Annotated in this window: 49 protein-coding genes, 2 tRNA genes and 3 pseudogenes (1 of these 54 running past the window's edge); 36 read left to right on the top strand and 18 right to left on the bottom strand. The window is 71.1% G+C overall.

Annotated features, from left to right (window positions below):
* The 4 genes and pseudogenes from ASG60_RS23740 to ASG60_RS07785 all read left to right on the top strand — a co-directional run.
* A pseudogene (locus ASG60_RS23740) lies at positions 1-1,051 on the top strand (family 1 glycosylhydrolase) (its annotated part extends 98 nt beyond the left edge of the window); the annotation flags it as partial.
* A 183-nt stretch (positions 1,052-1,234) separates the two neighbouring features.
* On the top strand, positions 1,235-2,092 hold the full coding sequence (locus ASG60_RS23735) for a sugar nucleotide-binding protein (protein WP_277996231.1): 858 nt from the start codon (positions 1,235-1,237) through the stop codon (positions 2,090-2,092).
* Positions 2,089-3,255, top strand: coding sequence for a hypothetical protein (locus ASG60_RS23025; protein ID WP_056384886.1), 1,167 nt, complete (start codon positions 2,089-2,091; stop codon positions 3,253-3,255). The genes ASG60_RS23735 and ASG60_RS23025 overlap by 4 nt, the downstream gene beginning before the upstream one ends.
* Positions 3,252-5,069 (top strand): ABC transporter ATP-binding protein, encoded by a 1,818-nt coding sequence (locus tag ASG60_RS07785; protein WP_056384884.1) that lies wholly within the window; start codon positions 3,252-3,254, stop codon positions 5,067-5,069. Before ASG60_RS23025 ends, ASG60_RS07785 begins: the two co-directional genes overlap by 4 nt.
* A 61-nt stretch (positions 5,070-5,130) precedes the next feature.
* On the opposite strand, the gene ASG60_RS07780 is transcribed toward ASG60_RS07785, so the two are convergent.
* The gene (locus ASG60_RS07780) at positions 5,131-7,464 is read right to left on the bottom strand and encodes an FdhF/YdeP family oxidoreductase (protein WP_056384882.1); all 2,334 of its coding nucleotides are present in this window, start codon (positions 7,462-7,464) and stop codon (positions 5,131-5,133) included.
* Between the two features lie 286 nt (positions 7,465-7,750).
* Here ASG60_RS07780 and ASG60_RS07775 point away from each other — a divergent pair, with 286 nt between their 5' ends.
* The 13 genes from ASG60_RS07775 (at position 7,751) to ASG60_RS07715 (ending at position 20,935) form a co-directional block, all read left to right on the top strand.
* A complete protein-coding gene (locus tag ASG60_RS07775) occupies positions 7,751-8,410 on the top strand; it encodes a cytochrome c3 family protein (RefSeq protein WP_056384880.1) in 660 nt (219 codons plus the stop codon).
* The gene (locus ASG60_RS07770) at positions 8,398-11,262 is read left to right on the top strand and encodes a 4Fe-4S dicluster domain-containing protein (RefSeq protein ID WP_056384879.1); all 2,865 of its coding nucleotides are present in this window, start codon (positions 8,398-8,400) and stop codon (positions 11,260-11,262) included. The genes ASG60_RS07775 and ASG60_RS07770 overlap by 13 nt, the downstream gene beginning before the upstream one ends.
* On the top strand, positions 11,259-12,614 hold the full coding sequence (gene nrfD, locus ASG60_RS07765) for an NrfD/PsrC family molybdoenzyme membrane anchor subunit (RefSeq protein ID WP_056384877.1): 1,356 nt from the start codon (positions 11,259-11,261) through the stop codon (positions 12,612-12,614). Before ASG60_RS07770 ends, nrfD begins: the two co-directional genes overlap by 4 nt.
* Positions 12,611-13,135 (top strand): DUF3341 domain-containing protein, encoded by a 525-nt coding sequence (locus ASG60_RS07760; RefSeq protein ID WP_056384875.1) that lies wholly within the window; start codon positions 12,611-12,613, stop codon positions 13,133-13,135. The genes nrfD and ASG60_RS07760 overlap by 4 nt, the downstream gene beginning before the upstream one ends.
* The gene (locus ASG60_RS07755) at positions 13,132-13,686 is read left to right on the top strand and encodes a cytochrome c (RefSeq protein WP_056384872.1); all 555 of its coding nucleotides are present in this window, start codon (positions 13,132-13,134) and stop codon (positions 13,684-13,686) included. The genes ASG60_RS07760 and ASG60_RS07755 overlap by 4 nt, the downstream gene beginning before the upstream one ends.
* Before the next feature lie 14 nt (positions 13,687-13,700).
* Positions 13,701-14,675 carry a hypothetical protein gene (locus ASG60_RS07750; RefSeq protein ID WP_056384896.1) on the top strand — a complete coding sequence of 325 codons (975 nt, stop codon included), beginning with the start codon at positions 13,701-13,703 and terminating at the stop codon, positions 14,673-14,675.
* A complete protein-coding gene (locus tag ASG60_RS07745; protein ID WP_056384870.1) occupies positions 14,668-15,183 on the top strand; it encodes a hypothetical protein in 516 nt (171 codons plus the stop codon). Before ASG60_RS07750 ends, ASG60_RS07745 begins: the two co-directional genes overlap by 8 nt.
* On the top strand, positions 15,180-16,262 hold the full coding sequence (coxB, locus tag ASG60_RS07740; protein WP_056384868.1) for a cytochrome c oxidase subunit II: 1,083 nt from the start codon (positions 15,180-15,182) through the stop codon (positions 16,260-16,262). Before ASG60_RS07745 ends, coxB begins: the two co-directional genes overlap by 4 nt.
* Positions 16,263-16,308: 46 nt before the next feature.
* On the top strand, positions 16,309-18,006 hold the full coding sequence (ctaD, locus tag ASG60_RS07735; RefSeq protein WP_056384866.1) for a cytochrome c oxidase subunit I: 1,698 nt from the start codon (positions 16,309-16,311) through the stop codon (positions 18,004-18,006).
* A complete protein-coding gene (locus ASG60_RS07730) occupies positions 18,003-18,719 on the top strand; it encodes a cytochrome c oxidase subunit 3 (RefSeq protein ID WP_082531667.1) in 717 nt (238 codons plus the stop codon). Before ctaD ends, ASG60_RS07730 begins: the two co-directional genes overlap by 4 nt.
* Positions 18,716-19,012 (top strand): cytochrome C oxidase subunit IV family protein, encoded by a 297-nt coding sequence (locus ASG60_RS07725; protein WP_056384864.1) that lies wholly within the window; start codon positions 18,716-18,718, stop codon positions 19,010-19,012. Before ASG60_RS07730 ends, ASG60_RS07725 begins: the two co-directional genes overlap by 4 nt.
* Entirely contained in the window at positions 19,012-19,827 is an 816-nt protein-coding gene (locus ASG60_RS07720; protein ID WP_082531666.1) for an SCO family protein, read from the top strand. The genes ASG60_RS07725 and ASG60_RS07720 overlap by 1 nt, the downstream gene beginning before the upstream one ends.
* A gap of 130 nt (positions 19,828-19,957) precedes the next feature.
* Positions 19,958-20,935, top strand: a complete 978-nt coding sequence (locus tag ASG60_RS07715; RefSeq protein WP_056384859.1) for a hypothetical protein — start codon at positions 19,958-19,960, stop codon at positions 20,933-20,935.
* Between the two features lie 77 nt (positions 20,936-21,012).
* On the opposite strand, the gene ASG60_RS07710 is transcribed toward ASG60_RS07715, so the two are convergent.
* From ASG60_RS07710 to ASG60_RS07700, 3 genes are all read right to left on the bottom strand, one after another.
* The gene (locus ASG60_RS07710) at positions 21,013-21,378 is read right to left on the bottom strand and encodes a hypothetical protein (protein WP_056384856.1); all 366 of its coding nucleotides are present in this window, start codon (positions 21,376-21,378) and stop codon (positions 21,013-21,015) included.
* Between the two features lie 161 nt (positions 21,379-21,539).
* On the bottom strand, positions 21,540-22,316 hold the full coding sequence (locus tag ASG60_RS07705) for an SDR family oxidoreductase (protein ID WP_056384854.1): 777 nt from the start codon (positions 22,314-22,316) through the stop codon (positions 21,540-21,542).
* A 19-nt stretch (positions 22,317-22,335) separates the two neighbouring features.
* The gene (locus ASG60_RS07700; RefSeq protein WP_056169558.1) at positions 22,336-22,761 is read right to left on the bottom strand and encodes a DUF2147 domain-containing protein; all 426 of its coding nucleotides are present in this window, start codon (positions 22,759-22,761) and stop codon (positions 22,336-22,338) included.
* Positions 22,762-22,980: 219 nt separating this feature from the next.
* Between ASG60_RS07700 and rfbC the strand changes: the two genes are divergently transcribed.
* The 4 genes from rfbC to rfbA are packed head-to-tail and all read left to right on the top strand — an operon-like array spanning position 22,981 to position 26,441.
* Entirely contained in the window at positions 22,981-23,532 is a 552-nt protein-coding gene (rfbC, locus tag ASG60_RS07695; protein ID WP_056384853.1) for a dTDP-4-dehydrorhamnose 3,5-epimerase, read from the top strand.
* 36 nt (positions 23,533-23,568) lie between these two features.
* Entirely contained in the window at positions 23,569-24,645 is a 1,077-nt protein-coding gene (gene rfbB / locus ASG60_RS07690; protein ID WP_056304666.1) for a dTDP-glucose 4,6-dehydratase, read from the top strand.
* Complete coding sequence (rfbD, locus tag ASG60_RS07685) at positions 24,646-25,551, top strand: dTDP-4-dehydrorhamnose reductase (protein ID WP_056384851.1); 906 nt, start codon at positions 24,646-24,648, stop codon at positions 25,549-25,551.
* Positions 25,548-26,441, top strand: a complete 894-nt coding sequence (gene rfbA, locus ASG60_RS07680; protein ID WP_056384849.1) for a glucose-1-phosphate thymidylyltransferase RfbA — start codon at positions 25,548-25,550, stop codon at positions 26,439-26,441. Before rfbD ends, rfbA begins: the two co-directional genes overlap by 4 nt.
* A 314-nt stretch (positions 26,442-26,755) precedes the next feature.
* On the opposite strand, the gene cmk is transcribed toward rfbA, so the two are convergent.
* Both cmk and aroA read right to left on the bottom strand, forming a co-directional pair.
* Positions 26,756-27,412 carry a (d)CMP kinase gene (cmk, locus tag ASG60_RS07675; RefSeq protein WP_056384847.1) on the bottom strand — a complete coding sequence of 219 codons (657 nt, stop codon included), beginning with the start codon at positions 27,410-27,412 and terminating at the stop codon, positions 26,756-26,758.
* A complete protein-coding gene (gene aroA, locus ASG60_RS07670; RefSeq protein ID WP_056384844.1) occupies positions 27,409-28,758 on the bottom strand; it encodes a 3-phosphoshikimate 1-carboxyvinyltransferase in 1,350 nt (449 codons plus the stop codon). The genes cmk and aroA overlap by 4 nt, the downstream gene beginning before the upstream one ends.
* A 268-nt stretch (positions 28,759-29,026) precedes the next feature.
* On the opposite strand from aroA, the gene ASG60_RS07665 reads away from it, so the two are divergent.
* From ASG60_RS07665 to ASG60_RS07650, 4 genes are all read left to right on the top strand, one after another.
* Entirely contained in the window at positions 29,027-29,419 is a 393-nt protein-coding gene (locus tag ASG60_RS07665; protein WP_082502617.1) for a TIGR02300 family protein, read from the top strand.
* A 166-nt stretch (positions 29,420-29,585) separates the two neighbouring features.
* A tRNA-Ala gene (locus tag ASG60_RS07660) sits at positions 29,586-29,661 on the top strand.
* A gap of 48 nt (positions 29,662-29,709) precedes the next feature.
* Positions 29,710-29,785, top strand: a tRNA-Ala gene (locus ASG60_RS07655).
* A 147-nt stretch (positions 29,786-29,932) separates the two neighbouring features.
* Positions 29,933-30,454 carry a hypothetical protein gene (locus tag ASG60_RS07650; RefSeq protein ID WP_056169534.1) on the top strand — a complete coding sequence of 174 codons (522 nt, stop codon included), beginning with the start codon at positions 29,933-29,935 and terminating at the stop codon, positions 30,452-30,454.
* A 278-nt stretch (positions 30,455-30,732) separates the two neighbouring features.
* Here the strand turns inward: ASG60_RS07650 and ASG60_RS07645 are convergent, their stop codons facing one another.
* The 3 genes from ASG60_RS07645 to ASG60_RS07635 form a co-directional block, all read right to left on the bottom strand.
* Positions 30,733-31,173 (bottom strand): DUF805 domain-containing protein, encoded by a 441-nt coding sequence (locus ASG60_RS07645; protein WP_056384842.1) that lies wholly within the window; start codon positions 31,171-31,173, stop codon positions 30,733-30,735.
* On the bottom strand, positions 31,170-33,644 hold the full coding sequence (gene hrpB, locus ASG60_RS07640; RefSeq protein ID WP_056384840.1) for an ATP-dependent helicase HrpB: 2,475 nt from the start codon (positions 33,642-33,644) through the stop codon (positions 31,170-31,172). Before hrpB ends, ASG60_RS07645 begins: the two co-directional genes overlap by 4 nt.
* 97 nt (positions 33,645-33,741) lie before the next feature.
* The gene (locus ASG60_RS07635; protein WP_056262975.1) at positions 33,742-35,409 is read right to left on the bottom strand and encodes a methyl-accepting chemotaxis protein; all 1,668 of its coding nucleotides are present in this window, start codon (positions 35,407-35,409) and stop codon (positions 33,742-33,744) included.
* 648 nt (positions 35,410-36,057) lie between these two features.
* Between ASG60_RS07635 and ASG60_RS07630 the strand changes: the two genes are divergently transcribed.
* Together ASG60_RS07630 and mutS are read left to right on the top strand one after the other, a co-directional pair.
* A complete protein-coding gene (locus ASG60_RS07630) occupies positions 36,058-36,360 on the top strand; it encodes a hypothetical protein (RefSeq protein WP_056169526.1) in 303 nt (100 codons plus the stop codon).
* A gap of 210 nt (positions 36,361-36,570) precedes the next feature.
* Positions 36,571-39,318 carry a DNA mismatch repair protein MutS gene (gene mutS, locus ASG60_RS07625; RefSeq protein WP_056384892.1) on the top strand — a complete coding sequence of 916 codons (2,748 nt, stop codon included), beginning with the start codon at positions 36,571-36,573 and terminating at the stop codon, positions 39,316-39,318.
* A gap of 130 nt (positions 39,319-39,448) precedes the next feature.
* Here the strand turns inward: mutS and ASG60_RS07620 are convergent, their stop codons facing one another.
* The 3 genes from ASG60_RS07620 to ASG60_RS07610 all read right to left on the bottom strand — a co-directional run bounded on the left by ASG60_RS07620 (position 39,449) and on the right by ASG60_RS07610 (position 41,723).
* Positions 39,449-39,913, bottom strand: coding sequence for an SAM-dependent methyltransferase (locus tag ASG60_RS07620; RefSeq protein ID WP_056384838.1), 465 nt, complete (start codon positions 39,911-39,913; stop codon positions 39,449-39,451).
* A gap of 209 nt (positions 39,914-40,122) precedes the next feature.
* Positions 40,123-40,593 carry a response regulator gene (locus ASG60_RS07615; RefSeq protein ID WP_056262853.1) on the bottom strand — a complete coding sequence of 157 codons (471 nt, stop codon included), beginning with the start codon at positions 40,591-40,593 and terminating at the stop codon, positions 40,123-40,125.
* The gene (locus ASG60_RS07610) at positions 40,581-41,723 is read right to left on the bottom strand and encodes a histidine kinase dimerization/phosphoacceptor domain -containing protein (protein WP_056384836.1); all 1,143 of its coding nucleotides are present in this window, start codon (positions 41,721-41,723) and stop codon (positions 40,581-40,583) included. The genes ASG60_RS07615 and ASG60_RS07610 overlap by 13 nt, the downstream gene beginning before the upstream one ends.
* 397 nt (positions 41,724-42,120) lie before the next feature.
* Here ASG60_RS07610 and ASG60_RS07605 point away from each other — a divergent pair, with 397 nt between their 5' ends.
* Both ASG60_RS07605 and ASG60_RS07600 read left to right on the top strand, forming a co-directional pair.
* Positions 42,121-43,542 carry an MFS transporter gene (locus tag ASG60_RS07605; protein ID WP_244476606.1) on the top strand — a complete coding sequence of 474 codons (1,422 nt, stop codon included), beginning with the start codon at positions 42,121-42,123 and terminating at the stop codon, positions 43,540-43,542.
* Between the two features lie 5 nt (positions 43,543-43,547).
* Complete coding sequence (locus ASG60_RS07600) at positions 43,548-44,471, top strand: EcsC family protein (protein ID WP_244472995.1); 924 nt, start codon at positions 43,548-43,550, stop codon at positions 44,469-44,471.
* 223 nt (positions 44,472-44,694) lie between these two features.
* On the opposite strand, the gene ASG60_RS07595 is transcribed toward ASG60_RS07600, so the two are convergent.
* Positions 44,695-46,098 carry a leucyl aminopeptidase family protein gene (locus ASG60_RS07595; RefSeq protein ID WP_244476605.1) on the bottom strand — a complete coding sequence of 468 codons (1,404 nt, stop codon included), beginning with the start codon at positions 46,096-46,098 and terminating at the stop codon, positions 44,695-44,697.
* A 167-nt stretch (positions 46,099-46,265) separates the two neighbouring features.
* Between ASG60_RS07595 and ASG60_RS07590 the strand changes: the two genes are divergently transcribed.
* Positions 46,266-47,108 (top strand): tetratricopeptide repeat protein, encoded by an 843-nt coding sequence (locus ASG60_RS07590; protein WP_056304691.1) that lies wholly within the window; start codon positions 46,266-46,268, stop codon positions 47,106-47,108.
* 1 nt (position 47,109) lies between these two features.
* On the opposite strand, the gene ASG60_RS07585 is transcribed toward ASG60_RS07590, so the two are convergent.
* The 3 genes and pseudogenes from ASG60_RS07585 to ASG60_RS07575 all read right to left on the bottom strand — a co-directional run bounded on the left by ASG60_RS07585 (position 47,110) and on the right by ASG60_RS07575 (position 50,384).
* Positions 47,110-47,799, bottom strand: coding sequence for a metallophosphoesterase family protein (locus tag ASG60_RS07585; protein WP_056359008.1), 690 nt, complete (start codon positions 47,797-47,799; stop codon positions 47,110-47,112).
* Positions 47,800-48,088: 289 nt separating this feature from the next.
* Positions 48,089-48,892: pseudogene (locus ASG60_RS07580) on the bottom strand (transglutaminase family protein); the annotation flags it as partial.
* A 289-nt stretch (positions 48,893-49,181) separates the two neighbouring features.
* Positions 49,182-50,384, bottom strand: a complete 1,203-nt coding sequence (locus ASG60_RS07575) for an aminotransferase class I/II-fold pyridoxal phosphate-dependent enzyme (RefSeq protein WP_200947657.1) — start codon at positions 50,382-50,384, stop codon at positions 49,182-49,184.
* Positions 50,385-50,551: 167 nt separating this feature from the next.
* Here ASG60_RS07575 and ASG60_RS07570 point away from each other — a divergent pair, with 167 nt between their 5' ends.
* The 6 genes from ASG60_RS07570 (at position 50,552) to aat (ending at position 55,350) form a co-directional block, all read left to right on the top strand.
* A complete protein-coding gene (locus ASG60_RS07570) occupies positions 50,552-51,364 on the top strand; it encodes a DsbA family protein (RefSeq protein WP_056384830.1) in 813 nt (270 codons plus the stop codon).
* 100 nt (positions 51,365-51,464) lie between these two features.
* Positions 51,465-51,944, top strand: a complete 480-nt coding sequence (accB, locus tag ASG60_RS07565; RefSeq protein WP_056169636.1) for an acetyl-CoA carboxylase biotin carboxyl carrier protein — start codon at positions 51,465-51,467, stop codon at positions 51,942-51,944.
* 13 nt (positions 51,945-51,957) lie between these two features.
* Positions 51,958-53,313: an acetyl-CoA carboxylase biotin carboxylase subunit gene (gene accC / locus ASG60_RS07560; RefSeq protein WP_056384828.1), complete on the top strand. Its 1,356-nt coding sequence runs from the start codon at positions 51,958-51,960 to the stop codon at positions 53,311-53,313.
* Positions 53,314-53,474: 161 nt separating this feature from the next.
* Complete coding sequence (locus ASG60_RS07555; RefSeq protein ID WP_056262829.1) at positions 53,475-53,780, top strand: hypothetical protein; 306 nt, start codon at positions 53,475-53,477, stop codon at positions 53,778-53,780.
* Between the two features lie 434 nt (positions 53,781-54,214).
* A complete protein-coding gene (locus tag ASG60_RS07550; RefSeq protein WP_056169490.1) occupies positions 54,215-54,550 on the top strand; it encodes a hypothetical protein in 336 nt (111 codons plus the stop codon).
* 131 nt (positions 54,551-54,681) lie between these two features.
* Positions 54,682-55,350, top strand: a complete 669-nt coding sequence (gene aat, locus ASG60_RS07545; protein ID WP_056384826.1) for a leucyl/phenylalanyl-tRNA--protein transferase — start codon at positions 54,682-54,684, stop codon at positions 55,348-55,350.
* Positions 55,351-55,423: 73 nt separating this feature from the next.
* Here aat and ASG60_RS07540 read toward each other — a convergent pair whose 3' ends face one another.
* Together ASG60_RS07540 and ASG60_RS07535 are read right to left on the bottom strand one after the other, a co-directional pair.
* A complete protein-coding gene (locus tag ASG60_RS07540; RefSeq protein WP_056384824.1) occupies positions 55,424-55,723 on the bottom strand; it encodes a hypothetical protein in 300 nt (99 codons plus the stop codon).
* A 70-nt stretch (positions 55,724-55,793) separates the two neighbouring features.
* Positions 55,794-56,084 (bottom strand): annotated as a pseudogene (locus ASG60_RS07535) (oxalate/formate MFS antiporter); the annotation flags it as partial.

The following is a 56,084-nucleotide window of genomic DNA, read 5'->3' as shown; positions in this document are numbered from 1 at the left end:
CCGGGATCAGGTGCGCGAGACCGGTCATCGCTGGCGCAGCGCGGATATCGACGCCGTCGCACGGCTCGGCATCCGCACCCTGCGTTACCCGCTCCTGTGGGAGAGCGTCGCGCCGGAGGTTTCGGCGACGCCGGATTGGTCGGGGCAGGATGCGCGTTTGAACAGGCTTCGGCGCCTCGGCATCGTTCCCATCGTCGGCCTGCTCCACCACGGCAGCGGACCGTTCGGCACCGGTCTCCTCGATCCTGACCTGCCACGGCTGTTCGCCGCGTATGCCGATCGGGTCGCCCGTCGCTACCCCTGGCTGCGCCAGTTCACGCCGGTCAACGAACCGCTGACCACGGCGCGGTTCGCCGGCCTCTACGGCCATTGGTATCCCCACGCGCGCAGCGAGGCCGCGTTCCTGCGCATGGCGGTCAACCAATGCAAGGCGACCCTCCTGGCCATGCGGGCGATCCGCCGGCTGATCCCCGCGGCGCGCCTCGTCCAGACCGAGGACATCGGACGGACGTTCAGCACGCCGGCCCTCGCGGGCCAGGCGGCCTACGAGAACGCGCGACGCTGGCTCAGCCTCGATCTCCTGTGCGGCCGGGTGGATCCGGCCCATCCCTGGTACGGGCGCCTGATCGATCATGGCGTTCCGGCGGCGGATCTGGCCCTGCTCGCCACGGGGGAGGGGGCGCCCGGCCTCATCGGGGTCAACCACTACCTCACGAGCGAGCGCTATCTCGATGGCCGTCTGCGGGCCTATCCGGCAGCCTCGCGGGGCGGCAACGGCCGCCAGCGTTACGCCGACGTGGAGGCCGTGCGGGTCGCCCTACCCGAGGGCGCCACGGGTCCCGCCGCCCGCCTCACCGAGGTGTGGGAGCGCTACCGCATTCCCGTCGCCGTCACCGAGGTGCACCACGGCTGCAGCCGTGACGAGCAGCTGCGCTGGCTGGCGGAGGTGTGGAACGCCGCCACGGCACTGCGCGACCGGGGCATGCCGGTGGAAGCCGTGACCGTGTGGTCGCTCATGGGCGCGGTGGATTGGAACAGCCTGCTCGTCGACCGCGCGGGGATCTACGAGCCCGGCGCCTTCGACATTCGGGCACCGAAGCCCCGCGCGACCGCCCTGGCGACGGCCGTGCGCGCCCTCGCGACCACCGGACGCTACGACCATCCGGTCCTCGATTCGCCGGGCTGGTGGCACCGGCCGGTCCGGTTCTACCGGCGGCAAGCGGGCGCGGTGGCAATGCGCCCGGACCGCGCCCGTCCGCTCCTGATCCTCGCTGTGGATGGCCGCGTCGCACAGGGCCTGGTCCGGATCTGCCAGGACCGGGGGGTGCACCGGGTGACGGTGCCGGCCGGCGCGTCGGAGGAGGACCCGACCCTCGACGCCCTCATCGCCCGGCACGCGGCCTGGGCGATCATCGACGCCGCCGGCCTCGACGCCGATGCGGCGGGCCGGGAGGATTCCGGCGCGGCCCGCCCGGTCTGCGCCGACCGGGCGGGCCGCATCGCCGCGGCCTGCGCCCGCGCGGGCCTCCCGCTCCTGACGTTCTCCAGCGATCGCGTCTTCGACGGCAGCCTCGGCCGACCCGCCGACGAGGCGGATCCCGTCAGGCCCGATGGCCCCTACGCGCACGGCGTCGCGGCGTCCGAGGCACGGACCCGATCACGGCATCCACGGGCACTGATCGTCCGCCCCGGCCTCGTCTTCGATGCGCCCGACCCCGCTTTTGCAGCCGTGCCGCTCCGCGACGCGCACGGAGCGGGGACGGAGACGCCTCCCGGCCAGCCCGAGCTCCTGTCCGTCAGCTATCTGCCGGACCTCGCCCATGCGGCGCTGGATCTTCTCATCGACGACGTGTCCGGGCCGTGGCACCTCGTCAACCGTGGGGCGGTGGACCGGGACGCAGCCCTCGCGGAGATCGCACACGGTGTCGCGGGGCATTCGCCGACGGCCGTCGGATCCGGGATCCTGCGGATCAACCGCGCGCTCACGAGCACGCGCGGCCTGCTCATGCCGACGCGGGCGAGCGCCCTGCAGCGCTTTCGCGATGCCGTCGCGTCGGCGTCCCCCCTAGCCGTGCGGCAGGCCGCGGAATGACTGGTACCCAAGGCGGCGCCGTTCCAGGCCCGGTGACCCGGGACGCCGGCGCGCTCAGCCCGACGCCGTTCCTCGGCGGGTTCGAATGCTCGACCCATCGCCGCCGCGACGGGCAGCGCCTCGACCTCATCGCCGCGACGGGTCACGACACCTGGGCGGCGGCCGATTACGCGGCCCTGCGGGCCCTCGGGCTCGGTGGCGTCCGCGACGGCCTGCGCTGGCACCGGATCGAGGTCGCGCCCCGGGTGTACGACTGGTCGAGCGCCCTGCCGATGCTGCGGGCGGCCCGCGCCAGCGATCAGCGGGTGATCTGGGACCTCTGCCATTACGGTTGGCCCGACGACCTCGACATCTGGTCCGAGGCCTTCCCCGTCCGCTTTGCCGCGTTCGCCGCCGAGGCCGCCCGGATCGTGGCCGCAGAGACGGACGCCGCGCCCGCCTTCTGCACCGTCAACGAGATTTCCTACTGGGCCTGGGCCGGGGGCGATGTCGGCCGCATGGCGCCCCTCGCCCTCGAGCGGGGGCCGGAGCTCAAGCGCCAGCTCGTGCGCGCCTCCGTCGCCGCGACGCGGGCGATCCGCACCGCGGTGCCGGACGCGCGCTTCCTCCATGCCGAACCCCTGATCCACGTCGTCGCCGGCAGCCCGGAGGACGTGCCCGCCGCCGAGTCCTACCGGACGGTGCAGTACGAGGCCCTCGACATGGTGAGCGGGCGCCTCTGCCCAGAGCTCGGCGGCGGTCCCGATTGCCTCGATGTCGTCGGGGTGAACTTCTACCCGGACAACCAGTGGGTCCATGACGGGGGAACGATCCCCCTCGGCCACCATGCCTACCGACCCCTGCGCCACATGCTGGCGGAGGTTCATGGCCGTTACGAGCGTCCGCTCCTGGTGGCGGAGACGGGCGCCGAAGGCACGGCCCGGGCGGCGTGGCTGCACTACGTCTGCGGCGAGGTTCTGGCCGCGCGCCGCGGCGGCGTCCCGGTCGCGGGGATCTGCCTCTATCCGATTCTCGATTATCCCGGGTGGGACGACGGGCGCCCCTGCGCGGTGGGCCTGTTGTCTGCACCCGACCGAGACGGACGACGGTTCTGCGATCCGGATTTCGCCGCGGAACTCCGACGCCAGCAGACTCTGTTCGCGCAGGCTCCAGGCGCCGCATGAAGGATGGTCCCCTGGTCGCTCCGCACCTGTCCGGTCCCGGCCGGTTCATCCGGCACCACCTGCTGTGCTGGCGCTGGCATTTCGGATCGCTGTTCACCCTCGTGGTCGCGGCCTCCGCCTGCGGAGTCGGACAGCAATACGTCCTGAAGCAGTTCGTCGACGCCATGACCCGGCCGGCCGACGCCGCCTCGGCCGTCACGGCGGTGCTGCTGCTGTTCCTCGGCCTCATCGCCGCCGAGGGCGTGCTCGCGCGGCTCACGGGGTGGCTCGCCTGCCGCACCACCGTGGGCGTCGGGGTCGGCCTGCGCCTCGAACTCTTCGACGAACTCAGCGCGCAGTCGATGCGCTACTTCGCGGAGAACCGCGCGGGCTCCCTCGGCCAGCGCATCACCGCCACGGCCGGCAATTTCGGCGCCCTCATCAACACCCTGGTGTGGCGCATCATTCCGCCGGTGGTGGATGTCGGCGGCGCGGTGATCATCTTCGCGACCATCGACGGCCGGCTCACCGCCGCCCTCCTGGTCTTCGTCATCGGCGTCACCCTGGGCCTGATCGTGTTCGGGGAGCGCGGCCGCCCCCTCCACCGCGCCTATTCGGGCGAAGCGGCCAAGGTGGCGGGCGACCTCGTCGACACCATCACAAACATGTGGACGGTGAAGGCCTTCTCGGCCCGCCGCCGCGAATGGCTGCGCCTGCGCACCGGGTTCGAGGCCGAGGCGACGGCGCAGTGCCGGAGCTGGATGTACCTCGAGGTGGCCCGGCTCCTCCACGACCTCGCCCTCTGGGCGATGGCCGCCGGCATCCTGACCTGGGCGGTGATGTTGTGGAGAAGCGGGCAGGCCAGCCCCGGCGAGGTGGTGGTGGTGGCGAGCCTGACCCTGCGCATCCTGCACAGCTCCAAGGACATGGCTCTCTCCCTCGTGGACGTGGCCCAGCAATTCGGCTTCGTCGAGGAGACCCTCGCGGTCATCGCCCAGCCGCGGACGGTGCCGGATGCGCCGGGCGCGCCGGACCTCGTCTGCGGCGGCGGCCGCATCGAATTGCGTGACGTCGCCTTCGCGTACGGGGCGGGACGGCGCGTCCTCGACGGCGTCACCCTCACGATCCAGGCCGGCCAGAAGGTCGGCATCGTCGGGCCATCGGGCGCCGGTAAGTCGACCCTGGTCCAGCTCCTGCAACGGCTTCACGACGTCCAGCACGGCACCATCCTCATCGACGGCGTGCCCATCGCGTCCGTGCGCCAGGATTCCCTGCGCGACGCCCTCGCGGTGGTGCCCCAGGAGATCAGCCTCCTGCATCGCAGCGTGCTGGAGAACATCCGTTTCGCCAGACCCGAGGCCGACGACGCGGCGGTGTTCGCGGCCGCGCGGGCGGCGGCCTGCGACGGGTTCGTCCGCCGACTCCCCGACGGCTACGAAACCGTCGTGGGCGAGCGCGGCGCCAAGCTGTCGGGGGGGCAGCGCCAGCGGATCGGTATCGCCCGCGCCTTCCTCAAGGATGCACCGATCATCCTCCTCGACGAGGCGACCTCCGCCCTCGACACCGAATCCGAGATGGCGGTGCAGGCCGCCCTGGTGCGGATCATGCGTCGGCGCACGGTGGTCGCCGTCGCGCATCGCCTCTCCACCTTGACGGGGTTCGACGGCATCCTCGTGATCGACCAGGGCCGCGTGGTCGAGGACGGCAGCCCCGCCGCCCTGCGCGGGGCCGGCGGCGTGTTCGCGCGGATGTGGCAGCTCCAGGCCGAGGGGCTGCCCGGCCATGACGGACCCGTGGAGGCGCAGAGCCGGGCGGACATCGCCCGCATCGCCTGACCCTTCGCACCGGCGTGGTTCGGTGCACGATCACCGCCGTGCGGACCCCGCACTCGCCCGATCAAGCCGAAGTGGCGTGCCCCGTCGGCTCCAGCCGCTCGGTCACCGGCCCGTCGGCATCGGTGATCCGTATGCGGACGGGGACCGATTTCGCCGCCGGGGTCTTCGACGGCCCGTCGTGGTGAGACAGCGGCATCAACGGATTCATCTCGGGGTAGTAGGCCCCGAGGCAGCCATCCGGCAGAGAGAACGGCACGACCTTCAGGCCGTAGACCGTCCGCTCGATGCCGTCCTGCGCATCGCTGACGAGGGCGACCACCTGTCCCTCGCGCAGGTTCGCCCGGGCCATCTCATCCGGATTGACCAGGAGCACGTCGCGCGTGCCCTCGATGCCGCGCATGCGGTCGCTATAGCCGTAGATGGTGGTGTTGAACTGGTCGTTCGAGCGCAGGGTGATCAGGCGATAGCGTCCCGGGGCTTCGGAGAAGCCCACGGCGTTCCTCTGCTTCGGCGTCGTAAAGGCCGCTCGCTTCGTCTCGGTCTTCCAGATGCGCTCGCGGGCCGAATTGCCCCGATAGAAACCGCCCGGGGTCCAGAGGCGTTCGTTGAAGTCGCGGAACTCGGGTCCGTAGGTTCGCTCGATCGCATCCCGGATCAGGCCGTAATCCCCGACCCAGGCGTCCCAGGTCACCTTCGGGTTCGGCGCCAGGGTCGCCTTGGCGATCCCCGCCACGATGTCGACCTCGGATTTCAGGTGCGGGCTCGCGGGCGTGCGGCGGCCGAGGGAGCCGGAGATGCAGCTGAACGTATCCTCCATGCTGACCGCCTGCGGGCCGGTGGCCTGCCGGTCCTCCTCGGTCCGGCCCCGGCACGGCAGCAGGTAGGCGATCTCGCCGTTGACGAGATGCGACCGGTTGAGCTTCGTCGCGACCTGCACCGTGAGGCGCATCTTCGTCCAGGCCGCCTCCATCAGGTCCCGCTCCGGGATGGCGCGGACGAAGTTGCCGCCGAGCCCGATGAAGCTGCGGATCTCGCCGGACAGGATGCCCTCGCAGGCCTCGACGGTGTTCACGCCCTTGTGGCGCGGCGGTTCGAAGCCGAACTGCTCGGCGAGCTTGTCGAGGGGCACCAGTTCGGGCTTCTCCGAGATGCCGACGGTGCGCTGACCCTGGACGTTGGAATGGCCGCGCACGGGCGAGATGCCGGCGCCGTCGCGCCCGATATTGCCCTTCAGCAGCAGCAGGTTGACGAACAGCGCGACATTCTCGAACCCGTTCCTGTGTTGCGTCAGGCCCATGCCGTAGATGCCGATCACCCGGTCGGCCTTGACGTAGACCTCGGCCGCGCCCGCGATGGCCGCGCGCGACAGGCCGGATTCGTGCTCGATCTCGTCCCAGGGCGTCGCCCGGACCTTCGCCTCGAACGCGTCGAGGCCCGTCGTGTGCTGCTGGATGAAATCGACGTCGAGGACGCGTTCGCCCCGTTCCTTCGCGGCGTCGTCGGCGGCGAAGACGTGCTTGCATAGGCCCATCAGCACCGCGATGTCCCCGCCGGGCCGGACCTGATGGTACTGCGAGCTGATGCGGGTTTCCTTCCCGGTCAGCATCTCCACCGGGCTCTGCGGATCGGTGAAGAACTCCAGGCCCCGTTCGCGGACGGGATTGAAGGTCACGATCTCGACGCCGCGCTTGGCCGCCTCCTGCAGGGGATGGAGGAAGCGCGGGGAGTTCGACCCGGTGTTCTGTCCGAAGAAGAACATCGCGTCGCAGTTCTGGAGATCGTCGAACACCACCGTGCCGACGCTGGCGCCGATGGTCTGCTTGAGGGCCACCGAGGTGGTCTCGTGGCACATGTTCGAGCTGTCGGGCAGGTTGTTGCAGCCGTAGAGCCGGGCCAGCAGCCCGTAGAGATACGCTGTTTCCAGGCTTGCGCGGCCCGAGGAATAGAACACCACGGATTTCGGAGCGAGGCGCTTCAACTCGGCGCCGATCTCGGCGAACGCCTCGTCCCAACCGCAGGGCACGTAGGTGTCGGTCGCGGGGTCGTAGCGCATCGGATGCGTCAGGCGGCCCTGCTGTTCGAGGTCGTAATCCGTCCAGGTACGGAGTTCCGTCACCGTGTGCTCGGCGAAGAAATCGGGCGTGCAGCGCAGGGAGGTGAGCTCCCACAGGGTCGCCTTGGCGCCGTTCTCGCAGAACTCGAACGGGTGGTAGTCCGCGGGCTTCGCCCAGGAACACGACACGCACATGAAGCCCTTGGGCTTGTTCTGGCGGAACAGGGTCTCGGTCGCCAGCGGCGTCGCCCATTCCCGGCCGAAGATCTCGGTGATGCCGCGTACGGAACCCCAGCCGCCGGCCGGACCGTCATAGTGAGCCGTCGTCTCGTCGTCGGACATTCGCGTGCTCCACGTCGGCCATTCGGGTCTGGGCAAGTTGCGTGAAAGGAACGGCTCACTCGAAGAAATAACTCGGGGCGCATCCAAGCTGACGAAGTGGTAAAGCCTACCCTCGTTCGCGAGATATAACCCATGTTGTAGACTGAAGGCTGCGTTGGGTCTTGGTTGGCGATGGCGCAGTGCCTCGGCACACTCCGTTTTCGACCCTGTCGTCATGGTTCGCGAACGGTTTGGTCTTGCGCGTCTTGAAGGCGTCGGGTGCCGTGGCACGGGGTACGTGCGAGGGATGGTGCAGATTTTTCGTCCGGGGGCCGACACGGTCGTCCGCTTCGTCCTCGCGTCGCTCGCCACGGTCCCGGTCTTCGCCGTCGGGGTCGCCTACGCGGTCTGGCGCTCCCCCTACGTCACGGGGCAGGGCGTCACCCGCGAGCAGCCGGTGCCGTTCAGCCACGCGCATCACGTCGGCGGCCTCGGCCTCGATTGCCGCTACTGCCACACCGCCGTGGAGAAGGCGGCCTTCGCGGGCATTCCGCCCACGGACACCTGCATGTCCTGCCACTCGCAGATCTGGACCCATGCGCCGATGCTGGCCCCCGTGCGCACCTGTCTCGCCGAAGGGCGCCCCCTGCGCTGGCGCCGCGTCCACACCCTGCCGGGCTACGTCTACTTCAATCACGCCGTGCATGTCGCCAAGGGTGTCGGCTGCACCACCTGCCACGGCGAGATCCAGACGATGAAGCTCGTCCGGCAGGCGGCCCCCCTCACCATGGGCTGGTGCCTCGACTGCCACCGCGATCCGGCCCCGAACCTGCGCGCCCGCGATGCGGTCTTCGACACGGCCTGGACCGCGCCCGCCGATCAGGCCGCCCTCGGGGTGCAGCGGCTCAAGGAATACCACATCCGCTCGCCCGAGCGTCTCAGCGAATGCTCCCTATGCCACCGCTAGGCCCGCCCTCGCGGCGCGAGCCCCTCACCTCGCGGCGCGAGGCCCTGACCCTCCTCGGCGCCGGCATCGCCCTGGCGGCGGGCGGGTGTACGAAACCGTCCGAGGAGATCGTGCCCTACGTGCGGATGCCGGAGCGCCTGCTGCCAGGCGTGCCCGTGCGCTACGCGACGAGCCTGTCGCTCGGCGGCTTCGCCCGCGGCGTCCACGCCATCGCGGTGGACGGGCGCCCCATCAAGATCGAGGGCAATCCGCTCCATCCGGCGAGCCGCGGCGCAACGGACGTCTTCGCCGAGGCCGCGATCCTCGACCTCTACGATCCCGACCGTTCGCGCACGGTGACGGAGCACAGGAGCGGCATCGCCTCCTGGGAGATGTTCGAGCGCGCCCTGGCCGGGCCCCTGGCGCGGGCGCGCAGCCGCAACGGCGCCGGCTTTCACCTCCTCACCGGGCGGGTCACCTCGCCGACCCTCCTGCGCCAGATCGCGTCCCTCCTGCGGGCGATGCCGGACGCCGTGTGGCACGTCCACGAACCGGTGGACGACACCCACGCGACGCGCGGCACCGTAGAGACCTTCGGCCGCCCCCTGAGGGTGCTGCCCCGGCTCGACCGCGCCGAAGTGGTCCTGTGCGTCGGGGCCGATCCCCTCGGGCCCGGCCCGGATCAGATCCGCTTGGCCTCCGGTTTCGCCGAGCGCCGCCGCGACCCGGGCCGGTTCGGCCGGCTCTACGTCGCCGAATCCGCCCTGACGCAGACGGGGATCAAGGCCGATGCGCGCCGCGCGCTGCCGCCGCACGCGCAGGCCGCCCTGCTCGTCGCCTGCGCCAACGCCCTCGGGGCCGGATTGCCGGCGCCCGACGCGAGCGAGGCGGTCCGGCGCTTCGCCGAAGCCGTCGCGGCCGACTTGACGGCGCATCGCGGCCGCGCCCTCGTCCTCGTCGGTCCGGCTCTGGCGCCGGAGCATCACGCCCTCGCGCATTGGATCAACGCCCGCCTCGACGCCCCCGTGGACTTCATCGAGCCCCCGGACCGCATCGACGGGCGTACCCCCGCGGGGCTCACCGCCCTCGCGGCCGCCCTCGATTCCGGGACCGTCGAAGGCCTCGCGATCCTCGATTGCAATCCGGTCCTCACCCGCGGCCCCGACCTCGATCTCGGCTCCCGGATCGGCCGGGCGGCGTTCAGCGTCCATGCGGGCACACACGGGGACGAGACGGCCGGCGCCACCCACTGGCACCTGCCGCTGGCCCACGAACTCGAGGGCTGGTCCGACCTGCGCGCCGTCGACGGCACCGCCAGTCTGGTCCAGCCCCTGATCCGGCCCCTCTACGGCGCCCGCTCGATCCACGAGATCGTGGCCTTGTTCGGCGAGTCCCCGGCCCAGTCGGGCTACGACCTCGTGCGCGAGACTTGGCACGAGACCTGGAGCGAGACTTGGCGCGAAAGCCGGCCGGACCGCGAGGCGGCGGCGTTCGAGGCATGGTGGCGCCAGAGCCTGCACGACGGTGTGATCGCCGGCAGCGCGGCGGCGGCGATCACGGTGGCGGATTCCGCGCCGCCGAGCTTGCCGCCCCGGATGGGGGCCGGCTTCACCGTCGAACTGCGCCCCGATCCGTGCCTGTGGGACGGGCGGTTTTCCAACAACGCCTGGCTTCAGGAATGCCCGAAGCCGATCTCGAAGCAGGTCTGGGGCAACGCCCTCGCCCTGTCGCGCGGCGAGGCGGACCGGCGGGGCGTCGGGGCCGGCGACGTGGTGCGCCTGAGCGCGGCGGGGCGGAGCGTCGAGGTGCCCGTCGCCGTCGAATCCGGCGTGGCCGACGGCGTCGGCGTGCTCACCCTCGGGTCCGGCCGCGCCCGCGCCGGGGCCATCGGCAACGGCATCGGGGCGGATGCCTACCGCCTCGTGTCCCGGGCCGAGCGCTGGCTCGTCACGCCCGTCGACCTCGCCGCCACGGGCCGCACCGGCGCGGTGCTGCGGACGCAGAATTATGTGCAGGTCGAGGGCGAGACCGCGAAGCTCTTCCGGCAAATCGATCTCGCCGACCTCGCGACCGCCCAGCCGAAGGGAATCGGCGCCGACCAGCCGTCGCTCATTGAGGCCTGGACCGGGGATGCCGATGGCCATGCCTGGGCCATGGCCATCGACACGAATGCCTGCATCGGCTGTAACGCCTGCGTGGTCGCCTGCCAGTCGGAGAACAACGTCCCGGTGGTCGGCCCGGAGGAGATCGCGCGGGGCCGGATGATGCACTGGCTGCGCATCGACCTCTACGATGCCGGCACGCCCGAGGCGGTGAAGGCCGGGTTCCAGCCCGTGCCGTGCATGCATTGCGAGCACGCGCCCTGCGAGCCGGTCTGCCCGGTGGCGGCCTCGGTGCACGATGGCGAGGGCCTGAACCTGCAGGTCTACAACCGCTGCGTCGGAACCCGCTTCTGTCAGGCGAACTGCCCCTACAAGGTCCGCCGCTTCAACTTCTTCGGCTACGCGGACGGTCAGGAATACGCCAACCTCGACGCCGAGCCGATCCGGGCGCAGCGCAACCCCAACGTCACCGTGCGGGCGCGCGGCGTCATGGAGAAATGCACCTACTGCGTCCAGCGCATCGCCACGGAGCGGCAGGGGGCCGAGCGGGACGGCCGCGCCATGAACGACGTGGTCACCGCCTGCCAATCGGCCTGCCCCACCCGTGCGATCACCTTCAGCGACCTCGCCCGGCCGGGCAACCCGGTCTCGGCCCTGCGGGCGAACCCGCGCCACTACGCGCTGCTGGAAGAGCTCAACACCCGTCCGCGCACCACCTACCTGGCCAATCTGCGCGCGCCGAATCCCGATTGGGCGGAGGACCACACGTGAGCGGGGTTGGGCAGCACCAAAGCTGGATCGCGCCCGCGCGCCTCGGCGACGCCGAGATCACGGCCGCCGTCGCCGATCCGATCCAGAAGCGCGGTCCCGGCAAGGCGTGGTTCGTCGCCTTGCTCTGCGTCCTGCCCTTCGTGCTGCTGACGCTCTTCGCCATCGGGGCGGTGCTCACCGTGGGCATCGGCCTGTCGGGCGTGAACACCACGGTGGTGTGGGGCGTCTCCATCGCGAATTACGTCTGGTGGATCGGCATCGGCAACGCCGGAACGCTGATCTCCTCGATGCTGCTGCTGACGCGCCAGCACTGGCGCGCCTCCATCAACCGCTTCGCCGAGGCCATGACCCTGCTGGCCGCCGCCATCGCGGGCCTGTTCCCGATCATCCACCTCGGCCGGCCGCTCTACGCCTATTGGCTGGCGCCCTACCCGAACACCATGGACTTGTGGCCGCAATGGCGCTCGGCCCTGGTCTGGGATTTCTGGGCGATCCTCAGCTACCTGCTGTTCTCCCTCCTCTTCTGGTTCACCGGCCTGCTGCCCGACCTCGCCACCCTGCGCGACCGGACCACCACGCGGCCGGGCCAGGTGATCTACGGCGCCCTGGCGCTCGGCTGGCGCGGCTCGGCCCGGCACTGGCAGGTCTACGAGACCTTCCACATGACCATGGCGGCCCTGGCGATCCCCCTCGTCTGCTCGGTCCATTCCATCGTCGGCCTCGACTTCGCCGCGAGCCTGATGCCCGGCTGGCAGGAGAGCCTCTTCCCGCCCTACTTCATCGTCGGGGCGATGTATTCGGGCTTCGCCATGGTGGTGGTGCTGGCCATCGCCATCCGCTGGGGCCTGAACCTCCGGGCGATGATCACGCGGGCGCATTTCGACGCCATGGCGAAGGTGATGCTGTTCGCCAGCATCGTGATGACGTTCTCCTACGCCACCGAGTGGTTCATGGCCTGGTACGGCGGCGAGCACGCCGACCGGACGGTGGTGGGCTACTTCTTCACCGGCGATTACCGCTGGCTCTATGCCGGGCTGCTGTTCTGCAACTGCCTCGCCCCGCAGGCCCTGTGGTTCCCGGCCGTGCGGGTCGACCTGCGGGCCCTCGCCGCCCTCGCGATCCTGATCAACGTCGGGATGTGGCTCGAGCGCATCCTCATCGTCTGGAACACCCTCTCGCGCGGCTACGCCGTCAGCCTGTGGCGGACCTACCAGATCAGCCTCTACGACCTCGCGATCCTATTCGGCCCCCTCGGGTTGTTCGTCCTCGGCTTCCTCGTCCTGGCGCGCCTGCTGCCCCTCGTGTCGATGCACGAGGTCCGCCAGCTCAGCCACCGCGCGGGCGCCGCATGAGCAGGTCCCGCCCCCACCTCCTCGCCGAGTTCGAGACGCCCGAGGCCTTACTGCGGGCGACCCGCCTCGGCCATGCCGACGGCCACAGCCCCGTCGACGCCTTCACGCCCTTCCCCGTGGAGGATCTTGCCGGATTGTTCGCGCCCACGCGCCGATGGGTCCGGCCCGCCATGGCGATGGCGGGCTTCGGCGCGGCGGGGCTGATGTACGCCCTGCAATGGTACAGCGCGGTCCACGCCTACCCGCTGAATTCCGGCGGGCGGCCCCTGCATTCCTGGCCGGTCTTCCTCCTGGTGCCGTTCGAGGTCGGAATCCTCGCCGCCGCCCTGGCGGGCTTCGTCGCCATGCTGTCCGCCTGCGGCCTGCCACGCCTGCACCATCCGCTGCACGCGATGCCGCAATTCGAGCGGGCGAGCCAGGACCGCTTCCTGCTCCTCATCGCCCCGAAGGACGATCCGCGCGCCCTGCGCGTGCTGCTCGAAGGGGCGGGCGCCCGCCTGGTGTCGGAGATGCACCCATGAGGCGGTCCCGAGACGCGCGCCGCCCGCTCCGCGTGGGACTCGGCGTCCTCGCGCTCCTGCTGCCGCTGGCGGCTTGCGACGACCAGTCGATGCGGGTCCAGAAGCGCTATCGGGTCTACGGCAACGCGGCCCTGTTCGCCGACGGCGCCGAAGCCCGGACACCCCCGGACGGCACCGTGGCGCAGGGCGATCTCGCGGCCGAGGCGGCCTTGCGCGATGCGCCCCCCGTCGACGCCGCCCTGCTGCGGCGGGGCCGGGCGCGCTACGACGCCATCTGCACGCCCTGCCACGGCTATACCGGCCACGGCGACGGAATGATCGTCCAGCGCGGCTTTCCCGCCCCGCCCTCCTTCCACGAGGACCGCCTGCGGGCGGCGCCGGCGGGCTACCTCGTCGCCGTGATCACCGAGGGCTACGGCGTGATGTATTCCTACGCCGCCCGCGTCGAGCCGCGGGATCGCTGGGCCATCGCCGCCTATATCCGCGCCCTGCAACTCGGTCAGGGCGCCCGCGTCGCCGACGTGCCGGGTCTCGCGGAGGCGCTGCCATGACGGGCGCGCCGTCGATCGCCGACGCCCTGGCGCGGGGCTGGCTCCTCGCCTGGATCGTCTGGAGCATGATCCCCGTCGGCAGCCTCGTCTGGGTGATGATCCACGCCGTCACGGGCGGCCGGTGGGGCGACGCTCTCGCTCCCGCCCTGCGGCCCGCCACCGCCCTGGTGCCCCTGGCCGCCCTGACGTTCCTCGGCATCGCCGCTACCCTGCCGGCCCTCTACCCCTGGGCGGCCGATCCGGGGCGCGTGAAGGCGGATGTCGCGCGCCTCTACCTCAATCCAGTGGGGTTCGATCTGCGGGCCGGCCTCGCGCTCGCGGGCTGGTCGGGTCTCGCCCTCCTCGTCCTAACGGGGCGCTGCACCCGGCTGGTGGCCGGCCTCGGCCTCGCCTTCTACGGGTTCAGCCTCAGCCTCGTCGCCGTGGACTGGATCCTGTCCGTCGAGCCGTCCTACGTCTCCTCCGCGTTCGCCGCCGACATCGCTCTGCACCAGATGCTCGCCGCCCTCGCGTGGGCGGCCCTGGTGGGCGTGCCCGGCCGCGACGGACAGCGGACGGGCGACCTCGCCCAGCTCATTCTCGCGACCCTCCTGGGCGTCCTCTACATGGGCCTGATGGCCTACGTGGTGGCGTGGTACGGCGACCTGCCGTCGAAGGCCGCGTGGTACCTGAAGCGTGGCGAGGGCACCTGGCGGGCGGTGCTGCTCGCCGCCTTCGTGGCCGGCGGCCTCGTCCCGTTCGGGATGCTGCTCTTTTCTGCCGTGCGCCGCAGCGCGGCCCTGTTGCGGGCGGTGGGCGTCCTCGTCCTCGTGGGCCTCGCCCTCCACCTCGCCTGGACGCTCCTGCCGGCCTACGGCGACGGGGCCGGTGCCGCCGCGGCGGCCGGGCTCGCGGGCCTCGCCGTTCTGGCCCTGCTGTCGCGCCGCGCCGCGCGATTCACCACGCGCACCTTCGCCGACGCCTCCGCGCCGGAGAGCCGGCATGCCTGAGCCCATGCCTGAGCCGTCGCGCGACCGCATCCACGACGACGTCGCGGATCACGCCGATCCCGGCCTCGAGGCGCCGGGCATCGCCCTGAAGCCGGTGCTGTTCACGGGCCTCGGCATCGTGGCGTTCATCGCGGCGTCGCTCGCCGGCCTGTGGCTGTACTACCGGAGCGAGGTGCCGGGGCCGGTCGCCCAGGCCCCCCGCGCGCCTCCCGGGCCGCAGCTCCAGCAGAATCCCGGCGGCGACCTCGCGCGGTTCCTCGCCGATCAGCGTCACCGGCTGGAGGGCTACGGGTGGGTCGACCGCGACCGCGGCATCGCCCGGATGCCCATCGGGGAGGCCATGCGCCGCCTCGCCGATCGGGGCGCGACCGCCTACGCCGCGCCGGTCCAGCCCGAACGCTGGCCCAGCCTCGGAAGCCGCGGGGGCGCGGTCAGCGCGCTCCCGGCGCCACGGGGGAGCCCCGCCGCCGCCGCGGCGTCCGGTCCCGCCGGCGGGGGCGCCCGATGATGCAGCGTTTCGTGCCCGCGTGGCTCATGCCCGAAGCCGCCTCGACGCAGGCCGCCAAGGTCGACGCCATCTTTTTCGGCCTGACGGTGATCTCGGCCGCCATCGTCCTCGTGGTGGTCGGCCTCGTCGTCACCTTCGCGATCCGGTTCCGGCGCGGCTCAAAGGCCGATCGTGGCGCCCTGCCGAGCGTCGTGTCGCGCGAGTTCGAGATCGGCTGGACCGCCGCAACCCTGTTCGTGTTCCTGTTCATCTTCTGGTGGGCGGCCTCGGCCGAGATCGGCGCCTACACTCCACCGAAGGACGCCATCGAGATCCACGTCGTCGCCAAGCAGTGGATGTGGAAGACGCAGGCCTCCAACGGCGCCCGCGAGATCAACGAGCTGCACGTGCCCGTGGGTGCGCCCGTGCGGCTGATGCTGACCTCGCAGGACGTGATCCATTCGTTCTACATCCCGGCCTTCCGCCTGAAGCGCGACGCCGTGCCGGGCCGCCAGACCGAGACCTGGTTCCAGGCCACCAAGACCGGCACCTTCCACCTCATGTGCACGGAGTTCTGCGGCACCGATCATTCCCGCATGCTCGGCCGCGTCATCGTCATGGAGCCGCAGGATTACGCAGCGTGGCTCTCGGCCCAGCCCGAGGGCGACGACCTCGCCCATGTGGGCGAGCGCCTGTTCACCGCGCGCGGCTGCGCCGGGTGCCACGCAGCGGGCTCCACGATCCACGCGCCGGACCTCGCCGGGCTCTGGGGCAAGACCATTCCCCTCGAAGGCGGCCGCACCGTCACGGTGGATGCGGCCTATATCCGCGATTCGATCCTCCAGCCCGCGCGCGACATCGCCGCCGGTTACGCGCCGATCATGCCGAGCTACGCGGGCCTACTGACGGACGGAGAGGTGCAGGAACTCACCGCCTATCTCCGCGCCCTCGGGGCCGGCCCCCGCACCGTGCGTAGCCCCGGCGTGCCGCCGCTCTCCTCCCGCGTGCCGGGGTCCGCCCGCGAGCGCAGCCCCGCCATGGTGCCGGGCGCGCCCGTCGCCGACACGCCGGCCCCCGCCGGACCGGCGGTGGGCCCGTGACCCGCCCCGTCGTCGATCCCCGCCCTCCCCGTCCGCGAGCGCGCAGATGAGCCCCCACATCGCCCAAAGCCCCACGGCCCTGGCGGACCCGGACGAGCTCGCGCTGGGCCTGCCGGAGAGCTACCTCGCGGCCGGCCACACCCTCGGCTCGTGGCTGACCACCACCGACCACAAGCGCATCGCCATCCTGTACGGACTGTCGATTACGCTGTTCTTCTTCCTCGGCGGCGCGGCGGCCACGGCCGTGCGCCTCGAACTGTTCACGCCGGAAGCCGATTTCGTCGGGTCGGACACCTACAACAAGCTGTTCACGCTCCACGGCGTGATCATGGTGTGGTTCTTCCTCATCCCGTCGATCCCCACCACCTTCGGCAACTTCCTCCTGCCGCTGATGATCGGCGCCCGCGACCTCGCGTTTCCCAAACTCAACCTCGTGAGCTGGTACCTCAACCTCGGCGGCGGGCTCCTGGCCGCCGTCGCCGTGCTGGCGGGCGGGATCGACACGGGGTGGACCTTCTACGTCCCCTACGCGACGGTGTTCTCCGACACCGCCGTCTCCGTGGCGGTGCTCGGCGTGTTCGTCGCCGGGTTCTCGACCATCGCCACGGGCGTCAACTTCATCGCCACCGTGCACCTGCTGCGGGCGCCCGGCATGACCTGGTTCCGCCTGCCGCTGTTCGTGTGGGCCATGTACACCACGAGCCTGATCTTCGTCCTGGCGACGCCGGTCCTCGCTCTCACCCTGCTCCTCGTGCTGGCCGAGCGGGCCTTCGGCCTGCCGATCTTCGATCCGGCGCGGGGCGGCGACCCGATCCTGTTCCAGCACCTGTTCTGGTTCTACTCGCACCCGGCGGTGTACATCATGATCCTGCCGGCGATGGGGGTGATCTCCGAGGTGATCACCTGCTTCTCGCGGCGGGTCGTCTTCGGCTACACCTTCATGGTCTACGCCCTGGTGGCCATCGCGGTGATCGGCTTCTTCACCTGGGGCCATCACATGTTCACCTCAGGCATGTCGCCCTACGCGGCGCTGCTGTTCTCGTTCCTGTCGTTCATCGTCGCCGTGCCGTCGGCCATCAAGGTCTTCAACTGGACCGCCACCCTGTATCGCGGCCAGATCGGCTTCGAATCGCCGATGCTCTACGCCCTCGGCTTCCTCGGCCTGTTCACGGTGGGGGGCCTGACGGGCCTGTTCCTCGCCTCGATCCCCATCGACGTGCACGTGCAGGACACTTACTTCGTCGTCGCCCACTTCCACTACATCATGGTCGGCGCCTCGGTGTCGGCCTACTTCGCCGGGCTGCACCTGTGGTGGCCCAAGATCACCGGGCGGATGTACCCGGAGACCTGGGCGAAGTTCGCCGCGATCCTGATGTTCTTCGGCTTCAACCTGACGTTCTTCCCGCAATTCATCGCCGGGTATCTCGGCATGCCGCGGCGCTACCACGTCTATCCTCCGGAATTCCAGGTCTGGAACGTGCTCTCGTCCTCGGGCGCGGCCGTCCTCGCCGTCGCCTACCTAATGCCGCTGGGCTACCTCACCTGGTCGGTGTTCTTCGGCGCCCGCGCCCGCAACGACCCGTGGAACGCCACCGGCCTCGAATGGCGGACCACGTCGCCGCCGCCCCGCGACAATTTCCTCGGCCGTGTCGCCGTCCTCGGGCCGCCCTACGATTACCACCCGGACGGGAGCCCGCCGACGCAGGACCAGCCACACCTGCCGACACAGGAATCCCAGGCATGAGGGCGACCGGCGAGCCGTCCCTTCCGCTGCGCGAGCCGTCTCCTCCGCTGCGCGAGCCTTCCCAGTCGCTGCGCGAACCTTGGCACGACCTCGGTTTCGCGCCCGCCGACGCCCTCGCGCGGCAGCGGGCCGGGGCGACCTTCGGCATGTGGATCTTCATCGCCAGCGAAGTGCTGTTCTTCGGGGCGCTGTTCCTGTTCTACGCCGCCCTCAGGGCCGAGCATCCCGAGGCCGTCGCGGCGGCGGCGCGCGAGACCGACATCGTCTACGGAACGGCGAACACCGCCCTGCTGCTGACGAGCGGTCTGCTCGCGGCCATCGCCGCGCGGGCCGCGGAGGTGCCAGCCCTGCGCCGTCTGGTCCTCGTCTGCCTCATGCTCACGGCGGGCCTCGGCCTCGCTTTCCTGATCGTGAAGGGCTTCGAATACCGCGAGGACATCCGGGAACATCTGGTGCCCGGACCGGGCTTCAAGCTCGCGGACCGGCCGACGCAGCTGTTCTTCGGCTTCTACTGGTTCGCCACGGCGGTGCACGGAATCCACCTCGCCATCGGCATCGGCCTGGTGACGCGGCTGGCGTGGAAGGGCTGGCGCGCGCCGGACTTCCTCGCCACGAGTCCGCAGGTCGAGGTGGCGCTGCTGTACTGGGGCTTCGTCGACATGGTGTGGATCGTCCTCTACTCCGCCCTCTACCTCGTGGGGCGCGCCGGATGAGCGAGGCCCCCACCCTCCGCTCCATTCTCCTGCGCACCGTACCGGTCTGGCTCGGCCTCGTCGCGCTCCTCGCCGTCTCGGTCCTGCTGGCCTACCGACCCCTCGGCCCCTGGAACGCCGCCGTCGCGTTCGGCATCGCCGGCACCCAGGCGCTCCTCGTCGCGGTGCCGTTCATGCGCCTCGATACGGCGAATGCCCTCGACCGGCTCACCGCGGCCTGCGGTCTGTTCTGGCTGGCGATCCTGTTCACCCTCACCCTCGCAGACGTGTTCGCCCGGTTGGCGGAAGGATGATGCGGCGCCCGCAGCCTGGGGTCCGCTCGCGGGTATCCCGAGCCATCCGGCCCTGTCTCGCCACCCTGGTCATGGCGGCACCGGCCTTCCCGTCGCCGGCCTCGGCGGACCTCACCCGGCTCGACCTCGCGCGCGTCGGCCTCGCGCCGCCCCCGGGGGCTCGAGTGCCGCTGGACCTCGAACTCCGGACCGATGGGGGCCAAGCCGTCACGGTCGCCGCCGCCCTCGACGGCCGCCCGACCCTCCTGGTGCCCATCGACCCGAACTGCCGGGTGATCTGCGCGCCGACCCTCGCGATCCTGTCCGGCGCTCTGATGGGAACCGGCCTGCGCCCAGGCCGGGATGTCCGGCTCGTCGTCATCGGCCTCGGTCCGCGCGACGAGACTCGGACGTCCGTGACGGCCGGCATCGACGGGGCGCTGGCCGAGGCGGTCACCACCGTGACGGGGCCGCCCGAGGCGGTCGCGCGCTTGACCGAAGCGATCGGCTACACGTCGGTGCCCGATACCGTGCACGGCGCCATCATCCACCCGGCCGCCTTCGTGTCGCTGACCGGCGACGGGCGGGTGTCGCGCGTCCTGTCGAGCCTCACCGTAACGGCGGACAGCCTGCGCCTCGCCCTCGTGGAGGCGGGAGAAGGCCGGATCGGCACGCTCGGCGATCGCGTCCGGCTGCTGTGCTACAGATTCGACGCGGCACAGGGGATCTACACGCCACGGATCTGGCAGGCCTTTCAGGCCGCCATCGGCCTCACGTTGCTGGGTCTGGCCGGTGGCCTGATCCTGCTGCATCGGCGTGGAACGGCGAAGCCGTGACGCAGGACACAACCGGGCGATGCGGCCGGAAGTGTTTTAATCCAGCGCCGTCCGACCGCACGCGAGGGACGAAGGCCTGTGTGGCTTTCGCGCACCAGCCAGGACACGACGCGGCAGGATAGCGTGCGGGATGCTCCCGTCACGACCCGTTTCCTTTCGGCAAGCCTGGCATCGCGTCCGCCGGGCGGCCCGGCTCTCGGTCCTCCTCGTCGCCGGATCCGCCCTGGCCGGACCGATTCCGTCCGCGTCCGGCAAAGACCACCAGGAGGCGGGCACGGGCAGCGCGCCCGACACGATCGACACCGAGAACCTGTTCGGCTTCACGGAAGGAACCGACACCGGCAAGGCCGGCGAGCAGGAGGTGGTGGTCGACGCGATCGGCCGCTTCAGCAAGCGCCGGGCGGGGCCGGGCTCGTCGGCCTATCGCGCCAGCGAACCCATCGTCAGCTACCAGTACGATCCGACCGACGATTTCAGCATCGAGCCCGGCCTGCAATTCGACGCGCGGGACAGCCGCAACATCGTCGGCGTGCCGGACAAGACCTTCGGCCTCGTCAACGGCGGCTCACTGGAGTTCAAGTATCAGGTTCTCAAGCGGACGGACGACCATCCATTCGGCATCGCCCTGCAGGCGGAGCCGCTGTATTCGCGGGTGACGCCCATCGAGGGCCAGGGCGCCGACGTGTTCAGCATGGACACCCGGCTCATGGCGGATGCGCGCCTGATTCCGGGTAAGCTGTGGGCCGGTGCGAACGTGATCTACGATCCCTCCGTCGCGCGCCTCAAGGGCTCCGGCGACACCGACCGATCCTCGACCCTCTCCCTGTCGGGAACGCTGATGGCGCGGGCGACGAACAGCGTCTTCCTCGGCCCCGAAATCCGTGTCATGCGTGCCTATGACGGGTCGTTCCTGAACCGGTTCCTCGGGCGAGCGGTTTTCGTCGGCCCTGTGCTGCACGTGCAGGTCAGGGAAAAGGGCTTCCTGACCGTCGCCTACTCCGCCCAGGTGTCCGGCCACGACCGCGCCCCCGACTTCGCCGACCGCGCCTTCAACCTCACCCAGTTCGCCCGTCACAACCTACGGGTCCGCTTCGGCGTCGAGTTCTGACCCGAGTCTCGGATCGGCCGGATCCGCGGGTGCGGTGCGTCGAGACCCTGGACGGCCCGGTCGTCGCCGTGATGCGGTTACGTTCGATTCCGCAGCGTACCTCCCCAGAATTTGGGGTTGGCCGCCACCGCGAAATGCGCGTCGAAGAACGCCTGCATCTTATCGTAGTCGGGCCGGTGGCCCTGCAGTCCGCCGATGTTGCGGTCCGTGAGCGCTGCATTGAGCATGTTCTGCGTGAGCCGGTCCGCAGTCCGTCCGATGAGGCCGAGATCGGAGCGCTTGATGCCGCCGCTCAGGTCGCCGGTCTGCGTCCGGCCGATATCCCGGAACACGCGGTCGCCCATCCCGGAGCCGTACTCCCGGTCGATCGCCTGCTGGATATGCTCGAAGCCTTGCGCGAGCTTCTGTTCGCACGCGACGAGGGCGTTACCGAAACCGAACAAGGCTTTCACGCTGGAGAGCGATGCTTTGTCGCTCGTGTACAGATCAATGCTGGAAAACCGAATGGTAAAGACCTTCGGCGTGGCGTCCCACGGTCCGGCCGTTCGACGCGATGGGCCGGACCCTTCGGCCGGGAAGCGTGCGGGGACGGCTCGGCGCCCCCCTAACCCGGCACCGCCGCCGATCCGGCCAGAAGGCCGCCGTCGAGGGTGATGTCCGCGCCGGTGATGTAGGTGGCCTCGTCGGAGGCGAGCATCAAAGCGACGGCCGCGACCTCGTCGGGGCGGCCGAACCGGCGCAGGGGCGTGTCGGCCACGAGGGCGTCCATCCGGGCCTGCCGGTCGGGTCCGGTGCCGAGCATCGGTTCCCACATCTCGGTCAGGATCGCGGCCGGGTGGATCGCATTGCAGCGGATGGTCCAGCCCTGCTGGGCGCAATAGAGCGCCACGGTCTTGGTGTGGTTGCGGATGGCGGCCTTCGAGGACGCGTAGGCGGCGGCCCCAGGGATGCCGACGAGGCCGGAGCGAGAGGCGATATTGACGATGGAGCCCGCGCTCCGCGCCTTCATGGCCCGGATGGCGTAGCGGCAGCCGAGAAAGGTGCCGTCGAGGTTGACCGCGTGGACCGCGCGCCAGTCGGCGAGGGTGGCGTGTTCGGGATCGTGCGCGACCATCCCGTCCTCGAACCCCGTGACGCCGGCGTTGTTCACCACCACGTCGACGGCGGGGGCGAACCGCTCCAGGGCGTCCCAGGCCTCCTCCGACCGTACGTCGAGGGGGAAGGTCCGGCAGCCGAGGGCGGCTTCCAGGTCGGCGAGGGCCGCCGCGTCCGCATCCGTCGCGATGACGGTCGCGCCCTCGCGCCCGAACGCCTCCGCGATCGCCCGCCCGATGCCTCGGGCGGCGCCCGTGACGACGCAGGTCTTTCCCGCCAACCGCATGGAATCGCCCCCGATCGCCTCAGTTCACCCGCTTCCAGGTCTGGCTCTTGCACAAGACGCTCAGGACGCAGCCCTGGACCTCGACGACGTCCGGGCCCTTGAGGACGAGGCTGCCGGCGTAGGTCTTGCCGTCCTTGGGGTTGTAGAGCGAGCCTTCGTAACCGTCGCCCTTGGCCCGGTCGGCGGTCATGATCCGTACGCCGATGAGGCTGCGGGTCCGCAGGGACACGTCGGGGTTCTGGGCGTCGAGGCCGGGGCCGGAGACGCTGGCGAGGGTGCCGCAATAGCCCTGGCCGCAGCGGGCGATGCGGACCTTGGAGCCGCCCGTCTCCGTCAGCCACAGGCCGGTGGCGTCGGGACCCTTCTCGGCGGCGGCCGGGCCGGCGAGCCCGAGGAGCAGGAGGGTGCCCGCGAGGGCGCGGGCCGTCCGATTCTGCGTGATCATATGCGCTGTCTCCCTGAAGTGTCCCGCGCGGTCGGGCGGCATAGCGCACGGTCCACGACCGCCGCAAGCGACCGCCCGAGTGCCCCCCCGAGCGACGCCCCAAACGACCCCCGAAGGCGCCCGGCAGGGCCGCCAAGTCGTATCTCAGCCTTGACAACCCGGCGAGAACCCCGGCCTAGACGGTTCGAATTTTCGGGTGTTCCCAGGGATCAATCCACCATGCGGGTGATCGAGACGGAGATCGCGGCGGTCAAGCGCGTCGTTCCCAACCGCTTCGGCGACGACCGGGGCTGGTTCTCGGAGACCTTTCGTGTCGATACCCTCGCGGCCGGCGGGATCGACGTGGCGTTCGTGCAGGACAACCAGTCGTTCTCGGCCCAGGTCGGCACCGTGCGGGGCCTTCACTTCCAGCTCGCCCCGGCGGCGCAGGCCAAGCTGGTGCGGGTGCTGGCGGGCTCGATCCTCGACGTCGCCGTGGATCTGCGCCGCGACAGCCCGACCTACGGCCGCCACGTCGCCGTGACCCTCGACGCGAAGGGCGGCGAGCAGCTCTACGTGCCGGCCGGCTTCGCCCACGGCTTCTGCACCCTGGAGCCGGACACCATGGTGGCCTACAAGGTCAGCGCCTATTACAGCGCGGCGCACGACCGCAACCTCGTCTGGAACGACCCCGATCTCGCCATCGCCTGGCCGGTGGACGAGGCCGGCGCCGTGCTGTCGGACAAGGACCGCGCCGCCCCGCGTTTCGTGGATCTCGGCGCCGCGTTCTGAACATTTGATACCAAGGGTTCGAGGGAGAAGACACGCATGCGCATCCTGGTCACCGGCGGCTGCGGCTTCATCGGTTCCGCCCTCGTCCTGCATCTGGTTCAGGATCTCGGGCACGACGTCCTCACCCTCGACGCCTTGACCTATGCGGCGAACCCGATCTCCCTGCAGCCCCTGGCCGAGGACTCCCGCCATCGCTTCGCCGAGGCCGACATTTGCGATCCTTCGGCCGTCCACGCGCTCTATGCCGAGTTCAAGCCCGACGCGGTGATGCATCTGGCCGCCGAGAGCCATGTCGACCGCTCCATCACCGATCCGGGCGCGTTCATCCGCACCAACGTGGTCGGCACCCAGGTGATGCTCGACGGCGCCCGCACCTACTGGGACGGGCTCTCCGGCGACGCGAAGGCGGCGTTCCGCTTCCTCCACGTCTCCACGGACGAGGTCTACGGCTCGCTCCCGCCCGACGGGTTCTTCACCGAGGAGAGCCGCTACGACCCGCGCTCGCCCTACTCGGCCTCGAAAGCGGCCTCCGACCATCTCGCCCGCGCCTGGCACGAGACCTATGGCCTTCCGGTGCTCATCACGAACTGCTCGAACAATTACGGGCCGCGGCACTTCCCCGAGAAGCTCATCCCGCTGATGATCCTCAATGCGCTGGAGGGGAAGAACCTCCCCGTCTACGGCGACGGGTTGAACGAGCGCGACTGGATTCACGTCGAGGACCACGCCAAGGGCCTCGTGGCGGTGCTGAAGAACGGCCGCCTCGGCGAGACCTACCTGCTCGGCGGGCGCTCCGTGCGCAACAACCTCGCGGTGGTGAAGGGGCTGTGCGCCGCCTTCGACCGCCTGCGCCCCGAGCACGCCCCGCACGACCGCCTGATCACCTACGTGGCCGACCGTCCGGGCCACGACCGCCGCTACGCCATCGACCCGTCGAAGGCGGAGGCCGAGGTCGCGTGGGCGCCGACGAAGAACTTCGAGACGGCGCTCGAAGAGACCGTGAAGTGGTACCTCGACAACGAGGCGTGGTGGCGCCCGATCCGCGAGGGCCGCTACACCGGCGAGCGCCTCGGCCTCGGCGGCGCGCAGGCGTCCGCGACGAAGGCCTCCTAAGTGGATATCCTGATCCTCGGCGGCGCCGGTCAGGTCGGCACCGAGCTGCGGGCCCATGCCTGGCCGGACGGCGTGCGGGTCGACGCGCCGGACCGCGCGGCCCTCGACATCACCGATGCGGACGCCGTGGCCCGCACCCTCGACGCGACACCCTACGGGGCGGTGATCAACACGGCGGCCTACACCGCCGTGGACAAGGCCGAATCCGACGTGGTCGCAGCGTGGCGCCTCAACGCCCTGGCGCCGGCGATCCTCGCCGCCGCGACGCGGGCGCGCGGCATCCCCCTCGTCCACGTCTCGACGGATTACGTCTTCGACGGGGACGGGGAGGGGGATTACCTGCCCGACGCCCCCGTGAACCCGCGCAGCGTCTACGGCGCCAGCAAGGCGGCTGGCGAGATGGCGGTGCGCACGGCCAACCCGCGCCACGCCATCCTGCGCACGGCCTGGGTGGTGAGCCCGCACCGGGGCAACTTCGTGAAGACCATGCTGCGGCTCTCGGCCGAGAGCGACGCGCTCACCGTGGTGGACGACCAGCACGGCTGCCCGACCTCGGCGACGGATTTGGCGCAAGCCTGCGCCCGCATCGCCCTGCGCCTCGCCGCCAAGCCCGACGCACCGACTGGCACGTTCCACTGCGTCAATGCCGGCTCGACCACTTGGCGCGGCTTCGCGCAAGCCATCGTGGCGGGCTCGGCCGCGCGCGGCGGCCGGTCGATCCCGGTCTCCGGCATTCCGACGAGCGCCTACCCGACGCCGGCCCGGCGCCCAGCCAATTCCCGCCTGTCGACGGCGAGCCTTGACGCGGCCTACGGCATCGCGCCGCGGCCCTGGGGCGAGGCCCTGGACGACATCCTCGACCGGCTCATCGGGCCGACCCACACCCACACGGAGACACGGGCATGAAGGGCATCGTCCTTGCCGGCGGATCGGGCACGCGCCTGCACCCGGCCACCCTGTCGATCAACAAGCAGCTGCTGCCGGTCTACGACAAGCCGATGATCTACTACCCGGTCTCGGTGCTGATGCTCGCCGGCATCCGCGAGATCCTGATCATCTCCAGCCCTGAGCACCTCGACAACTACAAGCGCCTGTTCGGCACCGGCGAGCAGTTCGGCCTGCAGTTCTCTTACGCGATCCAGCCGCGCCCCGAGGGCCTGGCCCAGGCCTTCGTCATCGGCCGCGACTTCGTCGGAACCGACGACGTCGCCCTGGTGCTCGGCGACAATCTGTTCTTCGGCAACGGCATGAGCGAGCTCCTCGCCCGCGCCCGCACCCGTACGTCGGGCGCCACGGTGTTCGCCTACCACGTCGACAATCCGGCGGCCTACGGCGTCGTCACCCTCGACAAGGAGGGCCGCCCCTTGCGCCTCGTCGAGAAGCCGACCCAGCCCGAGAGCCCCTGGGCGGTAACCGGCCTGTACTTCTACGACAACCAGGTCCTCGACATCGCCGCCGCCGTGACCCCGTCGCCGCGCGGCGAACTCGAGATCACGAGCGTCAACCAGGCCTATCTCGAACGCGGCCAGCTCCATGTCGAGCGGATGTCGCGCGGCTACGCCTGGCTCGACACCGGCACCCACGACAGCCTGCTGGAGGCGGCCGAGTTCGTCCGCACCCTGCAGCACCGCCAGGGCCTGCAGGTCGCCTGCCTGGAGGAGATCGCCTACCTCCAGGGCTTCATCGACAAGGAGCAGCTCATCGCGCGCGGCAACCTGTTCACGAAGACCGCCTACGGGCAGAACCTTCTGCGGCTGGCCAAGGACGACGCGTTCGCGGAGTTTGCCGCGCGCTGACGGGGCCTTCAGGAAGTCCCGGGGCCGGATGGATCACCCGATCTCCGGTACGGCTCCGATAAGGTGGGGGGACAGCGCGCGTGCGCTTTCCTTGCGGGGTCCGAAATCACACACCGGTTTGCGACGTCTTCGAAAGCCGCATCCGGCGGGCATAGCGCATGACGGTACCCCCTCTCCTGGAAGGAGAGGGGGACTTGAGCCATTCGCGCGATACGCAAGGCATTGCCACTGACCGGATCCTCCGCTTCACGACAGCGGGACGAGGGCACGGCGCGCTCCGATCCACCTCATCCCCCAGCCGATAGCGCCTCGCCTCAATGGGGCCGATTGCGGTCGATCACGTCGCGGGCCGCCGCGAAGGCGGCGTCGGGGTCGAGGTCCGTGGTGTCGAGGAGCACGGCGTCGGCCGCCGCCTTGAGGGGGGCGGTGGAGCGCTGGGCATCACGGGCGTCGCGGGCGACGATGTCGGCGAGGATCGCCCCGACGCTCGTGGTCTCGCCCCGGCGCTGGAGTTCGAGGTGGCGCCGGCGTGCCCGCTCCTCGGGGGCCGCCGTGATGAACAGCTTCACCCGCGCGTGGGGGCACACCACCGTGCCGATGTCGCGCCCGTCGAGGACCGCGCCGGCGGCGTTGCCGGCGAAGCGCTGCTGCCAGGCGAGGAGCGCCGAGCGCACCGCCGGCACGGAGGAGATTCGCGAAGCGGCCTCGCCCATGGCGCGCTCGCGCAGGCGCGGATCCGCGAGGCGGTCGGCGATGAGACTGGCGGCGGCCCGCGCGGCGGCCTGGTGGTCGTCGAGCTTGTAGCCGGCGTCGATCACGGTCAGCGCCACCGCCCGGTAGAGCAGGCCGGTGTCGAGGTGGGGCAGGCCGTAATGGGCGGCGATGCGCTTGGCCAGCGTGCCCTTGCCGGAGGCCGCCGGGCCGTCGATGGCGATGACGAGGGGGATATCACCCACGTGAAGGTCGCTCATGACACGATCCGTCCGCCGAGTGCCTGCATGGTCGGCAGGAAGCTCGGGAAGCTCGTGGCGATCATGGCGCTGTCATCCACCGTGACCGGCTCGCGGGTGGCGAGGCCGAGGACGAGGAACGCCATGGCGATGCGGTGATCGAGGTGGGTCGCCACGGTGCCGCCGCCCTTCGGGGGGCTCCCGTCGCCGTGCACCACGAGGTCGTCGCCCTCGATGACGTACGCGATGCCGTTGGCGCTCAGGCCGTCCGCCACCGCCGCGAGGCGGTCGGATTCCTTCACCCGCAGCTCGTGCAGGCCGTTCATCCGGGTGGTGCCCTCGGCGAAGGCGGCGGCCACCGCCAGGATCGGGTACTCGTCGATCATCGCGGGCGCCCGCTCGGGCGGCACGTCGACGCCGGTCAGGCGGCTCGCGCGCACCCGCAGGTCGGCCACGCTCTCGCCGCCCTCGTCGCGCTCGCGCAGGCGCTCGATGTCGGCGCCCATCTCCAGCAGGGTGGTGATGAGGCCCGTGCGGAGGGGGTTCATCATCACGCCCTCGATGGTGACGTCGGAGCCCGGCACGATGAGGGCCGCCACCAGGGGGAACGCCGCCGAGGACGGATCGGCCGGCACCACCACGTCGGTGCCGCGCAAGGTGGGCTGGCCGGTCAGCGCGATGGTGCGGCCGTGGCCCTCCGGACCGTGGGCCGTGACCTCCACGTGGGCGCCGAACAGGCGCAGCATCCGCTCGGTGTGGTCGCGGGTGGCGGCCGCCTCGATCACCGTGGTGATGCCGGGCGCGTTGAGGCCGGCGAGGAGCACCGCCGACTTGATCTGCGCCGAGGCCACCGGCGTCTCGTACGTGATGGGAATGGCTTCGCGCGGGCCCCGCAGGGTGAGGGGCACGCGCCCGCCCTCCCGTTCGCTCACGACCTGCGTCCCCATGCGCACCAGGGGATCGAGGATGCGGCGCATGGGGCGCTTGCGCAGGGAGGCGTCGCCGTCGAACGTCGCCGTCACGGGCTGGCCGCCGACGACACCCATCATCAGGCGCGAGCCCGTGCCGGCATTGCCGAAATCGAGCACGTCCGCCGGGTCGGTGAGGCCGCCGAGGCCGACGCCGACGATGCGCCAGCGGCCCTCGCCGAGGCGCTCGACGGTGGCGCCGAGGGCTTCCGCCGCGGCGGCGGTGCGCAGGACGTCGTCGCCTTCGAGCAGACCCTCGACCCGGGTCTCGCCGATGCTGAGCAGGCCGAGGATCATCGCCCGGTGGGAGATCGACTTGTCGCCCGGCGGGCGCAGGGAGCCCTGGAGGGCGAGGCCCGCCGTGGCGGTGAGGGGCTGGGGCGGAAGGTCGTGTGACACGGGGACAGGACTTTTCGGCGTCAGGGGCATCGGGGCCGATCCGGGGCCGGATCGGCGCCCTCCGCCGCACGGGTGCCGGGATCGACGATCCGGCTCATGGACAGGCCGGTTATCACGCAGGCGGGGCCGCGTCATCCGAGCCGTCCGGCGTCGTGGGAATCGCGACAGGAAAACCGCACCGCGCCGCAGGACCACGCCAGTATTTGACAGACGCGTTGCACGCGACTAACGGGGCCCCTCCCCGAAAAGTGTATCTAGAGGTTCGCCCGTGGCCAGACCGGAACTCGGCTTGAAGCGTCAATGCATGAGCTGCGGCGCCAAGTTCTACGACCTCGACAAGGATCCGGCGACCTGCCCGAAATGCGGGACGATCTATCAGGCCATCGCCTCCAGCAGCCGCGTCGCCGCCCCGGCGCTCGCCGCCCGCGCCGCCGCCGTGCCGGCCGATGACGACGAGGACACCGACGCCGAGAAGGGCGGTCCCGAGATCGTCTCCCTCGACGAGGTCGAGGCGGCCGAGGACGACACCGACACCACCACGGACGACAGCGATTCCGATTCGGCGGACAGCGACGACACCTTCCTCGAGGAGGAGGATGCCGGCGACGACGACGTGGCCGATCTCATCGACGGTGACATCGAGAACGACGAAGAGAGCTGACCCCACTTCTGCACCGGCCGGGAAAAAACTTTGCCGGCCGGCGAGAAAGGGGGTTGAGGCCCAAGCGGGGGCCGAATATAGAACCGCCATCGCCGGCCGCCACCGCGGAGGCCGGTCGAAACGCCCACGAAACCAACCGCAGGGTTGGGTTCGGTGGCACCAAAGTGGGGCCTTAGCTCAGCTGGGAGAGCGCTTCCATGGCATGGAAGAGGTCATCGGTTCGATCCCGTTAGGCTCCACCAATCAGGTTTCCCATGAACCTGAACCCGGACGACCAGACTAGACGATGTGGGGCCTTAGCTCAGCTGGGAGAGCGCTTCCATGGCATGGAAGAGGTCATCGGTTCGATCCCGTTAGGCTCCACCAGTCCGGTCCGTCGTCAGCCAGCTTTTTCCATCGGAGTCATGTGCGTCTTCAGTTCGGCCGTGACGGGACGGCACGGGTGTGAGCCGGGCGATCCGCCCCCGGCACCGCATCGCCCCGATTGAGTTCCATGCCGAGCCGCCCCCGTTCATGACGCTGCCGGCACACGTTGCGCTGATCGCCACCCTCACCGAACGCCTCCGCGCCGGACCCAGCGCCACCGCCGTGCTTGAAGCGTGGTGTGCCGCCCGTGGCCTGTCGCGGGCCGAACTCAGAGCGGAGCGCCTGCCCGGACCCGAGACCGCTCCCACGGACGCGCAGCGCCACCGCCTCGCCCTGACGGGTGACGCGCCCTCGCGCCATCGCCGGGTGCGCCTCGTCTGCGGCCCGCACGTGCTCTCGATCGCCGACAACTGGTACGTCGCGGCCCGGCTGACCCCGGCGATGAACCACGCCCTGGCGGAGACGGACGTGCCGTTCGGGCGGGTGGTCCACGCCCTGGCGCCGATGCGCCGGACCCTGGCGGTCCGTACCCTCTACGCCGCCGCCGCGCCGCCGTCCGCCGCCGCGCCGCTGTTCTCCATCGCGGCGCTCCTCGCGACGCCGGACGGGGTGCCGTTCTGCGAGGTCGAGGAGGTCTATCTCGGCGCTGTGCTGGGCGGGACTGCTTGAAGAGGCGCAGGCAGTGAGCCGCCTACGATCGGCCCCCTCGTCACGGCTTGGCGTCCTCTCATCACGTCCAGGCTACCTCGGTCACGCATCCGCCGACCATTGGATTTCGCACGCCGCGAGGCGTCTGAGAGGGACGTGACCGGACTCCCCCTCCTGAAAGGAGAGGGGACCCGCGCTGCCCGCGAGATAGGGGGAACGCCGTCGCTCGCGAAAAACGAGCGCCCGTGTTCCGTCACCCTACGCGCAGCGCGTAAGGGGAAAGACCCTCAGCTTGCGCCCTAACCCGCATCGTCCGGCGGCCCGAAGCGGTTGGCGCCGGAGGAGCCGCGCCGCATGAGCGTCTCGACGATAAACCAGGCCGAGAATCCGAGCATCGCCAGCAGCAGGGCGATGACGAGGAGGGGGGCGGTGTCGACCATCCGGTCGAGGGGGGCGAAGCCGACGGCCTGGGCGAGGCCCCAGGGGACGAGCCACCCGGCGGAACGGTCGCGATCGTGCAGGCGCCGGGCGGTGGCGGCGAGCATGGCGAGGCCGACGACGGGCAGGGTGGCCGCCGTGAGGATCGCCGCCGCACGGCCCCCGAGGCCGGCGAGCCAGATGGCGAAGCAGAGCAGACCCGCCCCGTACAGGATCGTCCGGACGAAGACGCGCCGGTAAGCGCCCGCCGACATGCGGCCGCGCGGATCGAAGGCACGCGCGAGAATTCCGAAGAACCTCATGTGCCGCGCGGCTTCACCCGCCGGGTCGGCGGCTCGGCCACGGGGTCCTCCGGCCAGGGGTGGCGGGGATAACGCCCGCGCATCTCGGCGCGCACGGCGCTCCACGAGCCGCGCCAGAAGCCCGGCAGGTCCCGTGTGATCTGGATCGGCCGCGAGGCCGGCGAGAGCAAGTGCAGCACCAGGGGAATGCGCCCGCCCGCGATGGACGGGTGGCGCTCCAGGCCGAACAGCTCCTGCACCCGCACCGCCAGGACCGGGCCGCCCTCGGCGTCGTAGTCGAGGGCGATGCGCGAGCCCGTCGGCACCGCGACATGGGTCGGGGCTTCCGTGTCGAGGCGGGCGCGCAGGTCCCACGGCAGCAGGGCGTGCAGCGCCCGGCCAAGATCGTCCGGAGTGATCGCATCGACTCCGAGGCGCCCGACGATCTCGGGCGCGAGCCACGCCTCGATGGTTGCCGTGAGGGCCTCGTCCGACAGGTCGGGCCAGGCTGGATCGGCCGCGCGCAGGAAGCGCAGGCGGGCGAGCCATTGCGACAGGGCCGGCGTCCAGGGCAAGGCGGCGAGCCCGAGTTCGGCCACACCCCGGGCCAGGATGGCGGCGGATTCTTCATCGGGGGGCACCGGCCGGATACGCTCGCCCAGCACCAGCGTGCCGAGGCGCCGGAGCCCCCGGGCGCGCAGGGCGCGGGCGCTCCGGTCGAAGGTGACCTGATCGGTGCTGGCGATGCGCTCGGGGAACAGCGCCTCGAGGGCGTCGAGGCCGATGGGGGCGGCGGCGATGATGCGGCTTTGCGCGGCGGTGCCGATGATGTCGGCCACGACGAGGAACGGTGCGCGGGCGAGCGCCAGGGCGGGATCGAGGCGTCCGGCGCGGCCGTTGGCCATGACGAACTCGCCGTCGCGGCCCCGCGCCCGCGCTACCCGGTCGGGATAGGCCAGCGCCAGGAGGGGGCCGGGCTCGGAGAAATCGACGGCGGAGGCGGTCGTGGCCTCGGCGGCGAAGGTCCCGGCCTGCTTCGCCCAGCCTTGGGCGAGGCGGCGCATGTCCCCGGCGCGGGGCCCGCGATCCCGGCCGTAGCGCTCGACCCGGTCGCCCAGATCGACGGCGTCGCCGCCGAGCCCGCGCTCCACCAGCACGGCGGCGAGGTCGGCGGCCTCTCGCGCGCGTCCGTGGGCGGCGGCGGCCACCACCATCCGGGCGAGGCGCGGGGGCAGGGGGAGGGCACGGAGCGCCTGCCCCATGGGGGTGAGGCGGCCATCGCCGTCGAGGGCGGCGAGGTCGGAGAGCATGGCGCGGGCTTCCGCCAGTGCCGGGGCGGGCGGCGTGTCGAGGAAGCCGAGGGTGGTCGGGTCGGCGACACCCCAGGCGGCGCAATCGAGGAGCAGGCCCGCGAGGTCGGCGGCCAGGATCTCGGGGCGTCCGAACGGCTCGAGGGCGTTGGTCGCGGCCTCCGACCACAGGCGGTGGCACACGCCCGGTTCCGTGCGGCCGGCGCGGCCCCGGCGCTGGTCGACGGAAGCGCGCGAGGCCCGGGCGGTGACGAGGCGGGTCAGCCCGAGGCCGGGCTCGTAGACCGGCACCCGCGACAGGCCGGAATCCACGACGATGCGCACACCCTCGATGGTGAGGGAGGTCTCGGCGATGCTGGTGGCGAGCACCACCTTGCGCCGCCCTGGTGCCGAGGGGGCGATGGCGCGGTCCTGCTCGGCCGGCGTCAGGGCGCCGTACAGGGGGGCGATGTCGGTGTCCTCCCCGACCCGGTCGGCCAGGAGGGTCGCGACCCGGCGGATCTCGCCCTGGCCCGGGAGGAACGCGAGGACGGAGCCCGGATCGGCGCGCAGGGCCCGCAGCACCGTGTCGGCCATCACCTCCTCGATGCGCCGGTTGGGGTCGCGCTCGACGTGGCGGGTGTCGACGGGAAAGGCGCGCCCCTCCGATTCGATCACGGGCGCGTCGGACAAGAGCCGCGCCACCCGCGCGCCGTCGAGGGTCGCCGACATCACGAGGATGCGCAGATCCTCGCGCAGGGCGCCCTGGGCATCGAGCGCGAGGGCAAGGCCGAGATCGGCGTCGAGGGAGCGCTCGTGGAACTCGTCGAACAGCACGGCGCCGATCCCTGAGAGTTCTGGATCGTCGAGGATCATCCTGGTGAAGACGCCCTCGGTGACCACCTCGATGCGGGTACGGGCGGAGATCTTCGAGCCGAGGCGCACGCGCAGGCCGACGGTGTCGCCGACGCGCTCGCCGAGGGTGCGCGCCATGCGTTCGGCCGCGCCCCGGGCGGCGAGGCGGCGCGGCTCCAGCAGGATGATCTTTCGGCCCGCGAGCCATGGGGCGTCGAGGAGCGCGAGGGGGACGCGGGTGGTCTTGCCGGCGCCGGGCGGGGCCACGAGCACGCACGAGGCGCGGGAAGCCAGCGCCGCCGCGAGGGCGGGCAGGACCGCCTCGATGGGCAGAACCGCGAAGGACATATCGGTGCGAGGGCGCGCAGGTTGCATCGGCTGCCCTGGTGCCGCGAACCGGCCGCGGCCGCAAGCGGGGCCGGCCGCAATGCCTGCGCGGCGCGCCTCAGGCGGCCTGGACGGTCTCGAGGAAGCCCGAGACTTCGCCGCTCAACCGCTCGGACTGGCGGGACAGGTCCGAGGCCGCGGCCAGGACCTGAGAGGCCGCCGCACCTGTCTCCGCCGCCGCCCGGGTGACGCCGCCGATGCTGACGGTGACGGATTGCGTGCCCTGCGCGGCCTGGGTCACGTTGCGGACGATTTCCTGGGTGGCCGCGCCCTGCTCCTCCATGGCCGCCGCGACGCCGACGGCGATGCTGCGCAATTCGACGATGGTCGCCTCGATGGCCCGGATGGCGGCGACGGCCTGTCGGGTCTCGCCCTGGATGGTGGTGACCTGGACGGAGATCGTCTCCGTCGCCCGCGCGGTCTGCGCCGCCAGTTCCTTGACCTCGCCGGCGACGACGGCGAAGCCCCGGCCGGCCTCGCCGGCCCGCGCCGCCTCGATGGTGGCGTTGAGGGCGAGCAGGTTCGTCTGCGCCGCGATGCCGGAGATCAGTCCGACGACGGCGCCGATCTTCTCGGCCCCCTCCGCGAGGCCGAGCACGATGGTGCTGGTGGCGGCCGCATCCGCCGCCGCGCGCTCCGCCATGTCGCTGGAGCGCGCGACCTGAACGGTGATCTCGCCGATGGACGCCGACATCTCCTCGCTCGCGGCCGCCACGGTCTGGACGTTCGCGGAGGTCTGTTCGGCCGCGGAGGCGACGCTCAGGGACTGGCCGGCGGCCTCGTCCGCCGTGCGGCTCATGGTCTGGGCGGTGGCCTCCATCTCGGTGGCGGCGGAGGACAGGCCTCGGGTCAGCTGGGTGATTTGGTTGCGGAACGCCTGCGTCGCCTCGTCGAGTACCCGGGTGCGGCGCATCTTGGCGGCATTCTCAACCTCGGCCGCGCGGTCCGCGTCGAGCTTGGCGGTGAGCGCCTGCTTGAACACGCCCACGGCCTTGGCCATGGCGCCGATCTCGTCCCGGCGGTCGGCTCCGTCGATGGCGGTGGTCAGGTCGCCCCCGGCGAGGCGCGCCATGGTGCCGGTCATGCGGTGCAAGGGGCGGGAGACCTGGACCAGAACCGTGTAGACGCCGTACGCGATGGCGACGGCTGCGAGGGCCAAAGCGGTGAGCAAGGCCAGGCGCGACCAGCCCGAGAGCGCCGTGGCGCGACCGTACTCGGCTTCCGCCTCCCGGACCTGGAACGCCGTCAGTGCCGCGAGCGTCTGGTTCGTGGCTTCCACGTTCGCCAGCAGGGTCGCGTGGGCGGTGGCGAGTTCCCCTTGCGCGCCACCGGCGATGCGCCGGAGGAGTTCGGCGACGACGGTCTCGTTGCCGGCGATCCGGTCCTGCAGGGCCGACGCGAGGGGCTTCTCGTCGGGTGCCAGGTAGGTCGCCAGGTAGGCCGAGGTCTGGGTACGGATGCTCGCCAGATCCCGTTCGATCCGCGCCTTGGCGGCCGGAGCGGCGATGAGCCCGTCCCTCACCTCGCGCGAAGCGACGACGAGGTCGTCGTAGGCGTCCCGGATCAGGCTGAACTGCCGCAGGCAGACGACGCGATCGTCGAAGACCGAGCGAAAGCTCTGCTGGCTCCAATGCAGGGCGAGGTTGCCCATCGCCGTCGCCCCGAGCAGGAGCAGGCCCATCACCGTGAGAAGCGTGACGAGGCGGCCTTGAATCGTCGTGAGCATGGCAAGCGTCCGAAGCGTGATCGCGGGTTCGGTGGAGGGACGAAACGCCCGCCGCATCGGAGCCCCGGCTTGGATCGACCGTAGGAGGAAACTCTTTAAGATCGTATGATCCGGCGTCCGATCCCCCGTGACGGGTCCAACAACAGGACTCTTCGGCGGGTCTGATAGACAGTCATCCTTCGGTTTATTTCTGGAGTTGGAACGAAAAATATCCCGCTCTCAATCACAATTTTTTGCACAGATTTGAAAGACTTGCGTATTTGGCGAAATATTGGACCTGATCGTTCTTGCGCAGTGACGTAGATATTGTTCGGTCATTGTGATTGAAGCCCCGACCGAAGACGCGAAGTCGCTTGGACCCGTTTCGATATCGCTCGATCTGCATGCGATCCTGATCGGGACTTGCATCGTCGAATCACAGATCGGCCGACGTCCGTCGGCGCGGCGGGCCGTTCGCGGCACGGTGCCGCGTCGCTCGTTTCGGCACATCGGTCCGGACAGGCCGGCTTAATCCCGTTCAGCTTAACGAAAATGTCAGTCGTTTCAGGCCGTTGCCGAAGTTTATTGCGACGTTTCCGCGGAACGGAATCTTGAGCGGCGACTTTATGCCCCGACGCCCACCCGGCGCATGGACGAAAGACGAACCGAATGACCAAGATCGCCATCGCACTCGCTGCCAGCACCCTGCTCGGCGCCTTCGGAATGACCGCCGCCTCCGCTGCCCCGGCCATGCCGGTCGGCGCCCCGATCGTCGCCGGCGACCAGTCGGTGGAGCAGGTCGCGAGCCGTCACCGCCACTACCAGGGCATGCGCTACCGCGGCATGGGCCATGGTCACCGGATGCACCGCCGTCCGGCCTCGCGCATGAGCAGCAACCCGAACGCGCGCAACCCGCAGCAGCCGGGCTTCATGCAGCAGAAGGGCCAGACCACGGGCGGCCCGCGCTACTGAGCGCCCAGAACACCGCCGACCGATCCGGTCGGACAGAAGGGCCGGTGCGCGAGCGCCGGCCTTTTTTCGTTGGGCCGTACCTGTCGCGCGCAACGGCCCGAGTTCGGCGCTTCTCCCCAGCCGATGCGACGGGCCGCGCTGATCAGGAACGCCCGGGTCTGCTAGGCTGGCGCCATGTCACAGGCCATGCAGCAGCGCCCCGCCCGTTCGATGCCGAAGACCGGCTCCGCCCCGTCGGACTACACCACCAGCGCGGCGGTCCTCGACACTGCCGGCGCGACGCCGATGATGGCGCAGTACATCGAGATCAAGGCCGCCAACACCGACTGCCTGCTGTTCTACCGGATGGGGGATTTCTACGAGTTGTTCTTCGAGGACGCCGAGATCGCGTCCCGGGCGCTGGGGATCGTCCTGACGAAGCGTGGCAAGCACGGCGGGGCCGACATCCCCATGTGCGGCGTGCCGGTAGAGCGCTCCGACGACTACCTCAGCCGCCTCATCGCGCTGGGACACCGCGTCGCCGTCTGCGCACAGACCGAGGATCCGGCGGAGGCGAAGAAGCGCGGGCCCAAATCCGTCGTCCGGCGCGAGGTGGTGCGCCTCGTCACCCCCGGCACCATTACGGAGGACCGCCTCCTCGATCCGGCCCGCGCCAACGTCCTGCTCGCCATCGGCCGCAACAAGGGCGGGGCCGCCAAATCGGAGTCCGCCAAGGATCAGGCCGCGTACACCTACGGGCTCGCCGCCCTCGACATCTCGACGGGGCGCTTCGCCGTGAGCGAAGTGCCGGCGTCGGAACTCGCCTCGGCCATCGCCCGGCACGAGCCGCGCGAGATCGTCCTGTCGGAGACCATCCACGCCGATCCGGCGCTGGCCCGCCTTTGGCGCGAGATTCCCGCTCCCGTGACGCCGCTGGCCCAGGCGGAGCTGGAGCCGGCCGGTGCCGAGCGACGGATCAAGGCGCAGTTCGGTGTCTCGACGCTGGAGGGATTCGGCCAGTTCGGCCGGGCCGAGCTCGCGGCGGCGGGCGCGGCCCTGCTCTACATCGAGCGCACCCAGATCGGCGCGCGCCCGACCCTGTCGCCCCCGACCCGGGAGGCCAGCGGCGCCACCCTCGCCATCGACGCGTCGACCCGGTCCAATCTCGAACTCACCCGCACCCTGTCGGGCGAGCGCCGGGGCAGCCTTCTCGACGCCATCGACCGCACGGTCTCGGCGAGCGGCGCGCGGCTGCTGGCCGAGCACCTCGCCGGTCCCCTCACGGACCTCGCCGCCATTCGCCGCCGCCACGCCGCCGTCGCCTGGCTCTGCGAGCAGGGCGTCTCGCGAAAAACGTTCCGCGAGATCCTGGCGCGGGCGCCGGACCTCGCCCGCGCCCTGTCGCGCCTCGGCCTCGGGCGCGGCGGCCCGCGCGATCTCGCGGCGCTCCGCGACGGCCTCGACGCCGCGCAGGGCCTGGCCGCGCACCTCGCCGCCCTCGACGGTCTGCCGGACGACCTCGCCACCCTCGGAACCGGGCTGTCCCAGGTCGATGCCGGCCTCGTGGCGCACCTCGCCGCGGCGCTGGCCGACGACCTGCCGCTCAAGCGCGCGGATGGCGGCTTCGTCCGCGAAGGGTACTCGCCGGAGATCGACGAGGCCCGGGTGCTCGGCCAGGACTCGCGAAAGGTCATCGCGGCCCTGCAGGCGCGCTACGCCGAGGAGACCGGCTGCCGGACCCTGCGGATCAAGCACAACAACATGCTCGGCTACTACATCGAGGTACCGCAGGCGGTGGGCGAGGGCTGCCTCAAGGGGGCGATGCGCGAGACATTCATCCACCGCCAGACCATGGTGGATGCCATGCGCTTCACCAGCGTCGAACTCGGCGACCTCGAAGGCCGCATCTCCGGCGCCTCCGACCGGGCCCTGCGGCTCGAAACGGCGGTGTTCGACGCGCTGTCGAGCGAGGCCCTCGCCCAGGCCGCCGCTATCGCGTCCGTGGCCGAGGCCCTGGCCGCCCTCGATGTGGCCGCCTCCCACGCCGACCTCGCCGTGGAGCGCGACTGGCGCCGCCCGGTGGTGGACGACGGCTACGGCTTTTCCGTCACGGGTGGGCGCCACCCCGTGGTGGAGGCGGCGCTCAGGCTCTCCGGCGAGCCGTTCATCGCCAACGATTGCAACCTGTCGGGGGAGGGGCGCGGCCGCATCCGCCTCATCACCGGCCCGAACATGGGCGGCAAGTCGACCTTCCTGCGCCAGAACGCCCTCATCGCCGTGCTGGCGCAGATCGGCGCCTTCGTGCCGGCGGCGAGCGCCCAGCTCGGCCTCGTCGACCGGCTGTTCTCCCGCGTCGGGGCGGCCGACGACCTGGCCCGCGGGCAATCGACCTTCATGGTCGAGATGGTGGAGACCGCCGCCATCCTGAACCAGGCGACCCGGCGCTCCCTGGTGATCCTCGACGAGATCGGGCGCGGCACCGCGACCTTCGACGGCCTATCCATCGCGTGGGCCTGCCTCGAACACCTGCACGAGAAGAACGCCTGCCGCGCCCTGTTCGCCACCCATTTCCACGAGTTGACCGCTCTGGGCCAGCGCCTGTCGCACCTCGACAACGCCACCCTTAAGGTCGCCGAGCACCGGGGCACCGTGGTGTTCCTGCACGAGGTGGTGCCGGGTGTGGCCGACCGCTCCTACGGGCTCCAGGTCGCGCGCCTCGCCGGGTTGCCGCCGGGGGTGATCGCGCGGGCGGGCGCCATCCTGAAGAACCTGGAGAAGTCCGAGCGCGAGCGCCCGACGCGCCCGCGCATCGACGACCTGCCGCTGTTCGCCGCCCTCTCGCCGCCGCCGCTGGAGGAAGCCCCCCCGGAGCGCGAGGACAGCCTGCGCCGCGTGCTCGACGACATCGACCCCGATGCGCTCACCCCGCGCGAGGCCTTGGAGGCGCTGTATCGGCTGAAGGCGGCGCGGGACGGGTGAGTCACCGCCCGGCCTTCGCATCAAGCGACCTGCAGTTGCGCGCTCCGGCGGAAGCAGGGGCGGACTTCGCCGCATTCCCAAGGCGACCGGCACGAGGCGGCCCTAACGCGGATGTCCGCCGTTCGCTCCATCACCAATAAGCCGACATCAGCTCCGCCACCCAGTCCGGTTGCCGCACCTCCCCCCGAGGGAGAAACTCGCGCATGACCGGCTTCACGTCGATCACGGGCGTACCGTCGATGGCATCCAGACCCTCGACGGAGAGCTGAGTGCCCTCGACGGACACAATTCGACAGACCGTCACGCCCAATCGGTTCGGACGATTCCGGCCGCGCTGGGCGAAGATGCCGGTGAGGGGCCAATCCGCCCTGCCGCGCGGATGGCGTGCGCCCACCTCGACCGCTTCCGGCAACACGCGATCGAAGAGAAAGATCACCTCCACATGACTGAACGCATTGAGGCCCGCGAACGCATCCGCGCCGAACCGCACCGGGTCCAGTTCGATGAAGGAATGGCTTTGCCCCCAATCGTCATCGGTCGGCTCGGAGCGTCCGCCACGGACAAATCCAATCGCCTCGATCCTATGGGCCGTCATGCGTCCGGTTCCGTTCAGCTCACGCAGGCAAACGCCGTGTTGCGACCTGATCGGGAAAAGACTGACCCGTCAAAGGGCCACCGGGTCCATACGACCGACCGCCGACGGACTTCCGACGTCGCCACGCCTCCAGACGTGAGGCGGCCGGGCTCCCCCTCCTTGCGGGCACCGCACTCGCACATCTCACGGACAGCGCGGGCGTGTTTCCCTCAGGGATGCAGCCGTTCCCACCCATCGGCGGCGAGCCGGAACCCGTCGAGGCCTTCCAGGCTCGCGGCGTGGCCGGCGCGGCACTCGGCGACGTAGCGAAGCGCGCCCGCCACCACCCGCTCGGAATAGGGCTTGGCGATCACCCCGACGGCGCCGGCGAAATCGTCGGGAATGCGCTTGGCGTTGGCGGTCATGAACACCACCGTGGTGCGCGGGTCAGCGCTGAGCGCCCGGGCCACGGCGACGCCCGTGGGGCCGTCGATGAGGTGGATGTCCACCAGCGCCACGTCCGGGTGGGTCGAGAGGCCCAGCGCGATGGCTTCCTGGGACGAGCCGGCGACGCCGACGGTGACGTGGCCGAGATCCTCGAGCAGGCATTCGAGTTCGAGGGCGATGAGCACCTCGTCCTCGACCACCAGGATGCGCAGGCACGGTGCCGCCCCGCCCGCGCCCGGAGTCACTTGGCCCATTGCGGCAACTCCTCGGCGGTGGTGTCGGCCGCCTCGCGCAGGGAGATGGCGTCGAGGGGCACGCTGATCTCGACCCGGGTCCCGGGTGTCGTCTCGCTCCACGCGATGGTTCCGCGCAGCTGCCGCACGACCATTTCCACGAGGGAACGGCCGAAGCCCGCCGGGTTCGGGATCGCGGCGGCGAGGCCGACGCCGTCGTCCTCGATCAGCATGTGCAGGGCGCCGTCCCGGCGTCGCGCCGTGATGCTCACCCGCCCGGCGCGGTTGTCCGGGAAGGCGTGGCGCACGGCGTTGGTGGCGAGTTCGTGCAGCATCAGCGCCAGGGGCGCCGCCATGGCGGCCGACACCGCCACGGAATCGATGGCGGCGCTCACGGCCGTACGCTCGCCGTCGAGGCCGGCGACGAGGTCGCCCAGGAAATCGTCGGCGAATTCGCGCAGGTCGAACCGGGTCACGTCCCCGGCCGAGTAGAGCATGCGGTGCACCGTCGAGAGGGCGCCGATGCGCTCGGCCATGCCGTTGAGGGCGTCGCGCGCCTCGCCCTCGGGGGTGCGCCGGGCCTTGAGCAGCATCAGTGACGAGATCACCTGGAGGTTGTTCTTCACCCGGTGGTCGACCTCGTGGAGCAGGGCGGTCTTCTGCTCCAGGGTGGCGCGCAGGTCCGCCGTCTGCTCGGACACGCGGCGCTCGAGGTCGATGTTGGCGAGCGTCATCGCGACTTCGAGGCTGTGCTTGCCGGTCATGTCGGCCTGTGCCGAGTAGTAGTGCGTGACGGCGCCGGTGGCGTCGCGCACGGGCGACAGGGTCATGCCGTTCCAGAACGAGGTGCCGTCCTTGCGGTAGTTCACGAGTTCGGCCTCGAAGCTGCGGCCCTCCGCGACGGCCGCGGAGATGCGCGCCACGGTCTCGCGGTCGGTCTGCGGCCCCTGCAGCATCCGGCAGTTGCGGCCTTCGAGCTCGTGCCAGGCGTAGCCCGTGAGGGCGAGGAACGCCGCATTGGCCCAGACGATGGGATGGGCGCCGCCCCGCACTTCCGTGAGGACCATCGGCGTTGGGCTCTCGGAGAAGGCCGAGGCGAGGGTCGTTTCCGCGAGGGCCGCCGGCACCGCCTGATGAGCCGTATCCGTCATGGCCGGCACCGACCGCCTTCGGAACGCGGGGAGGGGCGGTTCGTCACATGGGCCATCCCGGTGAGGCGCGGCGCCGCGCAGCCGACGGTCGGCGTGCAGCCGACCGGTCCGACGCGATGCAAGGCCCAGTCCCGCGAGACCGAGTCCCGAAAGGCCCCGTCCCGCATGTACGCAGTTTGGACGCACGCTGTTAACAAGTTATCGGCCATTTCTGAGATCGGTCGGAGGATCGCGGCCCGAGTGGTCGCGACGAGGAACGGCCGGCCCTCGGCCACCGTCCGCTCCGGGTGCCGGAAGTAAGCGCCGGGCTTGAGAGGAGTTCCATTCCATGGCTGCAAGCCGAGTGCGTCACGCGCCGCGCCTGCGCGATTTCGCCCGCGATCCGCGTATTCCGCTGATGCTGGCCCTGGGCTTCTCGTCGGGCCTGCCGCTCCTTCTCGTGCTTGGCACCTTCTCGACGCGGCTCGCCTATTCGGGCGTCGACATCAAGGCCATCGGGCTCTTCAGCTACGTCGCGCTCCCCTACACCCTGAAGTTCCTGTGGGCGCCGCTCATCGACCGGTTCGACGTGCCGGGGCTGACCCGCCGCCTCGGGCGCCGGCGCGCCTGGATGGTGACGACGCAGGGCGCCGTCGCCGCCGCCCTGGCCCTGATGGCCTTCGCCGACCCCGCGACCAGCCTCGCGCTCCTCGGGCTGGGGGCCTTCCTTCTGGCGTTCTGCGCCGCCACGCAGGACGTGGTCATCGACGGCTGGCGCATCGACGCCGCCGGCACGGATCTCCAGGGCGTTCTCGCCGCCACCTCGAACCTCGGCTACCGCTTCGGCCTCATGTCGGCGGGGGCCGGCGCCCTGTTCCTCGCCTCCGCCTACGGCTGGCGCGCCGCCTACCTGCTCATGGCGGCCCTGATGCTCGTCGGGCTCGTGGCCGCGCTCCTCGCCCCCGCCTTCGACCGCACGGGGGACGAGGCCCGCGCCGCCGCCGCCGTCGAGGCGGCTGCCGGCCGTCCGGCCAAGGTCTGGAGCTTCAGGCGCGCGGTGCTGGAGCCCCTCGCCGAACTGCACGCGCGCCTCGGGCCCGGCCTGTGGGCGATCCTCGTCCTCGTGGCGCTCTACCGGATGCCGGACTTCATCTCCGGCGTGATGGCGAGCCCGCTCTACTTCCAGGTCGGTTTCACCCTCACGGAGATCGGCGCCGTGTCGAAGCTCTACGGCATCTGGGTCGGCATCGCCGGCGCCTTTGTCGGCGGCTGGGCGATGCAGCGCTTCGGCCTGTTCCCGGCCCTCGTGGTCGGCGCCTTCCTGGGCGCGGCCTCGAACCTCGCCTTCTCGTGGCTGTCCTTCGGCGGGCCGGAGGTCTGGCGCCTGACGGCGGCGATCTCCATCGACAATTTCTGCGGCTCCTTCGCGGGCATGGCCCTCATCGCCTACATGTCGAGCCTCACCGCACCGGGGTTCGCCGCGACCCAGTACGCCCTGTTCTCCTCGCTCTACGCCCTGCCGGGCAAGCTCGTGGCCGGCACCTCCGGCTACATCGTCGCCGCCTACGGCTACCCGGTGTTCTTCGCCATCACGGCGGCGGTGGGTATCCCCGTGGTGGTGCTGTGCCTGGTCGTCGGACGGGCCGGCGAGCGCAGTGCCGCAAAGGCAGCCGGGATCGCGGCCGAGGCCGCCGCGAATCCCGCGGCGCTGGCCGACCCGGCCGGGCCGGAAGACCTGCCCGACGCTCGGGGCGGGAACCATCCGCGCGGCACCGGGCTTGCTCCTTCCGATCCATCCGCCGTCCCGGCGCCCGGCCCCCGCATGAGACCGCAGACGTGAGCAACATCTTCCTCATCGACGACACGAGTGCGGCCACCCCGGCCACCCAGGACGCCACCCTGAGCGACGCGGACGCCGCCGCCCTACGCCGGGCGGTGCGAACCCTGGAGAATCCCGGCCTCGCCGCGCGTCTCTCGGCCGCCGCCGGCGCGCCCCTCGACGCCATCGGCCGCGCCCTACCGGAGGCGGTGACCGGGGTCGTGTCGCGGGCGACCGAGAGCGCCATGCACACCGCCCTGCGGGTCGCCCTCGCGACCCTGCCGGAGAAGACCGTGCTGCCGGCCGACGGCACGAGTCTCGTCGAGGCGATCGCGGAGGCCCCCGTGGGGGCGGGGACGCGCCTCGGCCGCCTGCTGCCGTCGAGCGACTTCGCCCACAAGGCCATGGCGGCGATGTCGGGCGCCGTCGGTGGGGCCTTCGGGCTCGCGACGCTGGCGGTGGAACTGCCGCTGTCCACCACCCTGATGCTGCGGTCCATCGCGGGGATCGCCCGCGAGGAGGGTGAGGATCTGGCCGAGCCGGAGAACGCCCTCGCCTGCGTGCAGGTGTTCGCCTTGGGGACCCGCGGGGCCGAGACCCCCCTCTCCGAAAGCGGCTACTTCGCCGTGCGCGCGGCGCTGGCCAAGACCATGGCGGAGGCGGCGCGCTACGCCGGCAACCGCGCCCTCCTCGACGAGGCGGCCCCGGCCCTCATCCGGTTCTCGGCGCAGATCGCCGCCCGCTTCGGGATTGTCGTCTCCCAGAAGGTCGCCGCCCAGGCCGTGCCGATCCTCGGCGCCGTCGGGGGTGCCGCCGTCAACGCCGCGTTCATGGACCACTTCCAGGCCATGGCGCGGGCCCACTTCACCGTGCGGCGCCTGGAACGCACCTACGGCGCCGCCCTCGTGCGCAAGGCGTACGACGCGGAGAAGGCGGCCACGGCGGCGTGACCCCTGGAGAAACGATGCCGGCCGCATCCGCCGGAGCGGCGTCGCGTCCCGGTGTCCCGCTCGATCCAGACGGGCTCTGGTCAGAGCCTGGGAGCCGACCCCGCACCGGGATCGTTCCAGGCTCCCGTACGCGCCCCCGGAACCCGGCATCGTCAATCGGACGAGCGGTGTGTTTCCCGGTCTCGGGTTCCGCGGCGTGGCCCCGGGATGCGTTGGTTTAATCCTATGTCCCGGCCGGATAACGCTGCGCCAGAAGGGCATAGACGAGCCGCGCTGTCTGTACCTCGCCGCCCTCGGGACGACCGGGCTTGGTCGAGGGATTCCAGCCGTACAGGTCGAAATGGACGTGCGCCCGGGTGGCGGGCGCGAAGCGGCGCAGGAACAGCGCGGCCGTGATGGCCCCCGCGAAGGGGCCGCCGGGGGCGTTGTTGAGGTCGGCGATCTTCGAGTCGAGCAGACCCGCATAGGGGGCATGCAGGGGCAGGCGCCACACCGGGTCGAACGCCGTCCGGCCCGCCGCCGCGACGGCCTCGGCCAGGGCGTCGTCCTCCGTGAAGAACGCCGGCAGGTCCGGGCCCAGGGCCACGCGGGCCGCCCCCGTCAGGGTGGCGAAGTCGATGAGCAGGTCGGGGGCCTCGGCATCGGCCAAGGCCAGGGCGTCGGCGAGGATGAGGCGCCCTTCCGCGTCGGTGTTGCCGATCTCGACGGTGAGGCCGGCGCGGCTGCGCAGCACGTCGCCGGGCCGGAAGGCCGCGCCCGAGATGGAATTCTCCACCGCCGGGATGAGGACGCGCAGGCGCACGGGCAGATGCGCCCCCATCACCATGGCGGCGGCGGCCAGCGCCGCGGCGGCCCCGCCCATGTCCTTCTTCATCAGCAGCATGCCGGCGGACGGCTTGATGTCGAGACCGCCGGTGTCGAAGGCGACGCCCTTGCCGACCAGGGTGACGCGGGCGGCGGCGGCATCGCCCCAGGTCAGGTCGATGAGGCGCGGCGCGCGGGGCGAGGCGGCCCCGACGGCGTGCACGAGGGGGAAATCGCGCGCGAGATCGTCGCCCGACACCACCGTGACGGCGGCGCCGTGCCGTTCGGCCAGCGCGCGCGCGGCCGCCTCGATCTCGGCGGGTCCGAGGTCGTTGGCCGGGGTGTTGACGAGGTCGCGCCCGAGCGCCACGGCGGCGGCGACGCGGGAGACCGCCTCGGCATCGACGCCCGCGGGGGCGACGAGGCGGGGCAGGGCGGGGCCGGCCGGAACGGACCCGCCGGCCGGAACGGCTTCTCCGGCGGGAACGGCCTCTCCGGCCGGAACGGCCGCACGGTAGCGGGTGAAGCGGTAGCCGCCGAGCAGCCACGCCAGTGCGGCTTCCGTGCCGTCGAAGCCGGTGCCCTCCAGGCGGTAGGTGCCGGGCGGAAGCACGCCGGCCAAGGTCCCGGCGAGGAGCCGTTCGCGGGCCGGGTTCGCTGCGCCGAGGCCGAACAGCACCCGCGCCAGGGTGCCGTCGGGCCCCGGCAGCAGGGCGATGCGGCCGGCCTTCGGCGTGAAGCCCGTCGCTCGGGCGTAGGCCGCCTCGCGCGGATCCAGGGCGGCCTCGATCCGGGGCCAGTCCGACGACCCGACGCCGGTGATGGGAATGGCGGAGGCGTGGTCGGAGGCGGGGGCGAACAGGGAGGTCAGGGCTCGGGCTCCTCGGCCGTGGGGCGGGATTAACCGCTGCTTAGGGTTAACGGTCTATCACCCGGAGACCGGCCCCGTGAAGCAACGGCCGGCGGGCAAGGTTGAGGCGGAGTCGCGCAATGGTCAGGCCGCGTTTGGCATCGGCACGGACGCTCCGGCGCCTCGCGGGGATCGCCGCTCTGGCGCTCCTGTCCAGCGCCTGCACCCGCCAGGACGGCCCCGAGACCACCGGCTCCCTCGGCGGTCTCTCCCTGCCGCGCCTCGGCCGCGCGCCCGCCAACGTGGTGTCCCGCCGCGAGGTCGACGCCATGGGCGAGCGCTACACCGCAGATCCCAACGACGTTCCCCTGGCCCTGCGCTACGCCCAGGCCCTGCGGGCGACGGACCAGCGGCCCCAGGCCGTGGCGGTGCTCCAGCAGATCGCCCTGCGCAACCCGAAGAACACGGCGGTGCTCGCCGCCTACGGCAAGAGCCTGGCCGAGGTCGGCCGCTTCACCGAGGCCGCGGAGGTCCTCCAGAACGCCCATACGGCGGCCCAGCCCGACTGGCGCGTGTTGTCGGCTCAGGGCGCCGTCGCCGACCAGCTCGGCGACCACGCCCGGGCGCAGGGCCTGTACGAGGCCGCCCTCAGGATCCAGCCGGACGATCCGGTGATCCTGTCGAATCTCGGCCTGTCCTATGCTCTGGCCAAGCGCCTCGACGAGGCCGAGGCCACCCTGCAGCGCGCCGCCGCCCAGCCTCGGGCCGATGCCCGGGTGCGCCAGAACCTCGCCCTGGTCTACGGCCTCAAGGGCAAGTTCACGGACGCCGAAGCCGTATCCCGCCAGGACCTTTCGCCCGAGGAGGCCGCCGCCAACACCGTGGCTCTACGCGCCTTCGTCGCCCAGCCGAACGCCTGGAAAGCCATCAAGGCCTCGGACAAGGCGAAGCCCGCCGGATCGAGGGTGGCCGAGCGCGGCTGAGTCACACCTCCGCGGCCACCTGCGCGTCCACCTGGAGAATCTCCACCGGTCCATCCTGACCGTCCGAGAACACCCCCGCCGTGAGGGTGGCGCCGAAGACGCAGGCCGTGTCGAGGTTGGTCCGGTGCGGGCGCAGGTCCGGTCGGCCGTCCATTTGCGGCGTGTGGCCATGGACGACGTGGCGGCCGAAATCATAGTCCGCCGAAAGGAAAGGCTCGCGGATCCACAGCCGGGTCGGCTCGTCCGGATCGATGCCGGGCCGGCCGGGGCGGAAGCCCGCATGGACGTAGTAGCGGCGCGCATCCTCCCAGACCGTCGGAAGGGCCGACATCCAGTTCAGCACGTCGTGGGGCAGGGCCTGCGGATCGCGGGTGCCGAAGGAGCGCAGGGTCGCGACCCCGCCGTTCTCGAGCCAGGGCGCGCTCCCGAACCCGTCGCGATAGGCGGCCAGCATCAGGCTCTCGTGGTTGCCCATGAGGCAGGTGACGGCCTCGGGCTCGGCGGCCTGAAGGGCGCGCAGGGTCGCGACGACCCCGGCACTGTCCGGCCCGCGGTCGATGTAGTCGCCGAGGAAGACGAGGCGGCGCGGGGCGCCGGCCCGGTGCCGGTCGATGGCCGCGAGCAGGCGCCGCAGGGCATCGGCGCATCCGTGGATGTCGCCGATGGCGTAGGTGAGGCCGCTCTCCGACACGGGTGGCGCCGGCCGCTCAGGCGACCTTGGTCAGGCCGGCCGTGGCCTTTGGCGTGTTCACGGTCGCGGCCTCGGTCGGAACCACGGCCGTTTCCGGCGTCTTGACCGGCGCGACCGCCGCCTCCGGCGTTTTGGCCGGCACGACCGCCGTCTCTGGCGTCTTGGCTGGCGCGACCGCCGTCTCTGGCGTCTTGGCAGAACCGGCGGCCTTTTTCGGCCGATCCGTCGGCTTTCCCGTCACGGCGGCGGCTTCCTCGGCCGTGAGGATCGGCGTCGGGGCCTCTCCCTCCTCCAGGACCTCGTCCGTGTGGACGTCGAAGCGCAGGAGCAGTGCCGTGGCGAAGCTCGTCGAGATGGCCACGTCCGTGGCGTCGCGGCCCCGGGCGATGACGATGCGGCCGATACGGCGGCGGTTGTTCCGCGCGTCGAACGTTTGCCAGGCGCCGCCGAGATAGACCTCGAACCAGGCGGAGAAATCCGGCGGCGGCACCACGGGCACGCCGATATCGCCGAGGTAGCCCGTACAGTAGCGCGCCGGAATGTTGAGGCAGCGGCAGAACGCGACGGCCAGATGCGCGTAGTCGCGGCAGACGCCGCGCTGCTGGGTGTAGGCGTCGTGGGCCGAGCGGGTTGCGTCGGCGTCCTGGTAGTTGAACTTGATGTGGCGGTTGACGAAGTCGCACACGGCCTGGACCCGGCCCCAGCCCTCCGGCCCGGCACCAAACAGCTCCCATGCGATGTTCGATAGCTTGTCCGTGTCGCAGTAGCGGCTGCCGAGGAGGAACCGCATGGCCTCGTCCGGCAGGTCCTGCACCGGATGCTGCCTCGCGTCCGGCACCACGGGATCGAGCTCCCCGGAATCGTGCACGAGGAAATCCGTCGCCACGGTGATCCGGCCGGCCGGCGCCAGGATGCGGGTGGTGACGTTGCCGAAGGCGTCGAGATACTGGTGCGCATCCACCGGCGGATCGAACGTCATCACCTCGGGCGTCAGGATATCGCCCGCCCGCGACGGGTGTACGCTCAGCAGGAACATCATCGGCGTCGGCTGAAACGTCTCGTACGTGATGGCGTAACCGGTCCGGATCTTCATGATGGCGGCACTGCTCCAGTGCAAGCCCGAACCGGACTTGTCGAAATAGGGGGTAAGACGGAAACCGCCGGCAACTCTCTATCGTTGCACGGGCGTCGATCAATAAGTGTTGCGCCGGAGACTTATCCGAAACCAGACGCCGCCAAATCTCCCGGCAGGATGCAGAGCCCGGTACCGGGTGGCAAGGCAGCGCCGTGTTTTGTCGGTGCAGGGTTTCACGCGCCCGCCGGATCGTTACCGGTGTACGCCCGACAGCCCACCGGGCCATGCAGGAAGAGGGCCAGAGGTTTCAGCGCAGCCACGTCCGCAGGCGTCGCACGGCGTCGGCGCAATCCGCATGCGAGCCTGCGAAGGAGAACCGGACGTGGTGGCCGCCGTCGACGCCGTCGAAGTCGAGGCCCGGCGTCGCGGCGACGCCGGCCTCGTCGAGCATCCGCCGGCAGAACCCGGCCGCGTCGTCGGTGAGGTTCGAAACGTCGGCGTAGAGGTAGAACGCCCCGTCGGCCGGGTGGGTGCGGCCGAGGCCGAGGCCCGGAAACGCATCGAGCAGCAGGGCCCGGTTGGCGGCGTAGCCGGCCCGTACGGCCTCCACCTCCTCCACGGCGTCGAACGCCGCGATAGCCGCCACCTGGGACAGGTAGGGCGCGGAGATGAACAGGTTCTGGGCCAGGCGTTCCACCGGGCGCACCAGCCATTCGGGCACCACCATCCAGCCGATGCGCCAGCCGGTCATGCACCAGGTCTTCGAGAACGAGTTGATCACGACGGCGTCGGGCTCGTAGCGCAGCGCCGTGTCCGTCGGCACGCCGTAGGCGAGGCCGTGATAGATCTCGTCCGAGATGAAACGCAGCCCCAGGGCGCGGGCCGTGGCGCAGAGTTCGGCGAGGCGCACGGGTTCGATGACCGTGCCGGACGGGTTGGCCGGGCTCATCACCAGCACGCCGGAGAGCGGTGCTTGCGCATGGAGCGCGCGCAGGCTCTCGGTCGTCGGGGCGTAGCGGTCCGCCTGCCGCAGCGGCAGGGAAGCGGGCACGAGGTCGAGGGCATGCAGGATGCTGCGATAGGCCGGATACCCGGGCAGCGGCACGGCGATGCGGGCGCCGGCGTCGAACAGGCCGAGGAAGGCCAGGATGAACCCCGCCGACGAACCCGTGGTGACGACGATGCGCCCGGGCGCCACGTCGAGGCCGTGGGTGTCGGCATAGTGCCGGGCGATGCGGGCGCGGAGCGCCGGCAGGCCCAGCGCCTGAGTGTACGGCAGGGCGCCGCCGGCCAGCGCCGCCTGCGCCGCCGCGATCACCGCACGCGGGGCCGGTGCCGAGGGCTGGCCGACCTCCATGTGGACCACCCCGTCGCCCCGGGCCTCCCGGGCGGCGGCGGCGGCCATCACGTCCATGGCGAGGAACGGCGCGACGCGGGCGGCGCGCCGCGACGGCAGCAGAGGCGATGCAGCGATGGAAGACGCGGGGTGGGGCGTTGGCGAAACCGTCATCGCACCTCCGTAGAGCCGATCCGGCGGGACGGAAACAGTCCGGAGCCCGCGACCGAGATTGACCGGCCGCCGCGAAAACGCCTAACCCCGCCGATAGACGCACGCCCATCGTGCACGATCATCTTACGGCCGGTGGCGTTTTCATCCGGTCCCCTCCGCGAGGACGCATGCCCCTGCTCCGGTCCCTACTCACCTCCGCCATGCTGTTCAGCGCCTCCGCCGCGTGGGCCCAGACCACCCCGCAGGCCGCGCCGGCGGCGACTGCCCCGGCGGCGACCTCGGCCGCCCCGGTGTTCTCCGACACCCAGCGCCAGGCCATCGAGGCCATCGTCAAGGATTACCTCGTCAAGAATCCGGACGTGCTGCAGGAGGCCATCGCCGAGGGCGAGAAGCGCGCGCAGGAGACCCAGAAGCTGGCGCAGGCCGCCGCCCTGAAGGAATCCCGCGACACCCTCACCAATTCGCCCTACGGCGTCGTCGTCGGGAATCCTGCGGGCGACATCACCGTGGTGGAGTTCTTCGACTACAATTGCGGCTATTGCCGCAAGGCGCTCGGCGACATCCAGGCCCTGGTCAAGTCCGATCCGAAGCTGCGCGTGGTGCTGCGCGACTTCCCCGTGCTCGGCGCCGAATCCCTCGAGGCGAGCAAGCTGGCGCTGGCGGCCAAGCAGCAGCTCAAGGCCGACCGGATGTTCGAGTTCCACGTCAAGCTCCTGGAGACCAAGGGCCGGGTGACGGGCGAGCGCGCGATCGCCGTCGCCAAGGAAATGGGCCTCGACACGGCGCGCCTCGCCAAGGACGCGCAGGGGCCCGAGGTCAAGGCGGCGCTCTCCGAGAACGTCAGCCTCGGCGACAAGCTCGGCCTCTCCGGCACCCCGGCCTTCATCATCGGCGACGAGGTGATTCCGGGCGCCGTCGGCGTCGATCCGATCCGCAAGGTCATCGCCGATGTGCGCCAGTGCGGCCACGCCGGCTGCTGAGGGGCCCCCGAGCCGCGAAGCGCCCCGAACCCGGGAGACCGCGTCTCCCGATACGACACGATCCAGCCTGACGACGACCGAGCCGATGCCCAAGGAGCCGATGTCCAAGAACGATCCCTTCGATCCGGAGCTCGTGCGCGAGCTCGCCAAGCTCATCACCGAGACGGATCTCACCGAGATCGAGGTCGAGAAGGGTGACCTGCGCATCCGCGTCGCTCGCCGCATCGAGCCGGTCCACGTCCAGGTGGCGGCCCCCGCCCCGGCGCTCGCCGCCGTGGCTCCGCCACCCCCGCCGGCGGCCGGGCCGGGCGCCGTGCCCGAGCGCACCCGGGCGGGTGCGGGCCATCCCGGCGCCGTGCCCTCGCCCATGGTCGGCACCGCCTATCGCCGCCCGTCGCCGGACGCCAAGGTGTTCGTCGATGTCGGCTCCAAGGTGGAGGCCGGCGAGAAGGTTCTCCTCATCGAGGCCATGAAGACCTTCAACGAGATCGTGGCCCCCCGCGCCGGCACCGTCACGGCCGTCTTCGTCGAGGACGGCCAGCCCGTCGAGTTCGGCGAACCCCTCCTCGTCATCGAGTGAGGCGCGAGGCACCATGTTCGACAAGATCCTGATCGCCAATCGCGGCGAGATCGCCCTGCGCATCCTGCGCGCGGCCAAGGAACTCGGGATCGCGACCGTCGCCGTCCATTCCACGGCCGATGCCGACGCCATGCACGTGCGGCTCGCCGACGAGAGCGTGTGCATCGGCCCCCCGGCCGCCCGCGACAGCTACCTCAACATCCCGTCCATCATCGCCGCCTGCGAGATCACCGGGGCGGACGCGGTGCACCCCGGCTACGGCTTCCTGTCGGAGAACGCGCGCTTCGCCGAAGTCCTGGCCCATCACGAGATCGGATTCATCGGCCCGAAGGCCGAGCACATCCGCATCATGGGCGACAAGATCGAGGCCAAGCGCACGGCGAAACGCCTCGGCATCCCGTGCGTGCCGGGCTCCGAGGGCGGAGTCGAGGACCCCGTGGAGGCCAAGCGCATCGCGGCCGAGATCGGCTATCCGGTGCTGGTCAAGGCAGCCTCCGGCGGCGGCGGCCGCGGCATGAAGGTGGCGCGCTCCGAGGCCGACCTCGAACAGGCCCTGGGCATGGCCCGCCAGGAGGCCAAGGCGGCCTTCGGCGACGATGCGGTCTACCTCGAGAAGTACCTGGAGAAGCCGCGCCACATCGAGGTTCAGGTGCTGGGCGACGGGCGCGGCAACGCCGTGCATCTGGCCGAGCGCGACTGCTCGCTCCAGCGCCGTCACCAGAAGGTGTGGGAGGAGGGCGGTTCGCCGGCCCTCAACGCGGCGATGCGGGCCGAGATCGGCGGCATCTGCGCCCGGGCCATGCAGGAGCTGAAATACCTCGGCGCCGGCACGGTGGAGTTCCTCTACGAGGACGGTCAGTTCTACTTCATCGAGATGAACACCCGCATCCAGGTCGAGCATCCGGTCACCGAGATGATCACCGGGATCGACCTCGTCAACGAGCAGATCCGCGTCGCCGCGGGTCTGCCGCTGTCGGTGACGCAGGACGAGATCAGCGTTTCGGGGCACGCCATCGAGTGCCGGATCAACGCAGAGCACCCGGCGACCTTCCGGCCGTCCCCCGGCCTCATCACCTACTTCCACCCGCCGGGCGGCCTCGGCGTGCGGGTCGATTCGGCGGTGTTCCAGGGCTACCGCATCCCGCCGCACTACGACTCGCTCATCGGCAAGCTCATTGTGCACGGGCGCACCCGCAACGAATGCCTGATGCGCCTGCGCCGCGCCCTGGACGAGTTCGTGGTGGACGGCGTCGACACCACCCTGCCGCTGTTCCGCACCCTGGTTCGCAACGCCGATGTGCAGAACGGTGCCTACGATATCCACTGGCTGGAGAACTTCCTGGCGGCCGGGGGCCTCGACGAGCCGTGAATCTTCGGTTTTGCATCGGAACGAGCAACCGTGGCGGGAACGGCGCGGGGTCGACTTTCGTTCACCCGTGACATCGTGCCGCCGAGGCCGGTCGCCGACCAGGGCTGGTCAGCGTCACCTCCGGCGCAGTGCTCTCGCCCGTGTCCGCCGAGGAACCGTCCATGCGCCTCTCCTACGTTCTGATCGCCACCGCCCTCCTCGCCACCCCCGCCCTGGCGCAATCCTCGTCCGGCAACGTCGGCCAGCCCGAGCGCGGCGTTCCGCAGGCGGGCAACACCGCCGGCGGCCCCATCGACAAGCCCTCGACCCGCGACATGGCCCCGACCCGGACCGAGTCGACGCCGGTGGGCGAGGGCGGCATGTCCCCCGGCGCGGGCTCCGTCGACTCGGCCAAGGGGGGCAACGCATCGGACCCGACCCGCGGGGCGCCGAACACCGGCAGCACATCCGGTGGTCCGGCCCAATAGACCGCCCCGCGGCGAGCCGGGTGTGATACCCGGCTCGCGAAACCGAACCGTCCGTCATTGGCCGGCTCCCCATGGGGCTGGCCTTTTTTCATGCGCAATCCGAGACGGCTTTCGGGCACGTGCCGACACCATCACGATCAATTGATAAGGAAAGAAATCCCCAGTTTGGGTCCGGTCGCGTGGCTATGCGGACCCGATACCTACCGCTTTCCGCTCTTTGCGGATGGTGAAGGCTTCGGAATCCCCTGCGTGGGGCGGCCACGGCAAGGGCGCCAGGGCCCCGCGATGCGGCATTTTGCCAGCAAATAATTCGCCGGAACCGATTGCGCACAATCGACTTCTCTCCCCACACCGGACGGGAACTAGACAGTCTCCCAGCCAGGGCCATCGGCCCCGCGCCAACCGGACACACCATAGCATCCCGAAAGACACCCATGCGTTCCGTGACCCTCGCCGTCGCCGCCTTTGCCCTGTCCGTGACCGGCGCCCTGGCCCAGTCCCCCTCCGGCAATGTCGGCCAGCCGGAGCGCGCCGTGCCGCAGGCCGGAAACACCACGCGCGGCCCCATCGACAACCCGTCCGTCTACGGCGCCTATCGCAATCCCGAGACCGGCCTCGTCGACTTGGACGCGACGGGCAGCGTCGGTGCGCGTCCGCTCCCGTCGAACAGCGAGGCGATCATCGTCGACTCGGCCAAGGGCGGCAACGCCGAGCAGATCAACCGCACGGTGCCGAACCTCGGCACGACCTCGGGCGGCCCGGAGTTCTGATCGGCGGACCCAGATCCGATTCGTCCAGCAGCGGAGCCTCCCGGCTCCGCCGTTCCGCGTTCGGAGCCCGCCTTCACCCTGGCATTCCGGCGCGCGCCACGCCAAAGTCTCCTCCATGCAAAGTCTTTTCCATGCATGACGCGGACCGCGTGGACATCACGCCCGAAATCCTGCTCAAGGCCTACGCGGCGGGCATCTTTCCCATGGCGGAGGATGCCGACGATCCGGCGATCTACTGGGTCGAGCCGAAGGCGCGGGGCATCCTGCCCCTCGACGGCTTTCACGTCGCCAAGCGCCTCGCCCGCACCGTGCGGTCGGACGCCTTCGAAGTCCGAGTCGACCACGATTTCGACGCGGTGATCGCCGGATGCGCCGCACCGCGCCGCGATGCCGCGCGCACCTGGATCAACGCCCGCATCCGCGACCTCTACGGCGCGCTCTTCGACGCCGGCCACGCCCACACGGTGGAGGTCTATGCCGAGGGCCGCCTCGTCGGCGGACTCTACGGGGTCTCCCTCGCGGCGGCGTTCTTCGGCGAGAGCATGTTCCACACCGTGCGGGACGCCTCGAAGGTCGCCCTGGTCCACCTCGTCGCCCGCCTGCGGACCGGGGGCTACCGCCTCGCCGACACCCAGTTCGTCACCGACCACCTGCTGCAGTTCGGCGCCGAGGAGGTGCCGCGCCACGTCTACAAGCGACGTCTCGCCGAGGCGATCACCGGCGACGCCGATTGGGATGTGTGGCCGCGCGGCGTGGTGGTCGACGGGCACACGGCGCTTGCGGCGATCGCGGCGCCCTAGTGGACGCGGGGTCCTGACGGACGCGGGGCCGGTGACCGATACGGTGAGCCCGCCCGGTGCAACGCATCGGCGCTCATCGCGCCATGGCCGACGGACCCTTCTGCGCGGGCGGGGGAATCGCGGCCGCAGGCACGGACGGTGCGATCGCCGCCGGCGTCGGCGTCAGGGCGTCGAACGGAAGCCAGCCCTCGAACGGATCCGGCCCCGCCTCGCAGCGGTGCCAGCGCCAGATCTGGCGGGCGGCGTTCGGCGCGTACCAGCGTCCGGCCCGGCCCTCGGCGAGGACGATGCCGAGGGTGCGGTGCCTGAGCCAGACCCGGTCGACGTCCTGCGGGGCCGTGTTCATCCGGCGCCATTCGGGGGTGTGCTGCATGGTGGCTCTCCCGGAACGGATGCGGGGCCGGACGGATGTCCGGCCCCGCATGTGGAGGGTTCGAGGGGCGTCAGGCTGTGACGATGCGCGGGGCCTGGACGGTCTCGGAGGCGATCTGCGCCTGGGCCACGACCCGTTTGCGCCAGGGCTTCAGCACGGCGATGGCCAGCAGCGAGGCGAGGACGTTGGCGCCGGCGGCGACCAGGAACACCCCGTCCCAGCTTCCCGTGCTCTGCTGCAGGTAGTTGGCCACCGGCACCAGAAGGGCCGCCGTGCCCTTGGCGGTGTAGAGCAGGCCGGCATTGGTGGCGGCGAACTTGGTGCCGAAGGTGTCGGTGCAGGTCGAGGGGAACAGCGAGTA

Origin of the sequence: Methylobacterium sp. Leaf469, assembly GCF_001424745.1 — a bacterium.
Classification (GTDB): Bacteria; Pseudomonadota; Alphaproteobacteria; order Rhizobiales; family Beijerinckiaceae; genus Methylobacterium.
Note: the sequence above shows the minus strand (reverse complement) of the source record. Positions and strands in the feature narration are given on the sequence as shown.

What these genes read in the sequence shown, in the direction of transcription:
- mutS (WP_056384892.1), top strand. Translation starts at nt 36,571, where the DNA reads ATGCCGAAGACCGGCTCCGCCCCGTCGGACTACACCACCAGCGCGGCG.
- ASG60_RS07775 (WP_056384880.1), top strand. Translation starts at nt 7,751, where the DNA reads ATGGTGCAGATTTTTCGTCCGGGGGCCGACACGGTCGTCCGCTTCGTC.
- ASG60_RS07730 (WP_082531667.1), top strand. Translation starts at nt 18,003, where the DNA reads ATGAGGGCGACCGGCGAGCCGTCCCTTCCGCTGCGCGAGCCGTCTCCT.
- ASG60_RS07590 (WP_056304691.1), top strand. Translation starts at nt 46,266, where the DNA reads ATGGTCAGGCCGCGTTTGGCATCGGCACGGACGCTCCGGCGCCTCGCG.
- cmk (WP_056384847.1), bottom strand. Translation starts at nt 27,412, where the DNA reads ATGAGCGACCTTCACGTGGGTGATATCCCCCTCGTCATCGCCATCGAC.
- ASG60_RS07550 (WP_056169490.1), top strand. Translation starts at nt 54,215, where the DNA reads ATGCGTTCCGTGACCCTCGCCGTCGCCGCCTTTGCCCTGTCCGTGACC.
- ASG60_RS07715 (WP_056384859.1), top strand. Translation starts at nt 19,958, where the DNA reads ATGCTCCCGTCACGACCCGTTTCCTTTCGGCAAGCCTGGCATCGCGTC.
- accC (WP_056384828.1), top strand. Translation starts at nt 51,958, where the DNA reads ATGTTCGACAAGATCCTGATCGCCAATCGCGGCGAGATCGCCCTGCGC.
- ASG60_RS07700 (WP_056169558.1), bottom strand. Translation starts at nt 22,761, where the DNA reads ATGATCACGCAGAATCGGACGGCCCGCGCCCTCGCGGGCACCCTCCTG.
- ctaD (WP_056384866.1), top strand. Translation starts at nt 16,309, where the DNA reads ATGAGCCCCCACATCGCCCAAAGCCCCACGGCCCTGGCGGACCCGGAC.
- ASG60_RS07650 (WP_056169534.1), top strand. Translation starts at nt 29,933, where the DNA reads ATGACGCTGCCGGCACACGTTGCGCTGATCGCCACCCTCACCGAACGC.
- accB (WP_056169636.1), top strand. Translation starts at nt 51,465, where the DNA reads ATGTCCAAGAACGATCCCTTCGATCCGGAGCTCGTGCGCGAGCTCGCC.
- coxB (WP_056384868.1), top strand. Translation starts at nt 15,180, where the DNA reads ATGATGCAGCGTTTCGTGCCCGCGTGGCTCATGCCCGAAGCCGCCTCG.
- ASG60_RS07645 (WP_056384842.1), bottom strand. Translation starts at nt 31,173, where the DNA reads ATGAGGTTCTTCGGAATTCTCGCGCGTGCCTTCGATCCGCGCGGCCGC.
- rfbC (WP_056384853.1), top strand. Translation starts at nt 22,981, where the DNA reads ATGCGGGTGATCGAGACGGAGATCGCGGCGGTCAAGCGCGTCGTTCCC.
- ASG60_RS07755 (WP_056384872.1), top strand. Translation starts at nt 13,132, where the DNA reads ATGAGGCGGTCCCGAGACGCGCGCCGCCCGCTCCGCGTGGGACTCGGC.
- ASG60_RS07575 (WP_200947657.1), bottom strand. Translation starts at nt 50,384, where the DNA reads ATGACGGTTTCGCCAACGCCCCACCCCGCGTCTTCCATCGCTGCATCG.
- ASG60_RS07720 (WP_082531666.1), top strand. Translation starts at nt 19,012, where the DNA reads ATGCGGCGCCCGCAGCCTGGGGTCCGCTCGCGGGTATCCCGAGCCATC.
- ASG60_RS07780 (WP_056384882.1), bottom strand. Translation starts at nt 7,464, where the DNA reads ATGTCCGACGACGAGACGACGGCTCACTATGACGGTCCGGCCGGCGGC.
- ASG60_RS07540 (WP_056384824.1), bottom strand. Translation starts at nt 55,723, where the DNA reads ATGCAGCACACCCCCGAATGGCGCCGGATGAACACGGCCCCGCAGGAC.
- ASG60_RS07635 (WP_056262975.1), bottom strand. Translation starts at nt 35,409, where the DNA reads ATGCTCACGACGATTCAAGGCCGCCTCGTCACGCTTCTCACGGTGATG.
- ASG60_RS07785 (WP_056384884.1), top strand. Translation starts at nt 3,252, where the DNA reads ATGAAGGATGGTCCCCTGGTCGCTCCGCACCTGTCCGGTCCCGGCCGG.
- rfbA (WP_056384849.1), top strand. Translation starts at nt 25,548, where the DNA reads ATGAAGGGCATCGTCCTTGCCGGCGGATCGGGCACGCGCCTGCACCCG.
- ASG60_RS23025 (WP_056384886.1), top strand. Translation starts at nt 2,089, where the DNA reads ATGACTGGTACCCAAGGCGGCGCCGTTCCAGGCCCGGTGACCCGGGAC.
- ASG60_RS07570 (WP_056384830.1), top strand. Translation starts at nt 50,552, where the DNA reads ATGCCCCTGCTCCGGTCCCTACTCACCTCCGCCATGCTGTTCAGCGCC.
- ASG60_RS07620 (WP_056384838.1), bottom strand. Translation starts at nt 39,913, where the DNA reads ATGACGGCCCATAGGATCGAGGCGATTGGATTTGTCCGTGGCGGACGC.
- ASG60_RS07705 (WP_056384854.1), bottom strand. Translation starts at nt 22,316, where the DNA reads ATGCGGTTGGCGGGAAAGACCTGCGTCGTCACGGGCGCCGCCCGAGGC.
- ASG60_RS07610 (WP_056384836.1), bottom strand. Translation starts at nt 41,723, where the DNA reads ATGACGGATACGGCTCATCAGGCGGTGCCGGCGGCCCTCGCGGAAACG.
- ASG60_RS07745 (WP_056384870.1), top strand. Translation starts at nt 14,668, where the DNA reads ATGCCTGAGCCCATGCCTGAGCCGTCGCGCGACCGCATCCACGACGAC.
- ASG60_RS07760 (WP_056384875.1), top strand. Translation starts at nt 12,611, where the DNA reads ATGAGCAGGTCCCGCCCCCACCTCCTCGCCGAGTTCGAGACGCCCGAG.
- ASG60_RS23735 (WP_277996231.1), top strand. Translation starts at nt 1,235, where the DNA reads ATGCGCCCGGACCGCGCCCGTCCGCTCCTGATCCTCGCTGTGGATGGC.
- hrpB (WP_056384840.1), bottom strand. Translation starts at nt 33,644, where the DNA reads ATGTCCTTCGCGGTTCTGCCCATCGAGGCGGTCCTGCCCGCCCTCGCG.
- ASG60_RS07615 (WP_056262853.1), bottom strand. Translation starts at nt 40,593, where the DNA reads ATGGGCCAAGTGACTCCGGGCGCGGGCGGGGCGGCACCGTGCCTGCGC.
- ASG60_RS07630 (WP_056169526.1), top strand. Translation starts at nt 36,058, where the DNA reads ATGACCAAGATCGCCATCGCACTCGCTGCCAGCACCCTGCTCGGCGCC.
- ASG60_RS07555 (WP_056262829.1), top strand. Translation starts at nt 53,475, where the DNA reads ATGCGCCTCTCCTACGTTCTGATCGCCACCGCCCTCCTCGCCACCCCC.
- rfbB (WP_056304666.1), top strand. Translation starts at nt 23,569, where the DNA reads ATGCGCATCCTGGTCACCGGCGGCTGCGGCTTCATCGGTTCCGCCCTC.
- ASG60_RS07605 (WP_244476606.1), top strand. Translation starts at nt 42,121, where the DNA reads ATGCTGGCCCTGGGCTTCTCGTCGGGCCTGCCGCTCCTTCTCGTGCTT.
- ASG60_RS07725 (WP_056384864.1), top strand. Translation starts at nt 18,716, where the DNA reads ATGAGCGAGGCCCCCACCCTCCGCTCCATTCTCCTGCGCACCGTACCG.
- ASG60_RS07770 (WP_056384879.1), top strand. Translation starts at nt 8,398, where the DNA reads ATGCCACCGCTAGGCCCGCCCTCGCGGCGCGAGCCCCTCACCTCGCGG.
- aat (WP_056384826.1), top strand. Translation starts at nt 54,682, where the DNA reads ATGCATGACGCGGACCGCGTGGACATCACGCCCGAAATCCTGCTCAAG.